Source organism: Weeksella sp. HMSC059D05 (assembly GCF_001809725.1).
GTDB classification, from domain to species: Bacteria; Bacteroidota; Bacteroidia; order Flavobacteriales; family Weeksellaceae; genus Weeksella; species Weeksella virosa.
The window spans coordinates 57672-113429 of the sequence record NZ_KV798548.1 but is presented as its reverse complement, the minus strand read 5'-3'; the positions used below and the strand labels follow the sequence as shown (position 1 = coordinate 113429).

The window sequence follows — 55758 nt, the reverse complement described above, 5'->3', positions numbered from 1 at the left end:
TCGAAGAACTTAGCATCTGGCTTCAGCACAACATCACCGACCAATCGGATTCCATTTTCGTCGCGTGTTGGGAAGCTAATAATATCATCTTTGAAAACTCCGAACCCAGTTGAGTTGAATTTTGTTGCACCGGCTGGAGAATTGCCTTTTGGTCTTACTAATCTGTATTTTGACATTTTATTTTATTTTTTGAGTTATGAAATATATTTTAGAAAAGAAACTGCCGGAGCAGTTTCTTTATTGACTAACCTTTTTGAGTCACATACCATTTATCAGCTACTTTTACTAACTTCACAAAATTAGCATCAGAATCTAGAGAAATATTCTCGTCTGCGTGGATGCTACCATTATTACCGATCGTTAATTTCGCATTACCGCCAAAGATTTGGATTTCTTTCTCATCTACACCATTAAGGATGTCGGATAGTGTAGTTTCTTCCTCGCCAACAAACCTGAAGATATTCCCTTCGTTAGCATCGATAGATTTGCTAGCAAAATTAACTTCTTTGTTTTCTAGAACTGGCGCTGCGTCTGTTCTGCTTAATTCTTTCAATTTTCCATCAGCTTGTACAAACAAAGTGATTGTTCCTTCTGTTTTCAATTTGAAATCAGACTCTAGAATCAAATCATCATTTTTCTTCAGAACAACATTATCGCTGGCCAAATCTTTGTTTCCAGTAATTTTCACTACTTGACCCGGGATTGCTCCTTCTATTTTGGTAATGTTGTTGGTGAAGTTATCTTCAATCTGAACGTTGTTGAAACGCAAACTTAATACGCCGCTTTTGTTGTCGTACACAGGTACTTTATAGTTAGGATCAAAGATTGGCGCATCATTCGACCATACCATTTGAGCGTAATATTTGTCTGGATGATTTTCAGCCAATTTCAAACCAACTCTTACCAATCGAATACCTAGTCGATAGTCTGCGAATAGATACGTATCTCTCTTATCGTGACCAACCGTGAATTTTCCTTTTTCTGATGGGTCATACTCTAATACCTCCGTATTCAATGAATAAGTAATTGCAACGAACAGAGAGTTTGACATATCCTTTAATGGTTGGAAAATAATGTTTGGATAGTCGATAGGGTGTGACTTACTGTAATTGAATTTTCCTTCATCGGTGCTGTACATGTGATTATAACGCAATGCAGCAATCGCATTGTACCATTTCAATACCGTTGGTGAAAGTTGGATTTCCAAACCTGAAGAACTTCTTACATCTTCTGGAAGCAAGTCAATCATTTGATGAATGTAATCATACGCATTCTCTGGTGTAGGTAATCCAATATTGAAAGGACGGTATTTGAAATCTACATGTCTTGCTTTCCAATAATGGTAAAGTAATCCATCTTGAGAATTAACCGCCTTGCCTGCATAACCGTTTGGAGTAGGAACATAAACCCCAAGGATTTGAGCACGTCTATCATCCAATCTTTGTTGTTTGATAAATTCTGCTAATAAGAATCCGATGAAAGACATTTTCCAAGGATGAGAACCATTCATATTCTGAACTGTTCTTACCCATGTAGTTTCCATTCGTTGTAATTCGGCTCCTGTAAACTCGATATCGATTTGTTTCGGGAATACCTTTCCTGCCTCTACGCTGATTAGGAATTTATTTTTTGGTGCCCAATGATCTTTTCTAGCTTGAACAATTTCGCCAACAGATATACCAGCATCTGTGATCATATCGACAATTCCTGTTTGCACTCCCCATTCTTTTGGTAGACCTTCGTAATCACGGAAAAGGGATTCGATAACGGTTGGGTTCTGACGCACAAAATGTTCTGCATCACCTTCTAGAGTTGGTATTTCTGAAGCAGAAAAAGTTGTTGCTTTAGCAGAACCATCTCTAAGTCTTTGGTTCCATGGACGATTTTCGAAAGCATCGTACGAATGAATAGACCCAAAAATATGAGTTGCAGTGTGTGCGGGTAATTTTCTTTCTGCATAATCCACAAGATTCAGCGCGTACTTGTAGATAGATTCTGGAACATCTCCAATAGATTCTTTTGCCATAATATTATTTTCTTCTTTCAATCTTTTTATTTCGGCTGTTGCCTTTTCTGTTTGTTTGTTTACCGATGGCTCTATTTCTTCTTCTTCGGAATTGGTTTCGATTTCCAACTCTTCTAATACTGTTTCAATTGCTTTCGATTGTTCTTCTTGCTCGATTTGCTCATTGATTTCGGCATTCATTTTTTCGAATAATTTTCTAGTTTGTTCAGCACCAAGACGCTCTTCTACTTTTGCTCGTTGGTCTTCTGATAAGTTGATTTGCTTATCCTTCACTTCAACACTTTCTATTCCTAGCAATTTCGAAATGAAACGCTCGGAATTTTTCATCTTAATCCAGTTTATTTTCATGATTAATAGGTTAATTAGTTATTATATATTGATTCATTGAGTACATTGATCATTTCGATAGCATCTTCAAGAGTACCGATACTATCTATCAAACCATATTCTAGGGCTTTTCTTGCGTCGAACGTTCTGCCTTCTAGAATTCCCTCAACACTTTGGTCTAGGTTTGGTCTAGATTTTTTTACTTGATTTTGGAACGAAACAGCTAATGGATTCAGAAACTCCTCTTTCAGCAACGAGTAATCTCCTTCCATAGCAAGTTTGAAATCTTTATTCTTATATGAAGATTGGTCTGCGTACACCTCATGGTCTTCTATACCTTGATTTTCTAGATATGTTTTATAATTTCGGAATGACGCCACCACACCAATAGAGCCAAATCTAGACGATATCGTGTTGCTTGCCATTTTATGATCGGAAACAATATCGGTAGCCCATTCTCCAAGTGATAGAGCTTGATTACATATTGATATTACTGGTTTCTTTTTTTTAGAAGCAAAATCTATAAAAGGATTGATTGCCGATACTGCACCACCGGGTGTGTCAACCTTCATAATAATTCCTTTCACATTAGGATCATTGTTGTATCTATTCATCATACCAACTATTGACTGTGCTCCGTATTGATAGCACGAATCGTATAGCATAATAGGTCCAATCAATTCCACAACTCCATATTTATCGCCGTTACTATCTTGTCTAATTGGTTCACCATAACTATTAGCATAATATGAGATAGAACTTTCTTGTACTTTTTCTCCTAGAACTGAGGGGTCAAATTTTCCGTCGAGTATTGCATTAGCCATATCAATGTAATAGCGAGATGATAGCAAATCAAAAGCCCATAAACCGTTTTGCAGTTCAAATAAAATTCTCATAACAATTATTTATCGCAATATAATTAGAGAATAAATCGCTGATACTGACACAAAAAAAGCACTCCGGATGGAGTGCTGGAAAGGGTAAAAAAATACGTATAGAGGATATTGGTTATTTTTGGTCGACTTTTCTCAGTTCTTCTTTTACTGCTTCTGTAAAACCGTATTGTAATTCGAAAATTATGTTGTTCATGTGTCCGAATATAATTCTATTGTAGATAGGATGGCTTTTCTTGGTGGCTACAACTCCATTTGTTTTACGAGTTTTCATATCCACAAACCGATGAAGTTTTTTTACATTAATTTCTAATTTTTCTTCAATAGCTTTTGCATTTTTGCTTCTGAAAGCGGACGTACTGAAACCTCTAGATTGCATTATTTCATCTTGAGCAATCATAATCTTCTCTCCCTGTTCTTGTAGAACTCTATTAATGTATCTTCTCTCTAGGACATCATTCACTATTTGATTTCTCTCTTTCATCATGGCTAATGATTTGTATTTTTTTCAACATCAAAAGAATTTCTAACTTGTCACCTAAGGATACTTTCTTCCTGTTCCTGAGGTCGTATACTTCTTTGGGATTCATTCCTATTTTATTACCAATACCTCTTTTACTTACTTCTTGTTGGTAAATTCTATCAATTTCTTTTTCGCTTAGCATTTTATTTTTTTCGTAAATATAACGACTTTTCTCAAAACGAAAATGTTAAAACATATCCTAATGTGTCTGAAATATGTCTGATAGGATCTAGTTGCATGCTTGCCACGGATATTTGGTTGAGAATATCGCAATATTGACTGTCTGTTTCTTGATCGTTTCTTATTTTTTCTAGGAGTTTTCGCATTGTGTCTTGTGTACGCTGAAAGATTTTCATTTCCTCGAAATTATCTACATACGCTCGGCTATCATACTTTTCTAGAACGTAGAATTGCGTAACGTTATTGAACGCTAGATCGTCGAAACTGGTTGATTTTCCTGCATTGTGCGAAGGCAAAACTATTATTAATAAATGGTTGGATTCTTTGTTGAAATCTTTCAATTCCTCGACGAGTTTATCTGGAGTATCAACCATCCGAAATCGATTGACTCCTATATCTGCTGCCTTAATTTCTTGACCATATTCGTATAATCTAATAACATCTATCATATTATTTTTTTTGCTCCTCTTTTTCTTTTTCGTCTAAGTAATATTTCTTCAACTCGTAGAGTCGATACATAAAGTTGCCTAATTCTTCTTTTCTTACCGATTGATAATCGCCAAACTCACCTGTTTGTGCCATGGAAAAAGCTGTATTTCTAATTCCTATACCCGGTCTTGGTGATATGTAATTATCTTTTGGGTCTGACTCGAATATAATAGATAAGTCTATAATTTCTCCATTGACTTCTACCGATGCGCTGTTGAGATAGTTCATGAACGAAATAAGAAACAATTTGAAACCAAAGCTAATTCCTGGATCTATGAAACGAAACTTTTCTTTTCTTTTTTCTCTCTTATTCGCTACATAATGCTCATCATACTTTTCGTTTTTTTTGAGATAAAATATAGATAAAAGCCCTGCAAGATTATTTTTGTCTGGATATTTCGAATCGTCTAATATTAACTCTACTGCATCTATCCATTGCCCAACATTAATGTCTTTCAATGGATCTTGTGGTCCATAATATTTGGTAAAAAATAATTTGAAATAGTCTATTTTATTCTCAAGAAAATCAATATTCAATCTATAAGCCATTTTCTCTTCATCTATGATGAAGAAGCCTTCTGTAATTTCTGTTAGCAATGCGATGTTTGCCCATATTTCTTCTGAATACTTCTCGGTTAATTTCTTCTTGGATTTCTTCAACCCTAGAATTGAATATACCATGAGTGTTTTCATTTGGTCTAGGTTTATTTCCTTGTTCTGATAAGCAAAGGCAAAACGGGCAACATTGATGTACTCTTTCTTGTTACACTCCGATAGGTTTTCTGGGAAATAAACTCGCAGTTTCTTCTCTGGAAATTCAATTGGGATCATAGATTGATAATTCGATCATCGTTATTAATATTCACCATGTCTTCTATTGAAAAGGGTCTAGCTTCTATTTTTGGCTTCGCTAGAACTTCTATATCAGCAATCGCCGAATTGAAGTCCTGAAGGAATAGATTGGATATTACGCCTATTTCACTTTTTTTCGGAGCTTGTTTGCCTGTCAAACTATTGGTATTATTAACATATATCTGCAATGCACCTTCAGGAAATAAAGTTGCGGACATTCTTGTAATTGACCAATGCAGAGAGTAATAAGCGCATGCTTGTTTTATTTTGTCAAATAATACAGTGTTGTCTCGGATGACGTCAGCGTTCATCTTGACGAGCAGTTCCTCGTACAACACTGCATTAAGTCTTGGTTTTATTTCTTCTTCTATACACTTATTAATAGCTGGAGCTAATTTCATTAATAGATATCTTGACTCTATCACAAAATATTTATCGAAATCACTAGTTGTTCTGAATAGTCTATTGGTACATTCTTTATATTCTTTTTTACTTTTCCAATTCTCTGGATTATGCTCATACAAATGCTCGAATAGTCTATCCAAACTTTGATAGTACTTTCTCTCTAGATTTTGGTTGTCACGCTCAATCATCCACTCAAACGGAATCTTTTCTTGATCGTTCAATCTTACAACTCGTCCTTCATTGGTATGAGAAACATCGGTTTGTTTTACATAATTTCGATAGCCATCTAAGGCAATAGAATGCGAAATAAATTTCTTCAATTGCAAATCGTTTCCATCTATTGCATAATCGTATATTTCTCTACTTATCATTCTTTGCATATCGTAAGTAGCAATTTCTAGATCCATTACCAAACGGTCGAATGTAATATTAGCGTCTAGCATCGGCAGAAATGGCAAGAGGTCTCTAGTAGATTTGAATAGTAACTCCATAACATTATTGATTTATCAATCTTTCACTTGGCGTTTCGTTTTGCTGTCTTCTAACTCCTACATGGTGAAAGCCTATCTTAAGGTCGGCTTCTGGGAAATTCAACTTTATAGCCGTATTAATCGCTTTAGTTGTGATGATTTCCGGCACATTAATATTGGTTGCTAAATAGGTTTGATGCGCATAGAGTTGCTCAGAACCCGAATCTGATTTACCTGTTTCTGAAATATTACCTAAGGCAGAATGTAATCCTACCGAAGCACCCACGGCATAATCTGCTCTTTTACTCACATCTATTTGAGCTGTTATAAAATCTTTTACATTTTGATCAATAGCCTTTATTGTCCACCCATACTCTTTCAAGTCCTCTCCATCTGTGCCGGTTAGCTTGATCGTATGCCACATCTTTCCAGAATTATCCGCTCCGCTTAAGACAGAGGTAATTTTATCGAATACTTTCCTGGTATAAGCCACCATCATAGAGTCATTATATTCTAATCCACTTTCTTCGCACTTGCGCTTCAAATCTTCTTTTTTTCTATCCCAATACAATTGAGGTGACTCAACATGGAATTTCAGATTAATAGAATTATCGGTGAAAGCTTTGAGAATTAACGGTGTGGCAGTAGACCTTCTCAACCATTCCAAGGCACCGAATATATCGGGTAGCGTATAGATATCGATACCGAATGAATATTCGTTACTATACATTACCGAATTTTTGTATTTGTATGGATTTCTATAATCGAATAAAGGATAGACTTTGCCAAATTCATTTGCAGTGAAAACATTACCAGACACTTTATTAACAATTACATGGGTAGGGTTTCCTTCTATATGATTGGTAGAACCACTTAATGCAGCCTTTCTAACTTTATTAACTGGTATATGTTCGAGTTTCGATATAAAGTTTTTCCCGAAATCAAATCCCTTTCCTAATTCAAATTTTGTTGTAACAGACTCGATATGATTGTAATCTTTCAAGCACTTAAGAAGGTAACTTTCATAATCGAAAGACTCTAGCCATGATTCTATTTCCTTGTTTCTTTCAAGCACCCGAATGATCTGGTTGCCTTCATACTCTTCTCTATATAATCTCGGTCCATTTCCCCACAGAAGATTTCTTTTTTTGGTTAATAAACCTGGTGCTATGTAATTATTATAAATCACATCCCGTATAATATCAGGTAAATCATTTGTATCTCCGTATGGGAAAACTGCATAATCTCCAATATTATATATTCGGTCATTCCATGCTAGTGAATCGAATGTGCGTATATCCGTTTCCTTTTCACCTCTTGGACTCTGAATAGTTGAAAACGACACTGCACCTACATCACTAACATATATAACATCCGAACCTTCTTGTATCTCTCTATATCTACTCATACTATATTATCACTTTATAACCTTTCACTTTCAACAATAATGATCTATGAAATTGTCTATCTTCACCCGTATCCAAATCTTTATAGGCTATTAGAAACTTAGCTCTATCAGATTGGTTGTTTCTATATCCTTTCCTTAGCACGGCATTGGAAACTACTTTTATTTCACCGTTCATTTTTACGAACTCAAAATCAAACGGCACTCCATTGTCGGTAAGTTCTCGCATACGTCTAAGTGCGTTGATATAATTCAATGGTTTCATAATGCCAAATATGTATAATACCTACTGCAAATTAACTGACACATGGAATAGCAGAATATATATAGTAGAATAGTAACATCTTACTAAGATACTTTACTCATCTTACCAATTTGGTTGAATGAAGTCGATTTTGGAAAAATCTCCGAAAATGGTTGAGAATCATATCTCTTTTTTATTTACTCGTTCTTAACGTTGAAAAAACAAAGTGAGCGGGGCGGAGCTTCCAACCTTGCAGAAAATCATAACTTTTAAAAAATTATGATTTTCTTATGATAGTCAAGCGTTTAGAACTTTAGAATTTTATATGCTATACTTATTTTATTGAATATTAACTATTTATGTGTTTTATTTAGAATCGTTTTAATTAAAGAAAAAAGTTAATTATTTTTTACTCAAAATCGTGTTTTTTACGACTTTTTTTGTATCTTTGATGTAATCAAAAACGGGAAAGGAAACAAAAAACCCCGATAGTTGGCGCTATCGAGGTTGAAAAAAAAGTTAAAAATTCCACTAAGCAAATAAAATTAATAACATGAACAAAATTAGAAAAATTTCGCTAGAACAGCAAGTAAAAACATTACTACACGAAAAAGGGTATTCACATCTATATACCCAAATGGACTTTCAATATTTTAGGAAGTTTGTAAAAAACGAATACAACAAAGCCTTTGCAATTGCTTGTCTTTTCATTAAAGAGGCTAGAGAATCACAAATAAACAGCGACTACAACCAATATATTTTTTAATAATTTTTTTTACACGCCATGAACACACTTAACGAATCTTTCACATTTGAATATTGTTTGACAAAAAAGTATAAAACAAACCAACAAACAAAAAAAATAACAATCAAAAACGAATATGATGTTAATCAATTCGCTAGAACTATTTATCAAGGAGAAGAAGGAATTTTTGAAAGTTTTTTTACAATATATCTAGACAATAGTAATAATGTTTTGGGCTATTCTAGGATAGGAAAAGGAGGTATAACAAGTGTAAACGTAGATATTCGGTTAATTTTTAATAATGCTATTCTATCACTTGCAACCGCTATAATATTAGTACACAATCACCCAAGCGGGAAACTGAACCCAAGTAATGCAGATATTGAAATAACCCAAAAAATTAAAAAAGCTGGTGAAATTCTAGATATAAAGGTTCTTGACCATTTGATAATAACCGAACATTCTTTTAAATCAATTATTAACGAAATATAAAATTTACAAGCCATGAAAAAACAAGAAAAAAACACAAGAGCAACACAAGCGAGACAAGAATTAATAAGAATTAGCAAACTTGCAAGGATGATGCAAGAAGAATCATTTGAATCTCGAACAATTAATCAAATTATAGTAACAAATTTCTACACAAGCCCAGAAGAATCAGAGTTCAACACTTATAAAGGTTGGAAAGAAAAAGGAAAAATTGTGAAAAAAGGTGAAAAAGGTAGACCAATTTGGGGTAAAAAAAAGGGGGTAACCCTTAATATTCTAGAAGATAAAGAGCGAGGAAAAGAGGCGGAAACAAAAAATATACAATTTTTCCCGATTGCTTATATATTCTCTAATAAACAGGTTGAAGAAATAGAGGAAGAAAATGAAATAATTTTTTAAATTGTTTACTTGTAGGTTTGCAAGTATAAAGAAAAGTTGTATATTTGCAATAGAAAATCAAACGAAATATTAATCAAAAACGGAACTCGCACCGATACAAATACGAGGAAATAATTATGGCAAAATTTAGAAAAATTGATTTATCAATTGAAAGAGCTAGCGGTTACGGAAGTTATATAATTGTTGCAAATTATAAAGGCAAAAAAATTAGAGTTTTCACCCACAATTCTGAGTGCTACGACTGGCTGGATGATGATTCCAACAAAGAAATGCATCAAGAAGCCAAAAGGTACGCATACAATCAAGTTGTTAAAGCTTATGAAAATTTTTATAAATAACAATAAAAACACACTCCCAAAAAGAGTGTGTTTTTTTGGTTCTAATAAAAAAAAATCGCACGCCTTCGGCGTATTTTGTTCCCATTCAAAAGTATTTTCATGGACAAAATATCTTGAAGGCTTTTTCTTTTCTAGAATACTCCCATATCGATAAAAGTGTCTGAACCGGCTGACTTTCCTTTGGATACATCTCGCCAAACTGGACGCATAAGCCAGTACTTGAAAGCGTCTGAAAAGTTGGTAGAGTACATCGGTCGCAAATGATAGGGCAAACTTTCGGAAGATTTATCCTTCTCGATTACGGTATTTCCTTTTTTGTCTTTGCGGACTTTTATTTTGGTCAACTTGAGTGATGATATCAATTCTCTATTAAGATTTTGAAATATTCGGACATTAGGAATTCCTTCGAATCCTTCGGATAGATACTTCAGCATAAAACGATATTCTTCGGCTTGGTAGATTGTTTTCTGCCCTCGAGACATCAGTTCAACTTTCCATTTCTCACCGATATCTGCTCCTGCCTTTTCGATCGCAATCTTCATATCATTCGCCCAATCTCGATTGATGTTCTGATAGGCATTACCACTACGATCGTAATAAAGATGTAGTTCTTTCTTGCCATGTCCTCTATAGAATGCAACAAACTGTCTTGCAATTTTATTGAGTGTAAAACTTTGCTCGGTAATATATTTGTCTAGCTCTTTATCTGGTACGGCATAGAAATTCTTCAGTGCATAGATATAATTGTCTGCCTCTTGACCGGTAACAATAGAAATCATATCCCCGAAATCTACACCTGCACTGATTGGTAGATTTTTTTTATAGTAACTGCTCTTCAGATCTTTTGCTGTAGGATTGAAACTTTCGTGCAAAGAATAGTTGTTGATAAAAGAATCTTTGAAACCATCATCAAAAAGGTGATGTTGCCCAAGGTTTTGATAAAATTTTGCTCCTTGAGGAACAGAAGGTGGTAAAGATAGTATCGACGTCTTGAAGTCTTCTATATTCCCACCACTCAGAGTATCCTCGAAATAACCTAATGTAAGTATCTCTATATTGGCAAACGATGACCCAACGGAAAACAAGGTGCTTTCTCGTCTAGCTCGATTATAGTAGGCTTGTAATTTTACTAGGCGTCGCTCAATAGCTGGTAGTCTTGTGTTGTCTCTGAATTTTACAGCTCTGAAATATTGCTTTCTACAGTCGTTCAGCTGGTCGAATATGGATACAATTAGCTTAATTTGTTCTACGTCCATATTTTTTTCCTGCTGCAATATCCAATCGAATTCACCTTCTGTCACATTAGGCATATCGGTCGTGAAGGTTCGGCCACGGTAGTAGACGGATTGCGAAAACTTTGCATACTCACCTCGGATGGCGGGGGTGAGTTTCTTCAGTTTTTCTTCGTCGAAATATTTCGCTTCATCGCCAAATAAATGTTGGTAGGAATTACCCGCCGCACTCGATGGTTGTTTGAGTGAAACGATCCGGAAGAAACAACCATTGTAGATGCTCATGGTATGCTTGAAGGTTTTTGGCGACTTGTAGGGCTTCTCGAAATATTTCGGCGGCCGCTCGTCTAGTACATAATGAACGCCTTCTACCCAGCCTTTTCGGTTCCAACCTTCGATAAGGGCATCGCGAACGTTGGCTAATGCATTCTCGTAGGTGTCGGCTACCCAAGCAAAATACGCTCTTGGCATGTCTTCGGCTATTTCCATAGACCGTTCGGCGAGGATATCGGATGATTTTGCCGTAGCACGACCTGATATACCGTAGTAATTCTTTGGTTTCACCATATCCATTTGCATTTTGAACCAAGACGCAAAGCGAGGTTCTACCAATGGATCATTCGGACTGATTGACATCTGTATTATTGTTTAGGAATTTATTAGGAAGAATAAGGGCTTGACGCATCGCATATTCTTTCTCGGCATCGGTGAGCGGTGCTTCTTGTATGAATTTTCTTACTTTTTCTTTGTCTACCACAGATTCTAATCCTAGTTCTTTCATATTATAAGAATAGAGAGCTACCATTTTACCTGATGATGCTGGATCGTATTTTGGTGGATCTTCTTTATCCAATCCTAGAATAGTGAAAACGTCTTTCCATAGTTTGATAGCGGCAATGGTATCTTTGGCATTATTAGCCATTAACAACGCTGCGTTTATCTGCGCTTCTATCTTTTGTGCTATACGGTTACGGAGTGCATCTCTGGAGATGGATTGGTCGCAATAGTAGAACTCCATAGCGTCTTCGTAGGCTTTCGATGCTTTGTAACGTGACAGACCCTCTTTCATTAGGTGTCGGATGATATGGTCTCTTGAGCCATACTCGCCAATTCTGAGGTCCATTGCTCGTATTTTGTCTAGCAACTCCATATACTGCATTACGGGTATCTTCTCTTCTGGAATGATTTTTTTGTTACCGTAATTGGTATTGATGAAGTCGTATATATCGTCTAATGTAATATTATCTATATTCATGAGAAAAAGTGATTTTTGATGTCTTCTATTCGCCTAGCTTCTTTGTTTTTTTCTCGTTGCTGAATAACCGTAACATTGCCCTTGATTGCAGACTCTTGCATAGCTTTATCGATAAGAAAATCGGGCTCTAGTCTACCTTTTTGAATTCTTCGGTATACTTCTGATGATTTTTCGTACGCCAAAATATTGAAATGGACATATGGAACGTCTAGATAGAGTGCCATTTGTTTTATAGTGTAATTGCAAGATGCCATAATCTCTATTTGCTCGTATTCTTCTTCTGTGAGTAATAGAGGTTTTGTAATGATTTCGTTTTTTTGTTGATCGCTCATGTTTTCTATTGATTAGGCTCTTGTTACTAATAACTATTTACCGCTCGATTGACTCGGTGAATAGTTTAATACGGAAATCGAAAGCGGCTTGATCGTTAGCGAAAATATATTGCTCGTAATGTGCATTTTCTGACCAATTACCCGAACCTTCTATAATGAAGTGATTGTTTTTTGTTTTGGCTAATGCTACCTTACTATGATTCCATGCAAACTTTATATGCAAATTCTCGTAATGATTTTCGTAAGCTAATATTTTATCGATTGTTTTCGGATTCCTTTGTTTCAACGAGTCCGATATTAGCAATGTTACTTCGTTTATCTTTCCCTGGTCTATTAACCTCAATAGAGCATCTACTACACGAACAGCAATAGAGTAGGTGCTGGCGTAGAGATGCTCTATTTGCTCGAACTGAGTGATAAACGGAATGAAAGTAAAGGCGTTGAATTGGGTGTCACTTTGCAACCATATAATTTCGCCATCTGTGGGTAGCCTACCCAAATCTCTATTAATATTTTTTATTTTTTCGTAATGATTTAATAGATACTTGTTGGCTAGTGGTTCTTGATGAACTATCTCCTCATTGGCTATGACTGTTTTTTTCAGATCAAAATATTTATTCACTTTTCTTTTCTATCGATTTTACGATTAACCTATATTCCGTCTCCAGGCGTTTGATTTTTTGGTTAAGTTCTTCTATTTTTTCTGTATCGTTTTTTTTCTCTGCCCTTCCTCGTGCCATTTTTGCTGTTCTTACTTGATTTTTGAGTGTTTCTGCACGCTGGAGAATTTCTGGAGCAGACATTAGTTTTACCTTTTTCTCTAGGTTGTAAGTAAGGAATATTTCGTGTTTACCTAGTATTTCCTTCTTGTTTTGGTAATGCTTCAGCTCGTCCCATAGGAGGCTGTTTTCTTCGTCTAATTGTGTTATTTCTTTGGTTAGTGCTGCTCGTTGGCTATTCGTTAGTGTTTCATTTTCTAGTTCTTTTCGCTTTTCTTGAAGTTGCCTGTAGGTGGAAATTCTATCAGAAGCCAAAATCTTCAGTTCTGCCGGGGTGTCTTCGTCGTCTAGAAAAGAAAACTCATCTCGGAACTTACTATTTCCTTTTGCTTCTACTTGAGTTTTGTCTTTTTTTTTAATGACAATCGTATGATCATTTTCTCTTGGTAGACACTCATTGCAATTAGTTGAGTGCTTCGGTAATATATGGTCTGATAACTCTACATCGGTTATTTTGTAGAGAACTTGCAACTCATAAATCAATTTCTTATAAGTAGCTACAGAATAGCCTGATCTATTGAGCATGGCTTCTAGAACTCTATTTTTCTGAGAATGTTTTTTGTAAAAGGATAGTAATTGATTGAATTTATCTATTTCTGAGAGTTCAATATGCTTGATAGTATCTAATATCTCTAATTTCGCTTCCATACAAATGATTTTCTTGCAATATGCTGATATGTTGCGAAATACAAGCTGACACAAAAAAAGCTGCAATAAATTACAGCTTTTTTTGTTTTTTTTCGTTAGATGCTAGCCTTTTCCGTAATCCTTTTTTCAGTGCGAAAATGGTATTGGTTACCGACTCTCGGGTATTGACATCGGAAGCTAAGTCGCTGGAGTTCCAATCGATGAAAATTAAATTGAGGTTTTCTATCATTTCCAAACATTCTTCTCGAGTAAGTTCATCTAGTGCCTTTTTCATTTCTATTAACTTTTATCTGCGAAAATAACACTTTGAACGTCATATTATGTCGCTGAACCTTGTTTATTATTTATTGCTCGCTTCATTGAGTACTTCTGCCGAAACCTTCACCTCGAGTGCATCGGCAATCTTAAGGAAATTAGATAATAATGGCTCATTCATAAAATCAAGCGTTCGCTTGATGGTCGACTCGGGTAGATCTGTAAGTTTGGATAGTCGGTAACGGCTCATGTTTTTTTTGAGTCGTACTTCCTCTAGAAATAGAATTAGTCGCTTGGCTTTGTCTGATTCTTTCATAACTGTTGATCTTCCCATATTAGATAATTTTCGTAATAATTCCAAGCTTCATCGAGTATTTGGTCGACGGTCAATGGTTGGTATTTCTTCTGCATAATTTCTATTTCTCTACTTTGATTCACTACTTCGATATTATTCTGCACCAATACCAACAGGTAATCCTCTTCCTCTTGATATCGCTCGGAGTAATAATTGAAATGCTTCTGAGGAAAATCCATACTATAATGAATTTGATAAGCATCTAGCGGAACGATTTCTACCAAACTAAGGTACTCTGGGCAATAGATAAACTGCCTGTTGTCGTGGATGATTTCTCCGTTTTTTGGTTCGTTTTCGCAATGAATGAACTTAGGTAATTTTATTTGGTGTATCTTTGTATCCATAATTTCTATTTTGATTAATATTAGAAGTTTGATTTTCTAAGAAAGCCCCGATTTTCGGGGCTTTTGATTTTTATTCTTGCCAGTAAAGCCATTCGGCTATTTTGCCATCTAAATTATCTTCTACTAAATCAAACAAAGCTTCATATTTCTCTTGCCCCTCTAAATTCATAGCTTGATCAAAATCATACATGTTATTAGTCGTTGAATTAAATTCTTTTTTATCACCGTTTTCAGCAATAATACAAACGGTGATCTTACGATGGCCATAACCAGAAGGTAAAGATGAAGCGTAATCTACTGTGTAATTGAACTCTGCGATTTCTGATGTTGTGTAAGTTTTCATAATCTCTAATGTTTTTGTTATTAATATTTCGTTTAATTTTCTATTGCAAATATATAGCTTTTTTCTATACTTGCAAACTTTTTAGTATTTATTTTTTAAAACAATTCCCCCCACAAAAAAAGGAGCAAATGCCCCTTTTTTTACTAAATAAAAAAAACACAAAAAATGAATGAAATAGAAATTAAGTCAACTTCTTGATGTATATGTAAATGGCAAACGAAAAAACGACAATGGTAATAAGAATGGCTAGCAATGCGAACATGCCAAACTGCAATCCTTTTACTTGTATTTCTTTTGTTCGCGAGTTTTGATGTCGGATCATCTCGGTTATTTGAGAAATGTTTTCGGTTATTTTTTTATCAACAATAGAATCTATTTTTTCATAGTTTATTTTGGTATGATTTTCTTCTTGTTTGCTCGATTCCTGCTTCATGTTAGCGCGCATCGCACCTTGTATATCCATTCGCAGACCTTTTTCTGTTTGCTCGAGAACAACAGAAGCTTTGTCGTTTTCTTTTCCATCGTAGGAAAAATCGAACAGATTCATATACGAACTGAGCAACCTGTTTTCCTTCAAGAAATCGTACCGTTCGCGAACGATTGATGCTTCTTCTGTTTCTGACGCTACTTTTTCGGAGTTGGTTACTTCTTTTTCGTGCGATAGCTCGCTTGCGATTTGCTTGGTTTTGCAAGCCGACAGAATCGCCAACGCTCCGAAAATAAAGAATAACGCTTTTATTATATTTTTTATGTTTCGATTCATTTATTTAAATTTTAGAATTGCATTATAAATTGAACGAGCGTATTTGCTTACGTCTTTAAATTTTTCAGCTTCGGCTGGATTACTCCCGAAAAAAGGCTCTAATATTACTGCAGGCGCTTTCGGCAAATAGACAAACCAATAACCTCTATCGTTTTTATTTACTAACGCTTTTGCTCCATTTACACCTCTCAATTTTGTACCGAAATCCTCGCTAATTTTTTTTGATAAAATCTCTGCATATTCCTTTCCTTTTTTTGAATTGAAATAATACAAGGTTTCTGTTCCATTCGCTGTTACCGATGCAGAATTGAAGTGCATTTCTATAACTAAATCGTAAGTTTTTTGATTGAGTTTGTATGCCATTCCTTTTTGTCGCTGATAATAGTCTTGGATTTCGTGCGTATAAATATCAAACATTGAAGGATTAATAGCTTTCAACGCTTCTGCAACTTGCAAATTATAGTCGAATTCAGTTTGTCTAAGTTGATTAGAAAAAGCTCCTTTATCCTTTGTCTTGGTATGTCCTATTACTAATGCTACTTTCATTTTAATATATTTAGTCTTTTTTTGATTCAAAAAATTCTTGTAAATCGCCACGTTTCTGAAAGTTGTACAACTTTGTCATTAGAAATTCTGGAGGATGTTTTCCGTCTGATAGGATAAAAACATTCTTGCAAATCTTGCTAACCGGGAATAGGAGCGACGTTACGTTGATGAGTGCCAAAAAAAGATTGGTAGAAAAAGTCTCCTTGATATTCTCGTGCAAGACATATAGGCAGTAATAGACCACGAAGGTATAGGCGATCATTTCTATATTTTTTTTCACGAACGTGGGTAAATCGAACGTTCCTTTTTTATAATGAAAATAACCACCCACTAGACCATTAGTAACCAATACACCGACTAGGCTTATAGCGAATAGAGAATTGGCATCGAACCAGCGTTGTAGGATAGCGAATATAAATGCCAAAGGCGTGAAGGTGAAGAGCGACTCCACAAAGTACTCTAGCTTATCACGCAACGGCACCTTCACCCTGTAGGCAAACAACAGGATCAACGGCGTGGCGATGATGGCTATTTTGGTTTTGATGGATTTTTTTTTGTTACACATCGAAAATCTTTTTTTCGTTATCGTAATTTTCTACAAGATTCTCTATCATAGGCGTCACAACAGGCATAGCCTTACTTATATACTCATCATAAGCACCTCGCAATCCTTCGTCTTCGATGATGTCGTTATTTTCATCACGCACGACTACTTGGTCTCTATTGGAAACAATCCAATACTTGACTTCCTTTGTAAAATCGGGCAACAAAGTATCGCCCATATAATGAAGCACCCGTGCATTTACGACGATCGTCTGGATATCCATATTCAGTGCTATTCTGTATACTTCTACTTTTCTAACCAAAGTTGTTAGGGTAGGATGATTTGATATTTTTTTGTTATCATTTTAATGTGGTTTATAAAGATTTGACTTGAATGTTTCGATTGACTTTTAGAATCTTTGCTTTCATGAATCCCGTCACAAAATCGAAAGTCATTGCGAGCGTCAACGCCACAAACAATTCCCATTTTGGGAATAGAAAATCTGTAAAAATTATGATTTTTTCTTGCATTTTATTTAATGTTTTTTGCCAATTACAAATTTGAAAACGGTCTACTTTCTATTCCTGCGTATAACCCTTGCGCATTTACATAATTATAATCTTGCAATGCAAAATCGTTGACATTTTGACCAGATAAGGTTAAGTCCTCAATTATCATTCTGTACAACACAACAGGGGATTGAGTTGCGCCTGAACTCTCTAAATTTCCAACGCCTATTTCGCCCATGTCTGAATAACCTGTAGGTAAAGTACTCATAAGACCCAATACAGAACCATTAAATCCTCTTCTTGCCTCATTTGTAGCTGGATTGCAAGACATAATATATTGGACTATTCTATCTGTATTTGCACTTAATGTTTGTGTATGACTTGCTCCTCCTATTCTGAAACTAACATTTGATGCAGTTATAGACAAATCAAACATTCCTATATTGTCAACAGCTCTCATAAATCGGCTGGCTGTTCCGCCAATCTCTGAACTTCTCTCAGCCCAAATAGAAACTGCAATTTCATTGTTTGGGTTGTTGATTAAATAATCACCCAAACCTCTAAACATAAGTCCTAATTGGTTACTTGTAGTTTGCGAAACATGCAAACCTTTTTTAGCTGTTAAAGGTTTGTCTACCGAAAAGGTATTATCTAAGTTTATTACGCTCGAATAGGCTAAATTGTTTGGCTCTTTTCCTATCGGCATTCCAACGTTTGAAATGCAAGTTGAATTACTGAAATCGAGCAATAGTAACGTTCCTTTATTCGCCCTTGCATCTCTGTATAATTCAACTCCTTGCTCTCCGTAGTCGAGCGTATTATCTTTTATAACTAACATAATTTTAATATTTTAAAAATGTAAAACTTGACAAAACAATCGAAATCCAACGTACGCAATCTGTAGCTGCTCTATCGCTTAATTGAAAGGCTGGTGTAACCGTGTTGTTAGGTTGTGACCATTCCAAAGTCAAGCCCTCTTTACCTAATACACCACCATAATAATTCGTTATCGTGGGAATGGGTTCTTCTAAGTTATCTTGTCGGTAAACTGAAAATGGTCTAATAGAATAGTTTTGCTGTGTTGTTTTTGCTAAAGCCGTGATTTCTAAAATGTTCTCTGCCTTACCCGACCAATTTAAATAGTTGTCGCCCGAACCACTATGACAATCTAAATAAAACATATAATCAGTAGTTCTAAGCAACTCACGAAGCACGTACATTTCGTTAAGTGATAACGGTCGAGTGCCTTTATTTGTGTGTACACTACGTACTATATCTCCTGGATATTTTGAATTTGCTCCGACCGAAACATATTCACCCCAACCAAATTCGCCATTTCTATTTGGATCTACGGATACAACCATATTAGCTGTACCACTTCCCGAAGTTGTTGTACCCATAGTAAGGACAACGCTACGAGCATTAACAGAGCCTTCAATTATGTAGCTGTCATCAGGAACTAAGCTCTTGTTATTTGAATCGAAAATTGAAACGTAAACTTTTCCAACGATTCCAGGATTCGAAAAATAGTTATTCGCACTTACTCGTGGATTTGAGGTTGGGAAATCAACTGCTTCGAATGAAATAGTTAATTTCGTTCCGTTTTTCGTCCAAGTGATTGGAATTGGTTCGGTTTCACGAATTCGCCTTGAATTACCTAATGTTCCAGATTCACGAATAGTCGAGGTTGGCGACATTATCGGAATTACGTCAATTCTAACGTTATTTCGTAAATATTTTAAGGCTTGGTCATTCGTTGTATTTTTTGCGAGTTGCTCCATTAGTTTATACAATGTATATACGCACGTCTTTTCACTTCCGTGCGTTGCCGAAGTAATCAAAATTCTTTTTGTCCACGCGGTTGGATAAAAGGAATACATCCATAAATCTCTGTCTTCAGTAGAAGACTTTCCTACCGAAGTTTTGACCACTTTATAAGATGAGGCATTCCATTCTACGAGGCTATCATACGAGGCGATAACATTCTCTACATTAAACCATTCATCGAGTAAATTTATGCCATCAATAGGCGGAGCAACAAATACTTTTTTTGTTTCTTCTTCTTCTTCTTCTTCTTCTTCAACGGAAAATGGAATGTATTTGCCATTTTTATCTACAATTATTATCGAATTAAAGCCGACCAAATCGGGTCTATCAATTTCGATAAATTCAAAATTAGGTGGTAGTATTTTGTTTGAGTCCTTACTAACAGTTTTTTCAAACACCTCACCACCACTAACAGCTTTTTTCTCATTTTTCTTAACTTCGCCATTTGGTATATTCAAGATTACTTCTGTCCAAGAAGCGCTTGGTAAAGCATCTTTGTTGTTATCCTTGTTTGATTGGTATGTTTTCCCATTACTCGCATAGACAATAGCCTTATAAGCATAACCAACACTTGAAGCGAATGCAGAATCATACGGCACAATAGCCTTGTTTTGTATGTATTTAATTGCTGTATCGCCGTTAATGCCTTCTGATGTTTGTCCTACTTCTACTTTTCCAGAAATGCTCACGCTTGGCATCTCTACTTCAATTTTTCCCCAAGTAGTTCCTTTCTTTTCGAACCTTGTCCAAAAGCCTTTTTTTGCCACTAGTCCATTAGCATAGGTGCCTTCGGTAGCGGCTTCGTAGATACCATCTGGTAGAGCGTTGAGCGTAAGTAATGTGTCGGAAGTGGTGATGTAGCCTTTGACACCAACATTTAGTAATCTTATTAGGTTGTATACATTATTGATTTCGTCTGCATGGTTTCGCATAACATCTACAAGCTCGTTCATCTCTTCTGGAGACTGCAACATGCCTTCTAGCTTCGTAATCCATTCAGGGTACTTTACTGCCATTTGTATAAAATTTTACAGGCAATATCGGATTATATCACCTGCTAACTACTGACACAACTCTTAGCCATATTATGAGTCCATTTGTGTTGGTACCTTGTGAATTTTTCGGTTTTGGATTTCTCTCGCATATACAAACGTTCGATAGACTCTAGCGTCTGGTTATATTCTTCTAGATCATATTTTGCCATGTAATCCCTAATACCGTCCTTTATGGTTCCGTGCATTTCGTAGGCTTCTAGAAAACTGCATATTTTTGTACGGTAGATATCTTCTAATAGATGATTGAAATCGTCTACAAATTCTGTAGGTAGATGCAAAAAGTTATTTTTTCCGTCGACGTATTGGTATACGGTTCCTCTGTATTTTTTGGTAGAGCAGTCCGTTATTTCGAAAACCATATTGTAGAATTTGGCTCTTGCTGGACGATTAGCCTTCGTGCATTGACTCCTTAGCCAGCGACCAAGAGAACTTGATAAATCTATCTTGATTGCCTTCATTTTCCTACCGTTCATATCGAACTCTTTACCATCGAATAGTTTCCAGAGGATATGCACCAAGTAGGGCTTGATTGTGACAGGTAGAAAAGTACTCATACTGGAATATTCTAGAAATATGAAAAAGAATAGGTATAGGTATAACCCGTGTTTACCGTGAACTTATCGGTAATAGGCATGATAGCATTGCAACTGAAATTAATCTCTGTGAAATTCTCGTCTGAGTGAGTAGATAGTTCTGGTTTGGAGTTTTGAATCCGATCATTTCTGCCGAATATCTTTTCCGTACCGTCTTTGTACACCAAGCCAATCAACCGAACATTTTTGATATTTTCTAATAATTTCGCTCGATTGATGGCTGATGATTTGATCCGAAAGTTCAATTTCTGCGTATAGAATCCGCCTGCTCTATTTTCCTGAAACTCTTCGGAAAAGCGAAAAGAACCAATGTCTAGACGGACACTATCTGATTTGCCTTTTACCGATGAGTTATAGAAACCATTCTCATGGTTGTTTGGATGATGCAACGGAATAGGAACAACTGAAGAATCTTTGTAATAAAAAATAAGTTGACAAAGAAATTTTGAAGGGTGATTTGTCTGATACATAAGGCTTTGGTAATGAAACAAATATAACCAAAAAAAAGGATTATTGTTTGAAAACGATATTTTTTGTTACAAAGGAAGGAAAATTTTTTTATACCTCTAATTCTCTGATTCTTTTCAGTGCCATGCAATTGATCATTTCGTTTGTAAAAACATCCATACCGTATTCGTCTATAATGTACAGAATGCTTTTGCAACACTCTATTACATCCTCTACGTTCGTACAATTTTTGAATATTATTTTGTATTCGTCTATCGTGTACATATCATTTTATTAATTGATTATTTTGTTTCTTTTGGTTTTTCTTTTTCTATACAAATAGGGAAATTCATCATATAACTATCGGATACATATAAGATGCCCATATCTAGGTATTCCTTCAACTCGTACATATCCATTTTATCATTAAGAAGAATGGGACCGTAGATTTTATTGGTTTCTTTCTGTAAAATATAGAAGCAAAAATTTCTTCTTAATACAATTTCATTGTTTATTTTTTCTTTGAAATCTTCTGCTTTGGCAACTCGAAGCGATAAGAGAGCAATCATATTTATAAAATTTTGATTTTTTTTTCATTTTTTCCCTATTAAAGCGAAAATATGAACTACAATAACTACAATAACTACAAAATTGATTATCAACTACTTACATTCAAAACACCATCAAAAGTTGTAGTTTTCTGTAGTTTTTTTTTTTAGAAAAACTACAAGAAACTACAAAAGCAACAAGAAAACTACATACTTTTTATACTTATCTTATTGATTTACAGTAATGTAGCGTTTGTAGTTTTTGTAGTTGTTTTTTTTCGCTGTTTTGAAAAATTTTAGAAAAAAAATTAAAAAAATAGTGATCTAGAATGGTAATTCATCTTTTTCTATATCGTTATTATTTTCTAGTTGATTCGCATCATCATAATTACTACTACCTATATACTGGATCGCATAGAGAATATCATCCTTATCTTTTATTTTTTCAACATCAAAAACTAATGCTGTGGTTACGAATGATTGCTTGCCATTGCCAAAACGTGTACTTTTACTCGACTCTACGAATGCAATATCATCCATCATACTTTTTTTCATTTCGTTTCTATTCGGGCAACTTTCTTCAAATGACATATACCATGTTGGTTGAATTGCATTATACACGTCTGTCCATCTTATATATAGTAGATTACCGTCGAGTTTGAAGTCTCTATCCTTCCAAATCTTTCTATCGTTTGTGCCTCGTAATGCATGAACAAATCTTTGCCAAAATTTTGCTATTACAGATTCGGATTCTAATCTTCTTTTTTGGTTATTAACCATTGTATCAAAATGGGCTAGCATTTCGGCTCTTGTAAAAGGAAATCGAATAGTTTCTTTGAATATCTCGTACATAGCACCTATAACTGCGTGGTTGTTGATAATCCTTGATTTGGTATCTTTGAAAGCCTCTCTAGTTATTAATTCTTCTGTGAATAGTCTATGCTCGAATAGGAATCTTTTCTCTACTTCTGGACGTTGTAGCAGAATAGTAACCATGAACGATGAAATACCACTGGTCGACATATCTTCTAATTTGTGAAATTCATCTTTTTCTGCTTGGGTAAATTTATCCTTCATCATTTCTTCCCAAAGAAATCGTGTAATCAATGCTTCGTCGTTCGGAAATTCGTTACCGGTAACAAGTGCCGATGATAGTATGGGTACTTCGTTTGATGAAACAGAAGACTCTATTGTTCCGTACTTATATCCGTTTCTATCCCATATACCTTTCAGCATTTCATCTGTCTTCTTGTCTCCATTTCTATATTCTGAAAGGTGAGTAATAACATTGGCTATTTGTGCAAATTCTCTAACCTTCGCTTTGGCAGTAGAACTTTCTGCACCAAGTGCAATAACAGATTGTGGTATGCCAAAGAAACTCCTAAGACAGTTTGAGAGTTGGTCTTTTCCCGATGATGCTTGTCCGTATAATAATAGAAGAGGAAATCCCTTGACTGCTGGAGCAATGAAATCTTGAAACGCAGATGCAATCGCAAACAATATTCCAGATATAGAATGGCCACGGTGTACAATCCTTAATTGTGCTAGATATTCTGTAATCGATACCGATGCTTCTCTTACGATTACCTTTTTCTGTGTAATATATCTCGTGTGGTTACTAGCATAGATACTATTAGCAGAAGGAACATAATAGGTAACGTCGTTGTGTTTGAATATTCCGTTTTCATCCATACTGATATGCCCAACACCTGGTATGGTTACTCCATTGTTCCAAACAAAGAAACCTTCTGGATTTTGTCCCATAACTTCTACAGCACGTCCTGTACCCATTTTATCGAAAAGGTAATCTTTCAGCCGTTCTAGGTCTTGTGTTTTTCCTTTGAATCTGTAATTCCCTTGATTCTCTATATGTTTAGTAAAAATACCAACATTGTTAAGTGCATCTGCAGGAGCATCGAATATACGCTCAATGTTTCGGGTATTTTTTATTTGCAAAAGTTTCTTCGGGAATTTGTCATCGTTCATATGTTGAATGATTTCTATACTGAAATTTGATATAGATTTGAAATAGAACGGAGGCGTGTCTGATTCTATCTGCATCCATATTTGATTTTTGGCTTGAAAAAAACCATATTCTTTTATCATCGGTAGATAGGTTTTTATATCTTCACCTTTCAGTGCAGAGGGTAATGTATACTCGGTTAGTGTGAAATCATCGATATTCTGTGTAGCTTCTCTTTCTGCTCGTATATCTTCTTCTATTTCCTTAATTAGAGAAGCTTTGAATTTCGTTTTAGAAATCAACATATCACGATAGATGTTTCTATGCGTTCTATCTTCTATTTGCATCAGAATTCTGACACACTTTGTTACGCCTACTGCTTTATCTATGGTAGAATCTCCCACCACATGTTGATCTATTAGAAATTCGAATCCATTTTTGTAGCACTTCAAATACTCTAGAAATTCTTCGGTTGTCCCTTCAAATTCTTCAATTTCCTTTTTGTATAATCTAGAGAAATCGTCTGGATCAACTTTCACTTCTAGTCCGTCTATTTTCTTACCTGGCAAAAAACAAACTTCTACATTAATCCCATTTGCTAGAAGTTTTGGGATATTCCTAACCATTGCTTCTATACCCGCCTTGTCATGATCCAAGCAAACGATTGCTTTGTGAGCGTGTTTTTTCAGTTCATTTATTTGTCCTTGAGAAAATTCTTTCCCGTAGGGAGAAATAGTATTATTGATGCCTAGTAGATGCCATGCAATCACATCATTATAACCTTCTACTATCCACGCTATTTTGGTTTGAGCTATTTTTTTCAATGCAAAATTAAATCCATACCATTCTTTTGATTTGTTGTACAAATCGTTATTGGATGGGTTCATCCATTTTGCTGTTTTTTTGTCGTCGCTCAAACTTCGAGATGCAAAGCCAATGATGTTTGATTGTTTGTCGAAAATAGAGTAGGTGAGTCGATTGTAGAGCTTATCGTTATTTTTATTATTGATCAATCCTAATTTCTTTCCATCCTCTATATTGCCTGTCATGGCTAGTAATTTGTATAGAAATTGATTTCCTGGAGCATAGCCCAATCCCCATTGTTTCACAACATCTTCATTATACCCACGCTTTTTTATTTCTTGCCATACAGGTGAAGACATATCTTGTTTGTATAACTCTTCTTTGTATTTTTTTTCTGTAGCTTGAAGAATAGGGCGAAGGTTATTAATGATATTGATTTTAGCTTCGTATTTTTTTGCATCTCTATCTGATTCATATTCTACATCTCTATTCATGATTCTTGCTAATTCTTTAACCGACTCTACAAAGGAGAGGTTGTGCACTTTCATGAAGTAAGTGAAAATATTGCCCGATACGTTTGCCGATTTATCGAAGAACATTTGCTTATCGGGATCGATAACGCATGATGGAGTATTCTCATCATTGAGAGGAGATAGGCAGAAATAGTTTGTCCCTTTTTTGATTAGTTTATGTCTCTTTTCGAATATCTCTACTATGTCAGCATCGGCGAGTAGTTGGTCTATGAAGTCTGATTTTATAAGTCCCATATTTATAATCTAATATTGAATTCTTTGGCTGTTTTTCTAATTGTCGTGTCGAATCTATTTTCTAGTGTTTGTAGGAAAGGCCTGTCGCAAACCTCTTTTGTTTGGTAAACCAATTCGAGGTGTCGCTCGAGAAGGTCCTTCAGTATTCTAGCCTCTTCTGTATCGACTTTCGCTCTATCCATTTCCTCGAGCAAGGCAGCCGCATGAACGCTAGCTTTTAGTAGGAATATATTTGTTTCTTTTTTGGTCATTTTTCTATTATTTTTTTATTATCTTTGAATCGAAAGAAATTCACAATAAGGTATAAACCGTAGTGATATAGCACTTAACACCAGCAATACGTTGGTGTTTTTTTATCCCATTCCATTTACCGAATAAAACACAATACTGTCTCTATAATCTCCTTCGAAAGCAGTCACTCCGTGCATCATTTCTCTTACATTGAGTAATGCTAATGAGTAGCTCTTGCTATCTATGCACGTATCGAGTTGTGGTATTACTAGATTTCCTCCCCTTCCCTTTCTTTTATAGAAAATCAAATTCAAAACACCCGGTAGTGAGGCAGTGTCGTAATGCAATCCTAATAGACCGTTGTAATTGATGCTACCGCTCGTGAAATGATTGGTGATGCATACAGATTTGTCGCACAGTAGATTCTGTTGTCTTCTTTGATTTTCGAATGATTCTCTAATTTCTTCGCTCCTAGAAGAGGCAAATTCTACTCCCAGCTCACCAAGTAGTGCAATAGCTTTGAGTATATCGTTGTTTTCTTTTTCTTTGTGAAAAGCCGCTATTGTAGCTTTGTGTCTACCCAAACTCCCGTCTGTTCGCAATCCTCCAAAGAAAATACTTTCTAATTGTCTATTCCCGTAGACGTGTGGTATGAATGACTTCCTGTTTTCTCTGCATCCTTCTATAATGAAGTCAATCAGATACTTGATATTAGCAGTAGTTTCTGGGAAAAAAGCACCAACTAATTTGCCTTTGTGGTGGATGATAAGTTCCTCTGTTACGTTTGGTTCGTGCCAACCTGGTATCTCTCTTTCTTTATAATCTGTTAATTTCATTTTCTATTTCGTTTACTTCTGTTTCTAATATTGCGATTGCCGATAGTAGTCGATTACGTCTTATGAATAGGTTGTAATGGTCGTTCATCTGCTCGATTCTATTATCAATTTCTGATAATAGTTTTGCGTCTACCTTTTCTGGTAGCATTCCCCATAATTCTGATTTGATTGGGATTTCGTTTTTCTCTTCTTCAATTCCATTAAGTAAGTTCATTGTTCAATGTTTTATGATCAAGTTTCATATAATGCGATATGTCGTTGCTCAACTCTAATTTTCTTTGATACATACTATTAACGTAACCCTCTACACTGTTGGCGATATAGAGGTTATGTATATAGCATTGTTTCTTCTGTATTAATCTATCGATACGCCCGATAGCTTGTCGACGGTGAATAGGATTGAGCGAATGTCCGAATAGGATTACATGGTTAGCATTAGGAAAATCGAGAAGCTCGGATCCACAACCATAGCTAGCAATTAGGACTCTGAATTTACCTTCTCGGAACAGGTGAATTGCTAGTGCATTGTCTTCGTCGCTTCGCTCTCCGTTGAGTTCGATATAAGACTCTCTATTTTCGTTGAGTGCTTCTCTAGCAACGGCAATGTCCGAATACTTACCACTTACGGTGAATCCGAATATAATTACCTGGTCATCCTGTGGGATTTCTCGCAAGAGTTGTTTCAATTCTTTCTTCTTCAAATCAGCTCCTCCAGACCGATAGCAACATCGTACCATTGAAGAGTAGACGTCTACAATGCTTTGTTTTTCTTTGGTGAACTTATTGACTCTCCCATATAATAGATTCATTGCTTGTGACTGAGTAGCATTGAGCATTAATTTTCTATCCCTTTCGATCATTTTTCTATTGTCATAATCGTATCGATTGCGATGGAAAACATAGGGTGAAACAGATTGCAAGAAATTGAGCATCGATTTGACGCCTCTTATTTTTTCTCCTTTCACATTCAGGTAATGGAGTGCCTTTCTACCTTCTTGGATAATTATACGTTTATCTAGACAAAAGAAAATTCCGAACAGGTCTAATACTCCATTGGTGCAACTATCGGCCGTAAGACCATAGGCGTACCCTGCATTGGAAATTGATATACGGATGTTGTTGGCTAGTTTGCAATCTGGACTTTCGTTAATTGCTATAATACCATTTTTCACACGATGAGCTTCATCGATGATTACGCAATCTTGTTCACTCAACTCTAGGTCTTGATTATAGCTGAACCAATTGATCGATACGATTTTGATTTCAATTGTAGGATTGAGCCAACGATCGAACGAATTGGTTAACTGCTCTAATGCCCTTTCATATTGCGGTGTAATCCAATAGAGTCTTTTTATCTTCCCATGCTTATAGAGAGTATTGGCTATCTCAATTCCAATCTTTGTCTTGCCACAACCTGTCCACAGCCAAATTAGGCTTCTTCTCAGTCTAGTGGAGAAATCAACTGCTTCTCTCTGGATTTGTACTAAGTCTTCTGGATAATCTTTTTCATCTATTCCTGTTGTCCATTGGATGTCTGCTGGTGGCTTTTCTTGTAATAATTCTGATAAGGAAATGTCGGTGAAAGACTGGTCCGTTTCGAACCAATCTTCTACCACAACATTATAGCCATCTCTTGCCGGCTTCATATCTACAATAGCTGCGTTTGGCACCCAAAATCTTGAGCCACTATCGAAGAGTTTCGCTTTCTTGGTTTTCTTAACAAGGCGAACGTTATTGATAATCTTCAATCCCATAACTGCTGATTACTTCTCCTAGTTGATTGACATTCACCTTCTTTATTTTTATCCAATCATCGGCTTTGATTGTAAAATCATCCTTCGCCGCTAAGGTGGTTGTTGGTCGTAGTTTGGGAGCAGTAGACACTCCAATCAAGTAATAGTAATTACCGTCTAATTCTACTATATCATTTTCCATTAGCGTGAAACCACGTTCTAGCCTTTCTCCACCGTTCAGTGCCTTGATGTAATCTATTAGCGATATCTGCTCTCTTTTCACCTTAGCTTTCTCATCAATCCAAACCCTGATTGCATAGTTTTTATCATTGAAAACAAAATCAATTTTTCGTTCATATTCATCGAATTTCCCGGTGTTCCCCTTACCGTCGGTAGAACGTAATGGAAATACGGTATTAGAACTGAATCGAACAGACACCTTATGGATTGGCTTACCGTTGTACTTGGCTGGATTTTCAATCAAAGAAACAATGCCATCTTCGTGGTTACCAACTTCAGTAATTCGTTTTTCTATTATTTTTCTGATTCTTTTGTCCATAATTTTATTAATCATTGCGGGCGATAGTTTGCTAATCGGCTGTCGGATTTTGTAATACCGATCTTCTACAATTTCACCTTTGGTATTCCTTGACTTCTCTACTCGTTCACCATACACGCTTTCTTGATGAAGTGCGAATCGTGGCGTGTATCCGAATTTGGTTTTACGACTGAATTTGATTTTCGGCATAACGGCAAAAACATTACTCAAATCAAGCGGAGCAATGTCCGGTTGAATATTATATATCGAAACGCTATCAATGCCATTGCTTTCATTCTTAATGTTGTCGAAGTAATTAACCGTCTCTTGGCTCATGTTTGCCATTACCCATGCTTTCTGTAGGTAGTGCCTTGCGTCTTGTTCGTTGTATTGATTAGCCTTCCATTGCGATTGGTATCGATTGAGTAACTTATTAGGAATATTAGTGCCTTGAAAGATTGTTGCAAAACACTTGGTGTTGTAATCGCTGTTTTGTCTTCTAGAAATCCAATCGTCGGGTATATCCTCTTCACCCATTAATAAGTATTTCTGTTTGTTTTCTGGGAATTTCTTAACCGCTTCCCGGTACTCTTCTTCTATCCCTAGCGATTTGGCAAAGTCAATTCCGGTGGTTCTATTTTTGAGCTGGTTTAGTTTGGTAGGACATAGCACTTGATTGGCTAATGATCGCTCGTATAGTTTGCTTTTCGGTATGATATGATCTAAGTTGTATTGGTCGCTGAAGAGTTCTTCTTTCGAGATCAATACATCGGGTTCGTAGGGAGATATTCCTCCGCTTTCTTCCCATAATTGCAACTTAATCCTGTCATAGTGCGAAAGCTCCGGATGTTGTTTGGCAAATTTATCTTCCTTTCTTTTGGCTTGTGCAATTGCTTTTCTTCCTTTGTTCCCTTGTTTCAGGAGATGGTCGATTTCGAACTGCACTTCATCAATCTGATATTTTTCTTGCAATGCCAGATAGAGTGATTGGCAACTTGCATAGTGTTGCTCTAGTACCACGTTCCGCAATGCTACATTATCAAAATCAACTTGACCGTAAATTTCTAATATCGCTTCCTTCAGTCGCTTTCCTTCTTGCATCAATGGTAGAAGTTTGCGAATTGATTTTATAGAGAAATTACTCCAACCTAGTTTATTGAAATCCAAATCCAGTAGCTCATTAATTTGTGCATTGTTGAGTTGATATTTTTCTTTCAATAATTTTCCTAATCGTTCATTAGCGGTCGCCGAGTATATATCTTGCCATAATTCGGTATAATCAGCTTCTATTTTCAAGCTATTGAACGCTTTATTAATCGGATTACCTGCAATTAACTTTCCGCTATACCAACTATAATGGGTCGGGTGTTTCAGCTTCAAATCTTTCAGACAATTAGCCTTTGTGATGTTGCTACCTCTATTGCATTTCTCAACCCATTTCTTTCGTTGTTCGAAACTGATTTCAATCTCTTCTTGGTTCATGTCATAGATTTTGATATTCAGAATATCTCTCCAAATTCGAAATTCCTGGTACAATGGATTGGATGCATGCGCAACGGTCCGATTCTTCTCGTAATCGCACATAGCCACCTTTGGCTTCTTGAGAGGTCGTTGGTAGTAGATGATGCTATATAGCTTATCACGCAACTTTTTGTCGATATTCTGAGCGTCCATTATCATATGGAATTCCTTCTCGTAACTTTCGCGCGTGAAAATAATGTCTCTGCTACTCTCCAATGTTAGAAGGTAGGCCGCAATAGAAGGATATTGTTTTGCATTTTCTTCGTGGTTTTCGATTTCCTTCAGGTAGTCGCTATTCTCATTGTCGCTCACCCCACGTAATGATTTGTAGCCTCTTTTCAGCTGTAATTGACAAAGAACATTGGTTAGCTCTTGCGGCGTTAATTCTTGTGTCAATCCTTTCACTCTTAATTGTAGATTTTGCGTCCTGGTTAAATGTTGTGGTTGGCATCCGTAAGTAGCTTGTAGAAGTCTTCTAAGATTCGATTTTCTACTTTTGAAACGCCAAAGATTTCTCCTAGCTTGTGCTTTCATCCGTCTATTGATTCGCTTACTTACAGGTTTACCCGAGATAAACTCATAATAATCATCGAAAGAAATATTCACTCTCTTAATCCCATGTTTCACAACATCTAGCCCCTCGGTGATGACATAGGCTATTGCACGAAGGCCGATATATATATTCAGTTTCATTTTGTTTTTTATTTCGTTTTTTGGATATTTCACTTAGTTCGCAAAGCTTTGTGTTAGGTGCTATACTACTTAAATCGACTCTCTTTTAATAAAACGAGCCAGCGTCCCTCTTGCTACTCCTAATTTCTTACTAAGTTTAACTTGGGACATACCTTTTTCTAAGTGTTTCTTTATAGTTTCTTCTTTACCAGTTAGTTTCACCTTATCCGATAATCTTCCTTTAGGCCTTCCAATATGTATTCCTTCTGCCTTTTTTCTTGCCAAAGCCTCCTTCGTTCTTTTGGAAATCATATCTCTTTCAATTTCAGCAGCTAAAGCAAAAGCAAATGCTAAGACTTTTGATGTAACATTGTCTCCCAACTCATAACCGTCTTTAACAGTGTAAACTTTAACTTCATTCTTCATACAATGTTCTAATATTCTCATAACCATAAATAAATTTCTACCCAAACGAGATAATTCAGACGATATGATTACATCGCCAGGTTTTATGTTCTTTAATAATTTCCCAAGCAATCTTTTATCTGGTTCTTTCGTCCCAGATACGCCATCGTCCGAAATCCATTCTTCAATTTCAAAGCCCAATGATTTTGCTTTGTTATTGATACCTATTTTTTGATTTTCCGTGTCCTGCCTGTCTGTACTTACTCGTATATATCCGTAAATCATATTAATCGGTTTAAAAATTCGTGTGCTTCTTCTCCAAATCTCTTCAAAATAAATTCTGACATAGAGCCACTATAATTGTATTTTTCTAATAAATAATCGTCAAATTTTCCAATGTCAATCAATATTTCATTGCTGAATCCTGAAACCCAACCAATCCAAAAACTTTGAAATTTTATCCCGAAATATTTTTCAAAAAGATTATTAACCATAAGAGCTTCGTGAGAATGATACCGTACAGCACCTAACATTGCATTGGCATCATTGCCTTGAATTTCTTTTGTACTGTTGTTCATAATTTCAACTTTTATTTATTAATTAATCTTTAGTGCTTTATTCAGCATCGGCAACGAACGCCAATGCTCAACCGTTAGGCGACATTATTTTTTTTCTGCCGCGCGCCCGAAAACAACGATCATACTATCGTGCATTGGGGCTTTATCATTTACTAATTCTCCTTTGGTATTTACTCCAACGAATTTTATGCGACCTTTTACAAATCGGATCTCGTTTGCGTTTGGTTTTATTACCTCGTGGAATAGTTTTGTTGAAGTAGATACAGGCAATAGCATTACACATAACTTGCCCTTTTTACTTTCCTCAACGGCTTTCATTACAAACGCCTCTTTCAACTTCCTACTGTATGGTGGGTTAATGTAGTTTCTTTGCCCCCATTCAATCAGTAAGCCATATTTATCAGGCGTTATTTCATTCTCGTTTAAAGGGCAAGGATCAAAGTCAAACGCAAACTCTGCATTTAGTTTGTCATAAAATTCTTTTGGAGTAGCCCAATTATCACTATGGTTTAAATTTCTGTTTTTCATTTTCGTTTTTAAAATTTTCAATTAACCTTTCGTGCAGCAACGCTTATTATTGTCTCTATGTCTTGTATCAAAATCGGGCTTGAAGCGCTGCATGTATGATAAAAACATTGCGTTGCATAAAATATGTCCTGTGTGTGGTAATCCACTTTCGGGGTCAATATCTTCACCACGCATATATGCTGTTAAGTGTCTTATTAGGCTTTCGCAAATTTCCGTTGTAAAAAGACCTTTTTTCCAGTTGTTATCAGCGTATTTCTTTGCTCCAAATTCCAACACCTTAACCATATCCTCCAGGGCATCAAAGTCAACAAGCGACCAACGCAATTTCTCACCGTTATACCTCACAGCACTACCACCAACATCTGCTCTATGCAATACCTCTGTTTGTGGTTCTTTTGGAGTTTGTTCCTCGTTTTTCATTTCGTTTTTAAAATTTTCAATTGACTTTCGTTGAAAATATGGAGCATGCCGTTGTCTTCCATTTCTGCCACGATTCTAATTTCATTTCTTGTGTTGGTGAAGATTGCACGTACTTCTCCAGGAAACTTATAGCCTTTTGGTTTGTACACTTTATCACCAATCCTGAATTTCGATTCTTCTAATTTCTCGGTCGTGGTTGTCATCACTTCATTCTCGATGATTTCTTTTATGGATTTGTACATTAACGAGTGAAACGGATTTTTATCTTTTTCTTTGTCATAAATGTTGATAGAGTAGAGGATGGTGGCATGATCTCGTGGTACCACTTCTGCCATCAACTCTAATGGAGCTTTGAGCATTTTTTGACATATATAAAAGAAAGATTGACGGGCTTTGGCAACGTCTTCTGTGCGAGCTCTCGATTGTATTTCTTGTTTATCCACCTGATACTCCCTACAGATTATATCAAGTACTTGGTTAATTTTTCTTTGCATTTTTTTTGTTTTAAAAAGGTAAATCATCATCATCTCTACTATTATCACTAACCATATCGGTTTTTTTGCTGTTGCGTAGGAAGGTAATAGAAGAAATAGTTAGCTCTAGATTAGCTATTGCACTACCTTCGTTGTTGATATAGGCAGAGGCATTAGGTGTTCCTTCTAGATATATTTGATCACCTTTTTTAATAACTTCTGCAAGACGTTTTGTTGTTGAATAGCGAACGCAACGCACCCAAGTAGTTTTGATAGTTTCTTCATTTTGCTTATTCTTCCATTTTTCAGTGGTAGCTACTGAAAATCTTATAGCAAATCTATCTGTGTTAGGTATTTCGTGTATTGTTGGGGTTTCACCGATATTCCCTATTAATTGTAATTTTAGCATCTTATAGTAAGTTTAAGTTTGATGTTGTGAAATCTATTAGTTTGAATGGTAGATTGTTTTCTCTGTAGAAATTTTCTACTTCTGTAACAGTCATCATACCTACACGACGCATTTTGGCTAGTTTCGTAAGGTCTAGATTAATATCTTCGAACATCAATTCACCTTCTTTAATTTTTTTATTTTCAACGTAAACACTGTAGGCTAGGAGTGCTTTTTTGCTTCTGGAAGAAAGTGATGATTCTATAATCTTGTTTTTTGTTTGAAAAGATTGTTTTTTGTTACACATAAGGCCAAAAAAAATTTATAAATTAATAATAAACACTATTCCACACTTCGGACATTTGTAATATTCAAAATCCGTGTCATACCCTATAAATACTAAGTCCTTCATATTTTTCTTGAGTAGTTCTTATATCAACCTTTCTTTTCATTTCACTAATAATTTCAAATCTCATTAACATCTCACTAAGAGATAGCGATTTATTATATGAAACTTCATTTTGAAGAACATCTAATACTTTATAGGCTGACTTGAGTTCGTCGTGTGAAAAATCTGTAATTTTCATTTTCTAAAATTTATAATGTTATTGGTTGCGCAATGTTTTTTTCTACAGCTATCAGTGCTAATTCCTGTTTAGTTGTTATCTCTAATTTTTCATAAAGATTTTTTTTCATCAAATGGATTGTTCCAAGAGGAATATTCATCGTACTGCTAATTTCGTTATTGGTAAGGTCTGTAATTAATAGCTTTATTAGCGTAATTTCAGTACTATTAATGATTTGATTATTATAACGAATATGTTGACAAACCTTACCTTCTCCACTGCATTTACCACGCAATGGACAATCCCAATATTCACCCTTTTGAAGTCGTCCTGATTCTGTAATATCTGCTTGAAAGTCTAATCCTCCGAATCTACATTTTACAAATTCTTCTATTTGTTTTATTTGATTGTAGGGAAACCAATTATGGAGAATATGCTCTACTTTAGAATCCTTTCTAATTTCGGATATGATGATTTTTTTTATTTTCTCCGGAATTTGAGAAATAGGACTAATACAACCATTGGTAAGAAATAAAGTATTAGTTCCGTCGAAGAAAAATTCGATAGAAGAGTCTATCATTCCTGGGTAGTAACTTTGATTAATCATTTGCTTAGTTTTTTATTAATTATTTAACTTTCTTATTAATTTTTATTTTTTCTTTTTTTTGGTTAACCGCCAAATCAACCAAAGCCATGAGTATTCCTGGGTTATCTTCTAATCCATTTTTTACTCTATATATTTTTTTGATGTTTTTATGATTATATGAAATAGCCAAAATCTCACATATTTTCTTTTTATAGTGTTTCGGAAGATGATTTTTGAAAAGATTTTCCATATTTCTATGCATCTGCATACTTATAATTGTCCTGTTTTGTCTTATTTTGTCCTAGATTTTATACAAATATAATTAATGTGTAACAAAAAACAACTATAAAGCATATTATTTGTTACAATGTAAAATTATTCTAAATAATTAATGATATGACAACATTTTCAAAAAAACTTAATTCGTTTATTTTCTTGAACGGTTTCGAAACAAAGAAGGAATTTGCAGAATTCATGGGTATAGACCAGCAAACTATCAGAAACGTTACAAACGGCAGGGAGCCTTCTTATAGATTTATTAAACAATTATTAGCTAAGTTTCCCGAAATAGACCTTAATTATCTTATAAAAGATGAATTTACAGCTTTGAATACACCTGACATGTTTGATGATATGTTTGAGAAAAAGGCCGTTTTCTTTCAGACTAGATCAGACAAGACCAAATTAGAAGAAAAAACTGAATTTTATGGAAACAACGCTGATACATTTAATAAAATTCTAGAGAAGCTTGAAAATATAGAAGATCTTAGTAAGGATATCTTAGATAAAGTATCAGATTAATTCCGTTCCTTTTTTTCGGCACGGATGTTTTTATTAGTATTAATTATGTTCTCTTTTCTAGAATATAGGTTTGTATAAAGTAGCATTGGTAGAGGGTTTTAGTAAAGTTAAGGCACGATATCGGCACGGATATTTTATAATCTGCTGAATATCTGTGCCTTACTTTTTTTAAAAAAATCCCTTCGCGATCACAAAGTAAGAAGCTCAATCACCATTGTGTGTTTGAGCTTTTTTGTTTGGTAATAACTCATCCTAGTAAAACCTTAATCGTTTCCTATATTTTTCCATCGATAATAAGCAGCTACATATACTATGTATTGACTATAACTACTTATTCCTTCTTGATTGTTGGCTCGTAAATAAACATCATTAAGATTGGAGAAAGCATCGCTTGCTGCACCTAGATATTTTTCTGCGTGCCAACGTTCGTGTTCACGGTCTCGGACCATCCCGTCTGAGAAATTGTCGAGTATGTTTTTTACATATTCTGGATCTTTATATGCAATGTTGCGTAATGCATTCATCAGTGTTTTGTAGTGGGCTGAATAAAGTAAATCGATTGATTTTGATTGTTCTGCGATGAGGTAAGCTATAAAATTGGCTTCGTTTTCGGGCGCATAACTTATCAGATGTGCCAATTCATGGGCTAGGGTAAATGGACGGCTAAGGTCGGTTGTTTTGTTGTTGTAATTGGCTTCATTGGTGAAAGGATTGTAGTATCCTAGAACCCCTAAATAATTAGCCAATGAACTGAAAAAACTAGGTTTGAAATTGTTTTTATCTATAACGTATTTACTTTTTAAAAAAGGAAAATATACAAGTTGTTGTTGATCGGATAATATGTTTTCTTGTAAAGTTTTTTGATCTTCTTGTAAGATGAAAATTCCGTTTTCGTTTTCTTGCACTTGATTTCGGTAAAATTTTACTAAAGTCAACTCATTTTCGGCAATCGATTTTAGTTCATCTATCGAAACATCATCTATATAAAAATCGCTTGTAAATGACTTTTTTGCATAATTGATGCCCCAAAAAAGTTGAAAAAACCCGAAAAAAGTATTTCCTATCAATAGAATATATACAAGTGTGTTTTTAGTTTCGCAATACTTTTTTTTTACAAGGGTATAAGAAAATCGGTACAAAAAAAATAACAAACTCGCTCCTAAAAGAAGATAGAAAATTTCTCCGATGGGAATAGAAATACGAGAAAAAATAGAAAGTAGTAAATGATTGATTTTTGGGTAAATCGTAACATTATAAAACAATAAAAAGGCAGGCGAACTTTTCAGAATCTGAAAAAAAATCATTTGAAAGGCACCTAGTAATAACAAAGTAATCAAACGTTGATTAGAGTTGTTTAGCATATTTTTCGGCAATAAAACTGATAATAAATAATTGGAAGGTGTGGTAAATCATAATCGGTAATAGATAAACACCAATATTTTCACTGAACAAAACACTAGCAAAAACCGAACCATGCACCAATGATTTTTTGGTCCCGCAAAACTGAATCGTGATGAGGTCCTCACGAGAGAAACCAAATTTTTGCCCAACCCATCGGCTAATCTTGAGCACAACGAAAAAGAGAAGACTTACACAAACGGCAATAAGAATGAGTTGTTTCGGCTGCATCAATGTAAATGAGCCGTCGTGAAAAGTATGGGCGAAACTATTATAAACAATCAATATAATGGTAAGTTTATCTAATTTTGCGATGCGAAATTTGTGTCGTTGATAAAACTTTTCTAGCCAAGGTTGTATGAATAGGCCAGCCATAACCGGCACAAGAATCTTAATTACTAAATCGATAAAAACTGAACTAGAATCTATCGAAGCAGTGGACTTGGTAAAAATACTCATCCAGAGTGGGGTGAGAATAATACCAATCAATCCAGAAAGACTAGCATTGAAAATAGCGCTGATAATATTGCCCTTTGCAATAGAGACCATCACAACAGAAGACGATACAGTGCTTGGTAAGCTTGCTAAGAAAAAAAGCCCAATAAATATCATTTGATAGGCTTCTGTTTTGGAGAATAATGGATAAAAAATTAAAACCAAAAGTGGAAACAATACAAAACTAATACTCTGAGTTAGTAGATGCACTGGCCAGCGACGAAAATCGTTTTTTAGCTGCGTTTTGTCCAATTTTAGACCATAAAAAAAGAAAACTCCCACTACACCAATATCAATTATTCGATCGAGATTAATAAATCCAAGCTGCCAAGTTGCCAATTGCGGAACAAAATATCCTACTATAATTGCCAATAAAAGCAATAGAATAAAATTATCGGGAATAATTTTTTTTATATTCAAGATTAGATTTTTTTTACACTGATTCGATGTTTATCGAACATACTTTAAAACAAAGGTAAAACTATTTTGGCGCGAAAATTATTTCTTGTAAAATCCTTTTTTACTTACCAAACAATTAGTATGTAAAATAAACGATAAGTCTTGGCTGATATTTCTTTGGTAAGATAAAAAATATGTAATTTTATACCCTAACTCATAGAGGTTATATTCATATGAAAAAAACTTTATTTACGATAGGGCTTTTTGTCCTTAGCATGGGGAGTTTTGCACAAATTCCAGATGGATATTATAATACGGCGACGGCAGATGGTTTTATACTAAAAACACAACTGAAGAATATTATTTCAGGACACAATGATCGTGGTTACGGAGCATTGTGGGATTTATATAAAAAAAATAATCCGAAAAACGGTTTCAAGGATATATACTATGAAAAAGACAATACGTTGTTAGATATTTATTCTGAGAGTCCGACAGCATCAGACCCATACAACTATATTCCTGGATCTGGACAATGTGGAAATTATGCAAAAGAAGGCGATTGCTATAACCGAGAACATCTTATCCCACAATCGTATTTTAATAAAGCAACCCCAATGGTTTCGGATGCATTCCATATTTGGCCAACCGATGGGTATGTGAACAGTAGAAGAGCAAATTATCCTTTTGGTGTAGTAGCCAATGCAGTTTGGACTTCGAAAAACGGAACAAAATTGGGGAACAATCTTAATGCTGGATATTCAGCTGGCTATAGCAAGACAGTTGTTGAACCGATTGATGAATTTAAAGGTGACATTGCTCGAGTTTTTTTCTATTTTGTGACGCGTTATGAAGATAGAATGCCAAGCTTCTATTCGAGTAATTCAGAAGTAAGAGCAATGTTCGATGGAACAGCAAATAAAGCTTTTAGCGAAACATTCCTAAAGATTCTCTATACATGGCACATCATGGATCCGGTAAGCGAACGTGAGCGAAACATCAATGATCTAATATATTACACCCATCAGAATAACCGAAATCCGTTTATTGACCATCCAGAATTTGTGAATAAGATTTGGAAAATGGACATGAGTATAGATAATTTCGATTACCAAGAAAGAAAAGATATAATTGTTTATACATCAGCCAATAATACAGTTTCTGTGCGATTAGAAAATAGCAATAAAAACATTGCTAGACTTACGTTGTACAATTTGCAAGGACAAATTGTAGCACAAAAAGAAAATCTTAGAAAAGAGAAAACGGTAGAATTACGCAGCAAACAAAGTGGAGTTTATATCCTGAAAGTCGAAGGTAAAGGTTTGGAAATAAACAAAAAAGTAATTCTAAAATAATTTGAATAATAGAAGTATCATCAACAAAGGAATACTCATCTTAGAATCCAGAATTATTTCTGGATTTTTTTTATTAAATCTATCAACTAACAGAAAAAAACAAGCTATTAAATACCACGTAAACATTTAGTGAAATAATTGCAGTGAACTTCCGTTTTATAGATAATTCTATCATTTTACGTATCTTTATCACTAAATAAGAAGTAAGATTGTACTTTTGTATCCTATGAAAACGAGACCACTAAAATGCATATTAACGGCAGGTATATTTGCGAGCATAATTTTTTCATGTTCGACAACGAAGATTACAAACTCTTCTACCCAGCCAGTTTATAGAAAAATAGAGAAACCTACCGTCCGAGAACCCATCGTAAAAGAGGTCCCGAAAGTTGTCGAAGAACCCAAAGTAGAAAACAAATTCTACGAGGTAAATCTACCAAAAGTCAATCGTGAGTTTCGTGCCGCTTGGATTGCAACGGTAGCCAATATCAACTGGCCTTCGCGCAATAATTTATCGACCGAAGATCAGAAAAAAGAAGCAATTCGTCTATTGGATCTATTACAAGAGGGGAATTTCAATGCGGTAATTTTTCAGGCAAGACCTTCTGCCGATGCTCTGTATAAAAGTAATTACGAACCATGGTCGTATTTTTTGACTGGTGAAATAGGTCGCAGTCCGTATCCCTACTACGATCCTTTAGAATTTTGGGTAACCGAAGCGCATAAACGCGGAATGGAGTTGCATGTATGGCTCAACCCATATCGCGCACATCACTCTACGGGAGGTGCGGTAAATAATGCGTCGATGGTGAAACGATCACCCGAAAATGTAATTCGACTAAGAAACGGAATGTATTGGTTCGACCCTGCACATACCAAAACTCAAAACCATGTCTCAAAAGTGGTTCAGGATATTGTTTTACGCTATGATGTAGATGGAATACATTTCGATGATTATTTTTACCCTTACGCTTCTTATAATGGTGGAGCAGACTTCCCAGACAATGCGACATGGAAAATCTACCAAAATAGTGGCGGAAAGCTATCGCGAGCCGATTGGCGCCGAGAAAATGTCAATACCATTATCGAAAGAATATATAAAGAAATAAAACAAATAAAACCGCACGTGAAATTTGGTGTAAGTCCTTTCGGGATTTGGAAACCAGGTTACCCAGCAGGTATAAAAGGTTCTTCTCAGTATGACGAATTATATGCCGATGCAAAGCTATGGTTGAATAAAGGTTGGGTTGATTATTTTTCGCCACAATTGTATTGGCCAATCAATTCATCTGGGCAAAGTTTTCCGGCATTGCTCAACTGGTGGCAATCAGAAAACACATTTAATCGTCACCTTTGGCCTGGTCTTAATACTGTTGAAGTAAAAGTTGCTGATCGTACTTCTGAGATATTAAATCAAATCAAACTCTCCGAACAAATTCTACAAAACAGTGTTGGTGTTGTGCACTGGAGTATAGCTGGACTGATCAAAAATCCGTCGTTGTTGCAAGCCTTGAGAAATGGTCCTTACAAAGAAAAAGCTCTGGTACCTGCAAGTCCATGGTTGCCATCCAAACCAATGCATAGACCAAACTTGGAGGTGGAAAATGATCAACATCGTTTTCGTGCACATTGGTCTACAGTCGACAATTCTCTTGTAAACAAATGGATATTGTACACACGTTACGACGATCACTGGAGTACAGAAATTCTAGATGGGTCGATTACTTCTAAAACTATAGATTATCAAAAATTCGGACAAAAACTAAATGCCGTAGCTATCAAAGCTGTTGATCGATTAGGCAATGAGAGTGAATATTTTGCAGAAAGAATTAATTGATTCTAGTAAAGTCTTATTTTTTGAATATAAAATAAACTGCCAAGACTAAAAACACAAATCCAATGAGGTGATTGAATCGAAAAGTTTCGTTCTTAAACACTAATAAAGTAAAAGCAGTGAACACGCAAAGTGTAATTGCCTCTTGGATTACTTTCAATTGCCAAATACTAAAAGGCCCACCGTTACCCTCATAGCCTATTTTGTTGGCAGGCACTTGTGCCATATACTCGAACAAGGCAATCCCCCAACTGATCAAGATAATGGCAGGCAATCCTAGTTTGCTAAACCAACTCAACTCTTTGAATTTCAAATGTCCATACCAAGCAAAAGTCATAAAAACATTCGATAAAATAAGCAAGCTAATCGTATAAATACCTTTCATATAAAGTATAGAAATAATCTTCCAAAAGTAGAAAATAATTTGTTTCTGTATTAGGATGCTTAGAGTTTACTGAGATAAATTTTGTTTTTTAGGTAAAAAACGAGTAAATTAGGAGACTAAATAATTAATATTAACTTTTTAACTTTATATTAAAACATATGGGAAAAGGAGATTTAAAAACAAGGAGAGGAAAAATTGCCAATAGAAGTTATGGGGTTAGAAGACCCAGAAAAGTTTATCGTTATGTAGTTGAGGAGGAAACGAATACAAAAGCAGAAAAAAAAGAAAAATCTACTGCGAAAAAATCTAAATAATTTCCTACATTTTATTGATAAAACGAAATCCCTAAAATAAAATCTATTTCAGGGATTTTTTTTACGAACACTCATAAATCAACCAGATTATAGTATCGGTTGATGAGTATAAATTTCGACTTGTTGCGTGCGAAGAATTTGTCAGCATACCAGAACACACCAACACTATTACCGAAAAAAATATCATCTTATTAGAAGTACAGCTTTTTTCTGAAAAAAATATTTAAGGCTAACGTCTAGAATTATTTTCCGTTTTATTAAGGTTGATTGAGATCTTTACTGTATTTTTGAAGTTTTATGTAGAATGGAGATTTGTAAAGATACCATCATAGAAGAGTTACAAAATATTCTGCTTAATAAACTCAATCATTACGATAAGTTGATTGCAGACTTACGTGCGAGCAATACCGATACCAAAAGTAGTATGGGAGACAAGTACGAGACTTTTCGTGAGATGTTGAACCAAGAAATTAACCATTTATTGCATCAGAAAAAAATGATTCTAGCTCAGCAACAAGTCGTCGAAAATCTCACCAATGACCCCCATAGTATTGTCGACTTCGGATCATTTGTTATTACAGATTTTGGTAATTTTTATATATCAACCAGCTTAGGAGAAGTAAATTTCAACGGGATAAAATTTATCACCATATCTCAGCAAACTCCTTTAGCAAATGCATTGATCGGATTAAAAGAAAATCAAACTTTCGAGGTCAACCAAAAGAAATATACAATACAAGCCATTTACTAAATGAGCATTTACCATAAACAAGCAACAGTGGGTTTCATTTTTGTGACCATGTTGATGGATATTATCGGAATCGGAATTATTATACCAGTTCTACCCAGATTATTAGAAGAGTTGATCGGTTCTAATCTCAGTGATGCCGCTAGAGTAGGAGGTTGGTTGTTGTTTTCGTATGCACTAATGCAATTTCTTTTTTCTCCGCTGATTGGGAACATCAGCGATAAATATGGCAGGCGAAAAGTCCTTCTAGTATCCTTGTTTGTGTTTACTATCGATTACCTAATTTTAGCATTTTCCTCTACCTTATTTTGGTTGTTTCTTGGTCGGATATTGGCCGGAATTACTGGTGCAAGTGCTTCTACATCCGTCGCCTACATTGCCGATATAAGTACCGAAGAAAATAAGGCTAAAAATTATGGTGTAATAGGCGCAGCCTTTGGGATAGGTTTTATATTAGGACCATTAATAGGTGGCGTTTTAGGACAATATGGTTCTCGAGTTCCGTTTTATACCGCTGCAGTTCTATGTTTTATTAATTTCTTGTATGCACTTTTCTTCTTGCCAGAATCTCTTCCGGTAACCAAAAGACGACCGATCGATTGGAAATCTGCGAACCCAATTGGCTCAATCAGGTTTTTTGCAAAATATAAACCGATTTTACTATTGATGGTGGCAATGTTTTTTATGTATATGGCAGGACATGCTGTGAACACTACATGGACATTCTTTACAATGTATCGTTTTGGATGGGATGAAAAAATGGTCGGAATATCGCTTGCCGTAGTCGGAGTTATGGTAAGTTTGGTACAAGGATTTCTGGTACGATGGAGCAATCCAAAGTTCGGAAATGCAAAAAATATTCTTACCGGTCTTACCATAAATATGATAGGGTTATTTCTTTTTTCTATAGCAAAAGAATCGTGGATGCTTATAGTATTTTTAGTGCCCTATTGTATCGGAGGAATTGCAGGACCCGCCCTACAAACAGAAGTCACCAATTACGTAAACGAAAATGAGCAAGGACAATTACAGGGGACAATCAACAGCATCAATAGCTCCACAGCAATTTTTGGTCCATTGATTATGACAGGACTTTTCCACTATTTCACACAACCGACAGCTATTTTACAATTACCACAAGCACCCTTTGTAATGGGAGCGATTTTTCAATTATTAGCCGTAATTTTTGCGTATCGGTCACTCAAAAAATATAGTACTTCTTTATAATTCTATTGACAAATAATTATTCAACTTTTTATTAAGCCTTTACAGAAACTAAAATATCAGAACATACACATTTCCCCCAAAGATGATGTATGGCATTGGTAAGAAGGTGAAGATACAACCGAAAAAGAAACACTTGCCAACTAAAATAAATATATGAATAATAAAGTTGGATAAATAAGCTTAGTTTTGCAGAAAATTTCTAGAAAATGAAAATGAAAGGTTATGCATTAGGCATAATTTCAGCAGTCTCTTACGGATTAATTCCAATATTCATTTTGCCAATTAAGCAAACAAATTTTTCGTTGGATACAACATTATTTTATCGTTTTTTTATCTCTGCTTTGCTCCTTTTACCTGTTTTGTGGTACAAAAAAGAAAACCTGAAAATTACACCAAAAGAATTGTATGTTGTAGTTTTGTTGGGGTTGAGTTACGCCTTATCGTCAGAGTTTCTTTTTATGGGGTACGATTTGCTTTCACCCGGGATTGCATCTACAATTCTCTTTATTTACCCTGTTTTTGTAGCACTTATAATGTTTTTAGTGTTCAAAGAAAAACTTAATCGACTGACCGTTTTATCATTGATTTTAGCCTTTTCTGGCGTGTTGACTCTAAGTATGAAAAACAATAGTTTCGAAATTAATTTTCCAGGTCTGATAGTTGTTTTGCTGAGTGCATTTTTCTATGCATTGTATATTTTGATCGTTAACCAGACCAAAATAAAATTATCAGGATTCAAACTCACCTTTTTTTCATTCTTATTTACGTCTCTATATTTCTTGGTGAAAGCCAAATTTTTGGGTGATTCTTTGCTTTTGCCTAATGTTAATATGTTGATTAATTTTGTGGTTTTTGCTTTTGTTACTACCTTAATTTCTAGCTTAGCGCTCGTATTTGCCATAAAATATATTGGTTCTACACCTACGGCAATTCTAGGAGCATTAGAACCTGTGGTTGCCGTTGCTGTAAGTGTTTTGATGTTTAATGAAGTACTGACTATTAATCTAATAATAGGCATCACTTTAATTATCATTGCTGTGATTGTCAATATTATATCCGATAGTAGAAAAGCAAAAGTAGCTTCCGATATTTAACTATAAATATGGTTTATCCGAAGGATGTTATTTTGATTTTAATAAGACTGAACCCTGTAAATGTTGTCCATTTTCTAGTTCGATCAAATACCAATAACTTCCAGTTTCTAGTTTCGCGTTGTTTGTTTTTCCGTCCCATCTGAATTGATCTTTTATCGTAAGAACGCGTAGGAGATGTCCGTATCTATTGAAAATTTTTACAACAGCATTAGGATTATCTTTCAGTACTAAACTCAAATCCCACGTGTCGTTTATCCCGTCAGAGTTTGGTGTGAATGCATTTGGAATTTGATAAACCTGTGTAGAAATTTGGGTAAAACAATTTCCGTTTATCGAACGCACCCGGATTACATACTCTCCCTTTTCTACTACAGGAAATGTAGTCGACTTTTGCCAAGGAAAAATTATGGTTCCATCGGGTTTTTCTAACTGATATTCTACATCGGTATTGCCATCGGTAGCCACTAGATGAATCACTTGGGTAGCATCTGTTTTTATTATTATTGATGGGAAGATTACCGTTTCAACAATTGTTTCAGCACGGCTTTTGCAACTTCCGTTGCTCACTATTACAGAATATTTACCTGGCTTTGTGGCTTCGTATGTAGGCGATGTTCCTACCAAATTATCGTTTTCATCATACCAAAAATATTCATCATACTTTGCGTTAATATATAAGATTACGGTTGCAGAATTTTCTGGACATAAATGAAAAATGGGTGCAATACTTACTGCAATTTCTTCGTTGATAAGTACCGCCAACTGTTTGCTCATAGAACCACAGATGTTGTTCTCTGTAACTTCTAGAATATATCTCCCCTTTGGGGTATTGGCCCAATTGATTTCTACCTGATTGTTTGTCGGAGTAAGTGGCTGAATGCTACCCAAAAAAGAAGTGTCGTTTACTTGCCATACATAGGTAGAATTAGTTGTGCCATATCCGTTATTTTCGTCCGTATCGACTTTATAAATCTTCGTCTCGCCAACACAAATCATCTGTTCTTGCCCAAATACAACACTATTGCTCACTAGGAGCAACAGTGTCGAAAGGCAAATTTTCGAATTATTGTGTTTGGTTAATTTCATTGCTTGTGTTTAATCAAAAACTATATCAGAGGTCGAAACTACGATCACAATTGTACTCGCTTTATTTTCTGGCGTTATAGTAATCTTCGTTCCGTTACTCAATTCTATTTCTGTCAAAATTACTTCGATCAAGGTAGAACCTGCAGTCGGCGTTACGGTAATTTTTCCATTACCTGCTGCGTCAATAAGAATTGGATTGTTATCGTTCGTTGTCCCGCCGGTTATAGTGTAAAGAATTTTGCTATTTGCAGGGGCATTACTGATGGTGAATCCTGTTGCTGTATCCTCACACGTCTCTACATTGTCTGCAGCAAAATTGATATTGATTTCATTGATGATGACAAAAATTTCCTTCGATGTACCTACACAAGTGTTATTGGTTTCTACAACTGTTAATCTATATTTTCCGGCCGGAGTTGTTTTCCAGTCGATGGTAATATTGTTGCCACTTGTTGTGTTTTTGGTCAAGCTAAGCGAAGGAGAATTGGTTATTTCCTGAGGCGTTGCATCCGTCGTGAAAATTTTCCATTCGTAGGTAGAACCACTTGTACCTTCGGGTGAATCGTCTGTATCAACACTATAATTTTTAATATCTCCGGGAGAAATATTTTGTGTGATTTGTGCTTTTAATCCTATCGAAATAAACGTAAAGATTAAGAGACTTAGATAAGTAATGATGGAGTTTTTCATGCGATTATATTTTTAATCCAATGGAGTGATTTCGGATGTTTTTACAATATTGATTTCTATAGTTTCTGTAATGGTAAGTAGATAAGTTCTGCCGTTGATTTCTATTGAGTTAATGGTAAGAATAAGCGAGTTTTCTGATCCGTCATGTGTAAGATTGATACTTGCTTTTCCTGAGGCATCAATAGTGATATTGCCTTCAGTCGGCGTTCCGTTTGTTACGGTATAATGAAGAATGCTGCCAGCTAGAGCATCGCTAATCTGAAAGCTTGTACTGCTACCTGCACAAATTTTCTCGGTTGGAGGCGTAACCGTAATATCTGTTTTGGGGCTGATGATTTTCACCTGAAAAGTTTGCTCATCGCTACAAGTAAGATTCTTTTCAACTACCTTAATCTCATATTCACCTTCTGGCGCTTGTGACCAATTTATGGTTGCTTTGTTATCATTGGTTATTATGTTTTCTCCAATTCCAGGAGGAAAAGAAACATCTGTAGATGGAGTTACTGTCCATTCATATGTCGAGCCTGGGGTTCCGTCTGGTTCGGCCAAATCGACACCATAAGTCTTGTTGCCTGTACCTAGTAACAATTCTTGGTCTACTTGGGAATAAGCGATACTAGTCACCAATAATAGGGCGAAAGTAATAAGGGTTTTTAATAGATGGTTTATCATAGATAGATAATTTTATTTTTTTTATACTAATTAATTGGTTCTATAGGTGTTGTTTCTACGCTTTTGTTGACGATGACTTTATAATAACCAGAATTCACAACGGCGGAATTACTTTGCATAGTTCCACCTTGGTTTTTTTTGTGGTTTAACGTATACTTTATTTTGGCAAAATAAAAGAAAGTACCCGTTTCGTTGGCCGGTATTGTCAAAAGATTGCTTGTACTTGATGATATTTCAGTAGGATTACTTAAAGTATTAACAGTACTTTTATACCATCCAACTACCTCTTGTATCGACTTCTCTCCATCTTTCTCTATTTCTAAGGTTATATTCTCTCCTTCACAAACCTTTATTTCTCCAATTAAATCATTCACTTCTAGATTTTCTGGTTTAAAGTTATTATCGAATTCATTATGGCTTTCTTCGGTTTTCCAGTTGTTCGGATTCAATAACCGAATCATCCATTGGTTGCGAGAAGTAGAAGTTTTTGGTCCGTTGTAATAATGATAATGTTTGAAATCTTCTTTTTTTTCTGCTAATAAACTCAAATGAAAGTTTCTTAAATCTTTTTTATTATCATTGTTAGGATTTTCATCAGGTAAAGAAGAGTCATTGCTAGAACCTGTTTTTCCTTTCCAAACTATTTTGTTATTAAAAGCAAAAAGATAAGGTTTATCTTTAAGATTTCCTTTATGATTTCCATTATTGGACCATTGGTTTTTACCATCGACAAGGAAAAATTGATCATGTTGAGCAAAATCGAAATTATTATTATTACCATTTAAAACTTCTACTTTCCAATCAGGGTTCACTTTCTCTAGTTTATTTTTATCAGAGTTAGGAATAATATTAAGTGCGATTACTGTCCCTTTTTTAATATATTTTCTTGATGTAAATCTCAATACTCCTTCGGTCGTCCCAAAATAGTTATCATTTACTCTTTCCCAACCGTTATCGGTGATAATAAAAGAAGTGCCTTGTCGCAGATGGTCTAATGGAACCAAGTAAATTTTATCGTCGATTTCATTGTGGTTCTTTTTTTTACAATGATTATTAAAACATGCATTGATACCCAATAAAACGATATCTCCCTTTGCTAAAGTAGTTTGAGCAGAGAGTGGTAGGTTAATCCCGAGAACGAAGAAAAAGAAAAAGGATATAATTTTTTTCAATCAAAATTTTCTTTGGGTTCTATTGCAAAATTATTACATAACACATTAGAAAAGTTAAAAAAATGTAAAAATATTATTACGATTGTTTTATTATTTTGATATATGAATTAATTATTGATATGGTTGATTCAGAAAGATCAATGAAAGAAAATTTACTATCATAGGTCAATTCAATATTCTTAATAAAAGTTTATCTTTCGATACATATTTTTGCAATTAATTATGTCGAATATAGATTTTATACACGAAGAAAAAGCAGCGGATATTGGCAATTTTTTGGTAGGTAGATTATTGCCTTTTCGTCAAAAAAGAAATATTGGCCCTTTTGTATTTATCGATCATATGGGGCCAGTCACGTTGGATCCGTACCAAAATTTAGATGTAGGTCCGCATCCTCATGTAGGTTTATCTACCTTAACGTATTTGTTCGAAGGTTCTATCATGCACCGCGATTCTTTAGGCAACGAAATGGAAATAAAGCCAGGTGCCGTAAATTGGATGACCGCCGGAAAAGGAGTAACCCACTCCGAAAGAACACCAGAATATCTTCACACGAAAGATAAAAGTCTCCATGGTTTGCAAATTTGGGTTGCTTTGCCCAAAGAACTAGAAAATTCTGCTCCTTCTTTTCATCATATCGATGCCAATCAATTACCAAGTTGGGAAGAAAACGGTGTACATTTTCGTTTGATTGCTGGTGAATTTGATGATAAAACATCCAGTGTGCCTGTTTGTTCTAAGTTGTATATGATAGAAGTGAAAGTCGAAAAAGACACCCTAATCGATTTTCGAGATAAATTATATGGCGAAAGTGGTTTGTATATTTTGGATGGGATGGTTCGTATAGACGGAAATGAGTTTGGTCCGAAACAAATCCTCATTACCAAAGAAGCACATCTTTGCATCTTTGAGGTATTGGCAGGTTCTATAGTTTATATTTTCGGTGGTGAACCTTTCCCAGAAGAACGATTTATTCGTTGGAATTTTGTGTCAAGTTCGAAAGAAACTTTAGACCAAGCCGAAGACGATTGGCGAAATCATCGCTTCCCGAAAGTGTATAACGATGAAGAAGATTACGTTCCGATGCCTGTTTATCGAATCAAATAAGAAGTATAATGAAATGAAAAATACTTCAAAAAATAATTTTTTTTTTGAAGTATTTTCTGTATGATTTATTGTGTCTTAATGATTAAAGTCTTTGTTTTGTATTCTCACGGCATTCAATATTGCTAAGAGTGCAACCCCAACATCTGCAAAAACAGCTTCCCACATGGTCGCAATTCCGCCTGCACCCAAAATCAAAACCAAAGCTTTTACCCCAAAAGCTAAACCAATATTTTGCCAAACTATTTTTTTAGTTTCTTTACTAATTCGGATTGCCATCGGGATTTTCTTAGGTTGATCATCTTGAATCACAACGTCGGCGGTTTCTATCGTCGCATCACTTCCCAAGCCGCCCATAGCCATCCCAACATCGCTAATGGCAACAACGGGCGCATCATTTACACCATCGCCAACAAAAGCAACTGTTTGGTTTTTCGCTTTGATAGCTTTCACTTTCTCTAACTTATTTTCAGGTAGTAAATCACCGTAGGCTTCATCAATCCCGAGCGTTTTGGCAACTTCTTGTACCACAGCATCTTTATCGCCACTCAACATCGTTGTTTCGATACCTAGCGAATGCAATTCGTCTATCGTTTGTTGCGCATCCGATTTTATTTGATCGGCAATGGTGATGTAGCCTATAAATTTTTCGTTTTTGGCAATGGCTAAAGTCGTTAGGGTTGTTTGCATCAATTCTTTCGGATATTGAACCGAAAATTGATCGAGCAATCGAAAGTTTCCTACCAAATACCAGTCGACATCGATTTTTGCTTTCAATCCTTTTCCGGGTATTTCTTCAGAGGATTCTAGCTTAATAGTCTCATCAACTTTCCCTGCGTATTCATGGATTGCCGTGGCAATTGGATGTGTACTTTTACTTTCTATTAGGTTGATATGTTGCAAAATTTTTTCTTTGTTTTCGGTAGAAGTGAGGTTTACTTCTTGTACTTTGAAAATCCCTTCGGTTAGTGTACCTGTCTTATCCATCGCCACGTGTTGTATGTTGGCTAAAAGATCGATATAAGAACCTCCTTTGAAAAGAATACCGTGCTTACTTGCTGCGCCAATTCCACCAAAGTAACCTAATGGTATAGAAATTACCAAAGCACATGGGCAAGAAATAACCAAGAAAACCAATGCACGATAGAGCCATGTACCAAAATCATACTGATCTACAAAAAAGTATGGTAGAAATGTAATTGCAATTGCCAAATACACCACAATTGGGGTATAGACGCGTGCAAATTTAGCAATGAATAGTTCGGTTGGAGCTTTTTGTGAACTTGCGTTCTGAACCAGGTGTAGAATTCTCGATAACTTGCTGTCTTCGAATGCGGTTGTAACTTCTATGAGTGCTAAAGAGTTGAGGTTAATCATTCCGGCCAAAACGACCTCATTTTGGGTTTTCTGTTCGGGTAAACTTTCGCCTGTCAATGCAGAAGTGTTGAAGTTTGCTTTCTCTGAAAGTAATTTTCCGTCTAAGGCTAGCTTTTCGCCTGGTTTCAATTGAATAATATCACCAATTTTTACGTCTTTCGCATTTACAATTTTTGGCTGATTATCAACTAAAATTGTGGCTTCATCCGGTCGTTGATCCAAGAGTGTTTGAATGTTTTTTCTTGCTCTAGTTACTGCCATTGCTTGGAAATTTTCTCCGACCGTATAAAATAACATCACTGCTACTGCTTCTGGATATTCTTTCAGAGCAAAGGCTCCTATTGTAGCAATTCCCATCAAGAAGAATTCGGAAAAGAAATTTCCTGCCCGTATGTTCAGATAAGCATCACGCAACACAGGAAATCCTACCGGGATATAAGCTGCAAAATACCAAGCAAATCGAAACCAACTGCTAAACCATTCTGCTTTGGCGACATAATCGAGTGTAATGCCAATCATCAACAAAACAAAACTTATGATTGCAGGAAGAAACAATCTGAATAAATTTCTAGAAACTTCGTGCGTATGTTCATGGTCGTGATGGTCGTGTGCAATTGTTGTCTCCTCGATAGTGCAACACCCAGAATGACAGTTTGGGGTTTTTTTTTTCGAGGAATTTTTTATGTTTTGTGTAGACATCTTTATTTCTTTATAAAACAAAGTTATTGTAAAGAAGAATGCAACACTATTGCAAAGTTTTTTGGCAGAGGGGACAAATTCCTCTGGTCATGAACTGAAATTCTTTAAACTGATAATCTTTTGGGAGTTGCAATTTGGTCAAGTCAATCTCCTCTAAACAAGTTACTTGCTGGCATTTTGTACACAAAAAATGTACATGTATATCATGGTGTTTCCCTTCTTCGCATTCATTTTGGCAGAGGAGATATTTGGTAGAGTTATTTTCTGTAATGGTGTGTAGAATGCCTTTCTGCTCGAAAGTTTTTAGTGTTCTGTATAATGTAGTTCGGTCAGCAGTGTAAAAAACTTCTTCCAAATCGGATAATGATAGTGCATTTTGTTCTTTTATAAAATGTTTATAAACCATTTTTCTCATGGCTGTTGGTTGTATTTTTTTGGCTATCAAAAAAGCATCGATATCCGTTTCCATTGCTCTAAACTTATTTCCCAAATTTACGAAATTCTCTATTCATATGGTAAATTCCTCTTGCGAATAAAAGCTATATCAGCTCAGCTGCCATATAAAATGATTGTTGTTTCTTACTTAGGGTTGTTTTCTAATTTCTAGTTTCTATATTTAAGAAAAGTTATACAATACTGGTTATTAATAAAAAATAGTTTAAGAAGTTTTTGGTTTTGATGTTAATAAGATGATATTCAATAATTTATTGTAGAGCATAAATTCTGTAGTGTTGATGAGTGTTCCATGCAGAGTGTATATTTATTTTGTATATCTGTATATTTATTGATTGTTTTTTACTTCTAATACAATTAATGTAATTCTTTAATTAAGAGAAAGGATGGAATGATTCGTATTTTTCCTACAGAAATTTTTAAGGAAGTTTCATTTGAAAACAACCGAACAAGACGTTACTCACTTTGACAGAAGTTATTCGTATCAAAAAGAGGATGTTAAAACCGAATAGAAAAAATCGTTTGCGTTTGATTGTAAAAGAGTTTGGGATAAGCGAAATACAATTGTACAGAATAAAAAGAGGCGAAAACTTGGGCATGTGAAAGTAAATTTCCCGCAAGATAAAAGAGACGAGCAAAAGAAATAGACAAGGCTAGTGTCGATATAGACGACAAGGTTGCATTATACAAATACAACCTTGTTTGTTTTTATTAAATCTTATTACTTTTATCCATTAATGGCTTCTACATTGTTCACCACTTCTGGCAACATTTGTTTTAGTAAACCTTCGATTCCATGTTTTAGCGTTGCGGTTGAAGAAGGACAACCTGAGCATGCACCTTGTAAGAGCATTTTTGCTGTTTTGGTTTGTTCGTCAAACTCTATCAACTCGATGTTTCCTCCGTCGTTTGCTACAGCTGGCTGCACATATTCATCTAAAATAGCTTTTATTTGTTGTTCTACATCGGTCATTTCTTCAATAGATTTTATAGCTACTTCGTGAGGGATTTCGGTCACAAACTCATAATCATCATTAAAAATTTTCCCGTCTGTTTGTAGATAATTCAAAACAAAAGAACGAACATCCATTGTCCATAAATCCCACGATTCCGTGTCATTTTTGGTTAATGAAATGTAGTTTTCGGCAATAAAAACCTCCTCTATAAAAGGATATTCTTGGAAAATTGCCGTTGCAATAGGAACGTTTTGTGCCTTTTCTCTACTTTTTATTTCGATGATAGAAGGTACTAATAATTTATTAGAAACAAATTTCATCACGGCCGGATTTGGTGTCATCTCGGCATACAATGTAAAAGGAACTTTCTTTTTCGAGTCGTAAATAATCGTATCATCATCATAATGTTCTTGGATTATTTCTATCAAATCATCCGAAACATCTTCCCATTTTATCGTATCTATTTTTTCTAGGGCAACAAAATTCGCTGTGATAAAAACTTTGTCAATAAAAGGAAAAGTCAACAAAACTTGCGCCAAAGGCGAATTCTCTGCAGAATCATCTTTTTTGTATTCCACACCACCTGCAGTAAGCTGGGTTGGACAAACAAACTTCAAGATATTGGGGTTGGGTGTATTTTCTGTATAAATTGTTTTCATACAGCAAATTTAGTCATAATTCTTGTATCTTTACAGGGTTTAATATAATCTTAACGATGGCATATATAAAAGAGTTGAATGGCAAACAGCCACGATTCGGAGAAAATTGTTTTTTAGCAGAAAACGCAGTGATTGTAGGTGATGTAGAAATGGGGGATAATTGTTCGATTTGGTTTTCGGCAGTTTTACGCGGTGATGTTCATTTTATTAAAATAGGAAATAATGTCAATGTGCAAGACAATGCTACGGTGCATGCCACTTATAAGAAGTCGCCCACTACTATAGGAAATTTTGTGTCGATTGGTCACAATGCAATTGTGCACGGTTGCACAATACACGATAATGTTTTGATTGGAATGGGTGCAATCGTAATGGATGATTGTATTATCGAGTCTAATTCTTTGATCGCTGCAGGAGCTGTTCTCCCTAAGGGGACACATGTAAAAGAAGGAGAATTGTGGGCAGGCGTTCCAGCCCAAAAAATTAGAGAGGTGCCGAATTCTCTAAAAGAAGGCGAGATAGAAAGAATAGCGAATAATTATACACTCTACAGCAGTTGGTATAAATCATCGTAGACAAGGCTTATTGCCGAACAATTACATGAAAACACTTGATTTTATTTTCTTTCACGTAGAATATCTTTCCTGCACGCACAAAACTCTGCAAAACATCTTCTAAGTGTTTTTCTAGTTTTTTATTGTGTTGAAGTTGATGATTAAATCGGACATACGAAATATCAAAAGCAGCACCAAAATTATGTGAACTATCATTCACAGATGCATTCGAATTTACTTTTCGTAAACGTTTCTGATCTTCTAACGTTCTGGTAAGCGAAGTTACAACAAAGAAATTTTGTCCTGTGATCCGAACAAATTCTCGTGCAATATCTGCTACTATTTTGTTTGCTTGCGGGACTAAATAGGGGTGGCTATGGGTAAGATCGGTTACGCGATAACCGTATCCTCTTTGTTTCACTTTTACCAAACTTCCTTTACTGATTAGACGATTGAGCTGTTTTTGGTCTTTGATAAGAGTTACTCCATGCGATTTAGCAGCATCTAGATGTAGTAAATACTCCTTGCTAGGTTCTACTTTTGCTTGCGAAAAACAGAATGAGGTTAAGCATAAAAAACAAAGTATTGCTCCGAATCTGTACATCTCTAATTCAATTATTATTCACAAACATACAAAAAAAAGTAAAGGAGCGATAACACTTCAGGTTTGTTGGCCTTTACGTTTTATATTTTAGACTTCATGATAATGATCTTCTTCTAGCATTTCAGGATAAACCAAATGCGGGTTTCGAACGGTTACATGAAAACAAGGTTGTCTTCTTTCTTTTATATAGTATATTTTTCCTTGTGCAACCAAATCATCTAAGATTGCCTGAAGTTTACTTTCTAGGGTGTAGTTCCTGCCTCTTATATTATCGTATTGCGAATAAGAAATATCAAAGGCAGCACCGTATTCATGCGAGCTATTTCCTTTGGCAGCATTACTATTCACTCGTCTCAATTTAGACTGTGTTTCTTGTGTGCGTGTCAACGATGAAATACTAAGCTTACGATTGTTTTCTGCATAGAAACGAGTAGATATTTCTTCTAAAACTACCAGAGCAGGTTCGATTAAGACTGCACGGCTATGCGTAAGTTTTTGGATGATATAACCCTC

70 protein-coding genes (2 of these 70 running past the window's edge) are annotated in these 55758 nt (G+C 35.3%); 13 read left to right on the top strand and 57 right to left on the bottom strand.

Annotated elements, in window-relative coordinates:
- The 10 genes from HMPREF2660_RS08735 to HMPREF2660_RS08690 all read right to left on the bottom strand — a co-directional run.
- A protein-coding gene (locus tag HMPREF2660_RS08735) for a hypothetical protein (protein ID WP_070486782.1) crosses the window boundary here: on the bottom strand, positions 1-176 show its 5' portion. It extends 643 nt beyond the left edge of the window; only the first 176 of its 819 coding nucleotides appear in the window; it begins with the start codon at positions 174-176; its stop codon lies off the left edge, out of view.
- A gap of 68 nt (positions 177-244) precedes the next feature.
- On the bottom strand, positions 245-2353 hold the full coding sequence (locus HMPREF2660_RS08730; protein ID WP_070486781.1) for a hypothetical protein: 2109 nt from the start codon (positions 2351-2353) through the stop codon (positions 245-247).
- Positions 2354-2388: 35 nt separating this feature from the next.
- On the bottom strand, positions 2389-3249 hold the full coding sequence (locus HMPREF2660_RS08725) for a S49 family peptidase (protein ID WP_070486780.1): 861 nt from the start codon (positions 3247-3249) through the stop codon (positions 2389-2391).
- Between the two features lie 112 nt (positions 3250-3361).
- Positions 3362-3733, bottom strand: a complete 372-nt coding sequence (locus HMPREF2660_RS08720; protein WP_141743583.1) for a hypothetical protein — start codon at positions 3731-3733, stop codon at positions 3362-3364.
- Positions 3702-3911 carry a hypothetical protein gene (locus HMPREF2660_RS08715; protein ID WP_070486776.1) on the bottom strand — a complete coding sequence of 70 codons (210 nt, stop codon included), beginning with the start codon at positions 3909-3911 and terminating at the stop codon, positions 3702-3704. The genes HMPREF2660_RS08720 and HMPREF2660_RS08715 overlap by 32 nt, the downstream gene beginning before the upstream one ends.
- Before the next feature lie 31 nt (positions 3912-3942).
- Positions 3943-4398 (bottom strand): hypothetical protein, encoded by a 456-nt coding sequence (locus HMPREF2660_RS08710; RefSeq protein WP_070486775.1) that lies wholly within the window; start codon positions 4396-4398, stop codon positions 3943-3945.
- Position 4399: 1 nt separating this feature from the next.
- A complete protein-coding gene (locus HMPREF2660_RS08705) occupies positions 4400-5269 on the bottom strand; it encodes a hypothetical protein (RefSeq protein ID WP_070486773.1) in 870 nt (289 codons plus the stop codon).
- Positions 5266-6186 carry a DUF6712 family protein gene (locus HMPREF2660_RS08700; RefSeq protein ID WP_141743582.1) on the bottom strand — a complete coding sequence of 307 codons (921 nt, stop codon included), beginning with the start codon at positions 6184-6186 and terminating at the stop codon, positions 5266-5268. The genes HMPREF2660_RS08705 and HMPREF2660_RS08700 overlap by 4 nt, the downstream gene beginning before the upstream one ends.
- 4 nt (positions 6187-6190) lie before the next feature.
- Positions 6191-7573: a hypothetical protein gene (locus HMPREF2660_RS08695; protein ID WP_070486770.1), complete on the bottom strand. Its 1383-nt coding sequence runs from the start codon at positions 7571-7573 to the stop codon at positions 6191-6193.
- Between the two features lies 1 nt (position 7574).
- A complete protein-coding gene (locus tag HMPREF2660_RS08690; protein ID WP_070486768.1) occupies positions 7575-7835 on the bottom strand; it encodes a hypothetical protein in 261 nt (86 codons plus the stop codon).
- Positions 7836-8367: 532 nt separating this feature from the next.
- Between HMPREF2660_RS08690 and HMPREF2660_RS08685 the strand changes: the two genes are divergently transcribed.
- From HMPREF2660_RS08685 to HMPREF2660_RS08670, 4 genes are all read left to right on the top strand, one after another.
- On the top strand, positions 8368-8580 hold the full coding sequence (locus HMPREF2660_RS08685; RefSeq protein ID WP_070486763.1) for a hypothetical protein: 213 nt from the start codon (positions 8368-8370) through the stop codon (positions 8578-8580).
- Between the two features lie 18 nt (positions 8581-8598).
- A complete protein-coding gene (locus HMPREF2660_RS08680; RefSeq protein WP_070486761.1) occupies positions 8599-9051 on the top strand; it encodes a JAB domain-containing protein in 453 nt (150 codons plus the stop codon).
- A gap of 12 nt (positions 9052-9063) precedes the next feature.
- Positions 9064-9447: an ArdC-like ssDNA-binding domain-containing protein gene (locus HMPREF2660_RS08675; RefSeq protein WP_070486759.1), complete on the top strand. Its 384-nt coding sequence runs from the start codon at positions 9064-9066 to the stop codon at positions 9445-9447.
- A 116-nt stretch (positions 9448-9563) separates the two neighbouring features.
- Positions 9564-9785, top strand: coding sequence for a hypothetical protein (locus HMPREF2660_RS08670; RefSeq protein WP_070486755.1), 222 nt, complete (start codon positions 9564-9566; stop codon positions 9783-9785).
- Between the two features lie 131 nt (positions 9786-9916).
- Here HMPREF2660_RS08670 and HMPREF2660_RS08665 read toward each other — a convergent pair whose 3' ends face one another.
- From HMPREF2660_RS08665 to HMPREF2660_RS08500, 35 genes are all read right to left on the bottom strand, one after another.
- A complete protein-coding gene (locus tag HMPREF2660_RS08665) occupies positions 9917-11653 on the bottom strand; it encodes a hypothetical protein (protein WP_070486753.1) in 1737 nt (578 codons plus the stop codon).
- The gene (locus tag HMPREF2660_RS08660) at positions 11634-12272 is read right to left on the bottom strand and encodes a hypothetical protein (RefSeq protein ID WP_070486751.1); all 639 of its coding nucleotides are present in this window, start codon (positions 12270-12272) and stop codon (positions 11634-11636) included. The genes HMPREF2660_RS08665 and HMPREF2660_RS08660 overlap by 20 nt, the downstream gene beginning before the upstream one ends.
- A complete protein-coding gene (locus tag HMPREF2660_RS08655; protein WP_070486750.1) occupies positions 12269-12604 on the bottom strand; it encodes a hypothetical protein in 336 nt (111 codons plus the stop codon). The genes HMPREF2660_RS08660 and HMPREF2660_RS08655 overlap by 4 nt, the downstream gene beginning before the upstream one ends.
- Positions 12605-12641: 37 nt before the next feature.
- A complete protein-coding gene (locus HMPREF2660_RS08650; RefSeq protein WP_070486748.1) occupies positions 12642-13226 on the bottom strand; it encodes a hypothetical protein in 585 nt (194 codons plus the stop codon).
- The gene (locus HMPREF2660_RS08645; protein ID WP_070486746.1) at positions 13219-14031 is read right to left on the bottom strand and encodes a hypothetical protein; all 813 of its coding nucleotides are present in this window, start codon (positions 14029-14031) and stop codon (positions 13219-13221) included. Before HMPREF2660_RS08645 ends, HMPREF2660_RS08650 begins: the two co-directional genes overlap by 8 nt.
- Positions 14032-14101: 70 nt before the next feature.
- Positions 14102-14305, bottom strand: coding sequence for a hypothetical protein (locus tag HMPREF2660_RS08640; RefSeq protein ID WP_070486745.1), 204 nt, complete (start codon positions 14303-14305; stop codon positions 14102-14104).
- A gap of 66 nt (positions 14306-14371) precedes the next feature.
- Positions 14372-14620 (bottom strand): helix-turn-helix domain-containing protein, encoded by a 249-nt coding sequence (locus HMPREF2660_RS08635; RefSeq protein WP_141743581.1) that lies wholly within the window; start codon positions 14618-14620, stop codon positions 14372-14374.
- Positions 14599-14985, bottom strand: a complete 387-nt coding sequence (locus HMPREF2660_RS08630) for a hypothetical protein (RefSeq protein WP_070486741.1) — start codon at positions 14983-14985, stop codon at positions 14599-14601. The genes HMPREF2660_RS08635 and HMPREF2660_RS08630 overlap by 22 nt, the downstream gene beginning before the upstream one ends.
- A gap of 70 nt (positions 14986-15055) precedes the next feature.
- Entirely contained in the window at positions 15056-15328 is a 273-nt protein-coding gene (locus tag HMPREF2660_RS08625; protein ID WP_070486739.1) for a hypothetical protein, read from the bottom strand.
- A gap of 181 nt (positions 15329-15509) precedes the next feature.
- Entirely contained in the window at positions 15510-16091 is a 582-nt protein-coding gene (locus HMPREF2660_RS08620) for a hypothetical protein (protein ID WP_070486733.1), read from the bottom strand.
- Complete coding sequence (locus HMPREF2660_RS08615) at positions 16092-16637, bottom strand: N-acetylmuramoyl-L-alanine amidase family protein (protein ID WP_070486731.1); 546 nt, start codon at positions 16635-16637, stop codon at positions 16092-16094.
- A 10-nt stretch (positions 16638-16647) separates the two neighbouring features.
- Positions 16648-17202: a hypothetical protein gene (locus tag HMPREF2660_RS08610; protein ID WP_070486729.1), complete on the bottom strand. Its 555-nt coding sequence runs from the start codon at positions 17200-17202 to the stop codon at positions 16648-16650.
- Positions 17195-17503 carry a hypothetical protein gene (locus HMPREF2660_RS08605; protein WP_141743580.1) on the bottom strand — a complete coding sequence of 103 codons (309 nt, stop codon included), beginning with the start codon at positions 17501-17503 and terminating at the stop codon, positions 17195-17197. The genes HMPREF2660_RS08610 and HMPREF2660_RS08605 overlap by 8 nt, the downstream gene beginning before the upstream one ends.
- Before the next feature lie 52 nt (positions 17504-17555).
- Complete coding sequence (locus HMPREF2660_RS10995) at positions 17556-17711, bottom strand: hypothetical protein (protein WP_168160803.1); 156 nt, start codon at positions 17709-17711, stop codon at positions 17556-17558.
- 22 nt (positions 17712-17733) lie between these two features.
- Positions 17734-18528: a hypothetical protein gene (locus HMPREF2660_RS08600; RefSeq protein ID WP_070486725.1), complete on the bottom strand. Its 795-nt coding sequence runs from the start codon at positions 18526-18528 to the stop codon at positions 17734-17736.
- A gap of 4 nt (positions 18529-18532) precedes the next feature.
- The gene (locus tag HMPREF2660_RS08595; protein ID WP_070486723.1) at positions 18533-20533 is read right to left on the bottom strand and encodes a M14 family zinc carboxypeptidase; all 2001 of its coding nucleotides are present in this window, start codon (positions 20531-20533) and stop codon (positions 18533-18535) included.
- Between the two features lie 41 nt (positions 20534-20574).
- Positions 20575-21126, bottom strand: a complete 552-nt coding sequence (locus HMPREF2660_RS08590; RefSeq protein ID WP_070486721.1) for a hypothetical protein — start codon at positions 21124-21126, stop codon at positions 20575-20577.
- Positions 21127-21137: 11 nt separating this feature from the next.
- Positions 21138-21635: a hypothetical protein gene (locus HMPREF2660_RS08585; protein ID WP_070486719.1), complete on the bottom strand. Its 498-nt coding sequence runs from the start codon at positions 21633-21635 to the stop codon at positions 21138-21140.
- 279 nt (positions 21636-21914) lie between these two features.
- Entirely contained in the window at positions 21915-22181 is a 267-nt protein-coding gene (locus tag HMPREF2660_RS08580; protein WP_070486717.1) for a hypothetical protein, read from the bottom strand.
- A 303-nt stretch (positions 22182-22484) separates the two neighbouring features.
- Complete coding sequence (locus HMPREF2660_RS08575) at positions 22485-25694, bottom strand: DNA primase (RefSeq protein WP_070486715.1); 3210 nt, start codon at positions 25692-25694, stop codon at positions 22485-22487.
- Positions 25695-25696: 2 nt separating this feature from the next.
- Positions 25697-25945, bottom strand: coding sequence for a hypothetical protein (locus tag HMPREF2660_RS08570; RefSeq protein ID WP_070486713.1), 249 nt, complete (start codon positions 25943-25945; stop codon positions 25697-25699).
- Positions 25946-26047: 102 nt separating this feature from the next.
- Complete coding sequence (locus HMPREF2660_RS08565) at positions 26048-26761, bottom strand: hypothetical protein (RefSeq protein WP_070486711.1); 714 nt, start codon at positions 26759-26761, stop codon at positions 26048-26050.
- Positions 26742-26975, bottom strand: coding sequence for a hypothetical protein (locus HMPREF2660_RS08560; protein ID WP_070486710.1), 234 nt, complete (start codon positions 26973-26975; stop codon positions 26742-26744). The genes HMPREF2660_RS08565 and HMPREF2660_RS08560 overlap by 20 nt, the downstream gene beginning before the upstream one ends.
- Entirely contained in the window at positions 26962-28515 is a 1554-nt protein-coding gene (locus tag HMPREF2660_RS08555) for a helicase-related protein (RefSeq protein ID WP_070486708.1), read from the bottom strand. The genes HMPREF2660_RS08560 and HMPREF2660_RS08555 overlap by 14 nt, the downstream gene beginning before the upstream one ends.
- The gene (gene cas9 / locus HMPREF2660_RS08550; RefSeq protein WP_141743579.1) at positions 28493-31246 is read right to left on the bottom strand and encodes a type II CRISPR RNA-guided endonuclease Cas9; all 2754 of its coding nucleotides are present in this window, start codon (positions 31244-31246) and stop codon (positions 28493-28495) included. The genes HMPREF2660_RS08555 and cas9 overlap by 23 nt, the downstream gene beginning before the upstream one ends.
- A gap of 69 nt (positions 31247-31315) precedes the next feature.
- Complete coding sequence (locus tag HMPREF2660_RS08545; protein WP_070486704.1) at positions 31316-31915, bottom strand: master DNA invertase Mpi family serine-type recombinase; 600 nt, start codon at positions 31913-31915, stop codon at positions 31316-31318.
- Positions 31912-32208 carry a hypothetical protein gene (locus tag HMPREF2660_RS08540; RefSeq protein WP_070486703.1) on the bottom strand — a complete coding sequence of 99 codons (297 nt, stop codon included), beginning with the start codon at positions 32206-32208 and terminating at the stop codon, positions 31912-31914. The genes HMPREF2660_RS08545 and HMPREF2660_RS08540 overlap by 4 nt, the downstream gene beginning before the upstream one ends.
- 84 nt (positions 32209-32292) lie before the next feature.
- Positions 32293-32736, bottom strand: coding sequence for a DNA N-6-adenine-methyltransferase (locus HMPREF2660_RS08535; protein ID WP_070486848.1), 444 nt, complete (start codon positions 32734-32736; stop codon positions 32293-32295).
- Positions 32737-32757: 21 nt separating this feature from the next.
- Complete coding sequence (locus HMPREF2660_RS08530) at positions 32758-33156, bottom strand: dATP/dGTP diphosphohydrolase domain-containing protein (RefSeq protein ID WP_070486701.1); 399 nt, start codon at positions 33154-33156, stop codon at positions 32758-32760.
- Entirely contained in the window at positions 33153-33650 is a 498-nt protein-coding gene (locus tag HMPREF2660_RS08525) for a helix-turn-helix domain-containing protein (protein ID WP_168160802.1), read from the bottom strand. Before HMPREF2660_RS08525 ends, HMPREF2660_RS08530 begins: the two co-directional genes overlap by 4 nt.
- Positions 33651-33660: 10 nt before the next feature.
- Positions 33661-34038: a single-stranded DNA-binding protein gene (locus tag HMPREF2660_RS08520; protein ID WP_070486698.1), complete on the bottom strand. Its 378-nt coding sequence runs from the start codon at positions 34036-34038 to the stop codon at positions 33661-33663.
- Between the two features lies 1 nt (position 34039).
- Positions 34040-34192, bottom strand: coding sequence for a hypothetical protein (locus tag HMPREF2660_RS10990; RefSeq protein WP_168160801.1), 153 nt, complete (start codon positions 34190-34192; stop codon positions 34040-34042).
- Between the two features lie 208 nt (positions 34193-34400).
- Complete coding sequence (locus HMPREF2660_RS08510; RefSeq protein WP_070486696.1) at positions 34401-34604, bottom strand: hypothetical protein; 204 nt, start codon at positions 34602-34604, stop codon at positions 34401-34403.
- A gap of 10 nt (positions 34605-34614) precedes the next feature.
- Positions 34615-35190, bottom strand: a complete 576-nt coding sequence (locus HMPREF2660_RS08505; RefSeq protein WP_070486695.1) for a LuxR C-terminal-related transcriptional regulator — start codon at positions 35188-35190, stop codon at positions 34615-34617.
- 19 nt (positions 35191-35209) lie between these two features.
- A complete protein-coding gene (locus HMPREF2660_RS08500; RefSeq protein WP_070486694.1) occupies positions 35210-35419 on the bottom strand; it encodes a hypothetical protein in 210 nt (69 codons plus the stop codon).
- A gap of 146 nt (positions 35420-35565) precedes the next feature.
- On the opposite strand from HMPREF2660_RS08500, the gene HMPREF2660_RS08495 reads away from it, so the two are divergent.
- Complete coding sequence (locus tag HMPREF2660_RS08495; RefSeq protein ID WP_070486693.1) at positions 35566-35970, top strand: helix-turn-helix domain-containing protein; 405 nt, start codon at positions 35566-35568, stop codon at positions 35968-35970.
- A gap of 263 nt (positions 35971-36233) precedes the next feature.
- On the opposite strand, the gene HMPREF2660_RS08490 is transcribed toward HMPREF2660_RS08495, so the two are convergent.
- Together HMPREF2660_RS08490 and HMPREF2660_RS08485 are read right to left on the bottom strand one after the other, a co-directional pair.
- On the bottom strand, positions 36234-37331 hold the full coding sequence (locus tag HMPREF2660_RS08490) for a DUF3810 domain-containing protein (RefSeq protein WP_013598843.1): 1098 nt from the start codon (positions 37329-37331) through the stop codon (positions 36234-36236).
- Entirely contained in the window at positions 37315-38283 is a 969-nt protein-coding gene (locus HMPREF2660_RS08485; RefSeq protein WP_070486692.1) for a bile acid:sodium symporter family protein, read from the bottom strand. Before HMPREF2660_RS08485 ends, HMPREF2660_RS08490 begins: the two co-directional genes overlap by 17 nt.
- Before the next feature lie 212 nt (positions 38284-38495).
- Here HMPREF2660_RS08485 and HMPREF2660_RS08480 point away from each other — a divergent pair, with 212 nt between their 5' ends.
- Together HMPREF2660_RS08480 and HMPREF2660_RS08475 are read left to right on the top strand one after the other, a co-directional pair.
- Entirely contained in the window at positions 38496-39617 is a 1122-nt protein-coding gene (locus HMPREF2660_RS08480; protein ID WP_070486691.1) for an endonuclease, read from the top strand.
- 226 nt (positions 39618-39843) lie between these two features.
- Positions 39844-41454, top strand: a complete 1611-nt coding sequence (locus HMPREF2660_RS08475) for a glycoside hydrolase family 10-like protein (protein WP_070486690.1) — start codon at positions 39844-39846, stop codon at positions 41452-41454.
- 13 nt (positions 41455-41467) lie between these two features.
- Here the strand turns inward: HMPREF2660_RS08475 and HMPREF2660_RS08470 are convergent, their stop codons facing one another.
- Positions 41468-41836 carry a DMT family protein gene (locus HMPREF2660_RS08470; RefSeq protein WP_013598847.1) on the bottom strand — a complete coding sequence of 123 codons (369 nt, stop codon included), beginning with the start codon at positions 41834-41836 and terminating at the stop codon, positions 41468-41470.
- Between the two features lie 158 nt (positions 41837-41994).
- Here HMPREF2660_RS08470 and HMPREF2660_RS08465 point away from each other — a divergent pair, with 158 nt between their 5' ends.
- From HMPREF2660_RS08465 to HMPREF2660_RS08450, 4 genes are all read left to right on the top strand, one after another.
- A complete protein-coding gene (locus HMPREF2660_RS08465; protein WP_070486689.1) occupies positions 41995-42150 on the top strand; it encodes a 30S ribosomal protein THX in 156 nt (51 codons plus the stop codon).
- Positions 42151-42454: 304 nt separating this feature from the next.
- Positions 42455-42901, top strand: coding sequence for a hypothetical protein (locus HMPREF2660_RS08460; protein WP_083299110.1), 447 nt, complete (start codon positions 42455-42457; stop codon positions 42899-42901).
- Positions 42902-44125, top strand: coding sequence for a TCR/Tet family MFS transporter (locus HMPREF2660_RS08455; protein ID WP_070486688.1), 1224 nt, complete (start codon positions 42902-42904; stop codon positions 44123-44125). It begins immediately after the preceding gene.
- A gap of 206 nt (positions 44126-44331) precedes the next feature.
- Positions 44332-45219: a DMT family transporter gene (locus tag HMPREF2660_RS08450; RefSeq protein WP_070486687.1), complete on the top strand. Its 888-nt coding sequence runs from the start codon at positions 44332-44334 to the stop codon at positions 45217-45219.
- A 27-nt stretch (positions 45220-45246) separates the two neighbouring features.
- Here the strand turns inward: HMPREF2660_RS08450 and HMPREF2660_RS08445 are convergent, their stop codons facing one another.
- The 4 genes from HMPREF2660_RS08445 to HMPREF2660_RS08430 are packed head-to-tail and all read right to left on the bottom strand — an operon-like array spanning position 45247 to position 48839.
- Positions 45247-46305, bottom strand: coding sequence for a T9SS type B sorting domain-containing protein (locus tag HMPREF2660_RS08445; RefSeq protein ID WP_070486686.1), 1059 nt, complete (start codon positions 46303-46305; stop codon positions 45247-45249).
- A gap of 9 nt (positions 46306-46314) precedes the next feature.
- Positions 46315-46995, bottom strand: coding sequence for a hypothetical protein (locus HMPREF2660_RS08440; RefSeq protein WP_070486685.1), 681 nt, complete (start codon positions 46993-46995; stop codon positions 46315-46317).
- A 12-nt stretch (positions 46996-47007) separates the two neighbouring features.
- On the bottom strand, positions 47008-47667 hold the full coding sequence (locus HMPREF2660_RS08435; RefSeq protein WP_070486684.1) for a hypothetical protein: 660 nt from the start codon (positions 47665-47667) through the stop codon (positions 47008-47010).
- A 26-nt stretch (positions 47668-47693) separates the two neighbouring features.
- Entirely contained in the window at positions 47694-48839 is a 1146-nt protein-coding gene (locus tag HMPREF2660_RS08430; RefSeq protein WP_070486683.1) for a hypothetical protein, read from the bottom strand.
- A gap of 222 nt (positions 48840-49061) precedes the next feature.
- On the opposite strand from HMPREF2660_RS08430, the gene HMPREF2660_RS08425 reads away from it, so the two are divergent.
- Positions 49062-49946 (top strand): pirin family protein, encoded by an 885-nt coding sequence (locus HMPREF2660_RS08425; protein ID WP_070486682.1) that lies wholly within the window; start codon positions 49062-49064, stop codon positions 49944-49946.
- 75 nt (positions 49947-50021) lie between these two features.
- Here the strand turns inward: HMPREF2660_RS08425 and HMPREF2660_RS08420 are convergent, their stop codons facing one another.
- The 3 genes from HMPREF2660_RS08420 to HMPREF2660_RS08410 form a co-directional block, all read right to left on the bottom strand.
- The gene (locus HMPREF2660_RS08420; RefSeq protein WP_185097019.1) at positions 50022-52019 is read right to left on the bottom strand and encodes a heavy metal translocating P-type ATPase; all 1998 of its coding nucleotides are present in this window, start codon (positions 52017-52019) and stop codon (positions 50022-50024) included.
- A 46-nt stretch (positions 52020-52065) separates the two neighbouring features.
- Positions 52066-52509, bottom strand: coding sequence for a Fur family transcriptional regulator (locus HMPREF2660_RS08415; protein ID WP_013598858.1), 444 nt, complete (start codon positions 52507-52509; stop codon positions 52066-52068).
- Between the two features lie 690 nt (positions 52510-53199).
- Positions 53200-54087, bottom strand: coding sequence for a NifU family protein (locus tag HMPREF2660_RS08410; RefSeq protein ID WP_070486680.1), 888 nt, complete (start codon positions 54085-54087; stop codon positions 53200-53202).
- Positions 54088-54143: 56 nt separating this feature from the next.
- On the opposite strand from HMPREF2660_RS08410, the gene HMPREF2660_RS08405 reads away from it, so the two are divergent.
- Positions 54144-54662 carry a gamma carbonic anhydrase family protein gene (locus HMPREF2660_RS08405; protein ID WP_070486679.1) on the top strand — a complete coding sequence of 173 codons (519 nt, stop codon included), beginning with the start codon at positions 54144-54146 and terminating at the stop codon, positions 54660-54662.
- Between the two features lie 7 nt (positions 54663-54669).
- Here HMPREF2660_RS08405 and HMPREF2660_RS08400 read toward each other — a convergent pair whose 3' ends face one another.
- Positions 54670-55245 carry a DUF5715 family protein gene (locus HMPREF2660_RS08400; protein WP_070486678.1) on the bottom strand — a complete coding sequence of 192 codons (576 nt, stop codon included), beginning with the start codon at positions 55243-55245 and terminating at the stop codon, positions 54670-54672.
- An 87-nt stretch (positions 55246-55332) separates the two neighbouring features.
- Positions 55333-55758, bottom strand: the 3' portion of a protein-coding gene (locus HMPREF2660_RS08395) for a DUF5715 family protein (RefSeq protein WP_070486677.1). The gene runs 198 nt beyond the window's last position; only the last 426 of its 624 coding nucleotides appear in the window; the start codon falls outside the window, past its right edge; its stop codon occupies positions 55333-55335.

Bases quoted from the DNA above. Each gene is read 5' to 3' on its own strand.
- HMPREF2660_RS08715 (WP_070486776.1), bottom strand. From the start codon at position 3,911: ATGCTAAGCGAAAAAGAAATTGATAGAATTTACCAACAAGAAGTAAGT.
- HMPREF2660_RS08645 (WP_070486746.1), bottom strand. From the start codon at position 14,031: ATGGAAGCGAAATTAGAGATATTAGATACTATCAAGCATATTGAACTC.
- HMPREF2660_RS08475 (WP_070486690.1), top strand. From the start codon at position 39,844: ATGAAAACGAGACCACTAAAATGCATATTAACGGCAGGTATATTTGCG.
- cas9 (WP_141743579.1), bottom strand. From the start codon at position 31,246: ATGAAACTGAATATATATATCGGCCTTCGTGCAATAGCCTATGTCATC.
- HMPREF2660_RS08575 (WP_070486715.1), bottom strand. From the start codon at position 25,694: ATGGGACTTATAAAATCAGACTTCATAGACCAACTACTCGCCGATGCT.
- HMPREF2660_RS08640 (WP_070486745.1), bottom strand. From the start codon at position 14,305: ATGAAAAAGGCACTAGATGAACTTACTCGAGAAGAATGTTTGGAAATG.
- HMPREF2660_RS08730 (WP_070486781.1), bottom strand. From the start codon at position 2,353: ATGAAAAATTCCGAGCGTTTCATTTCGAAATTGCTAGGAATAGAAAGT.
- HMPREF2660_RS08570 (WP_070486713.1), bottom strand. From the start codon at position 25,945: ATGACCAAAAAAGAAACAAATATATTCCTACTAAAAGCTAGCGTTCAT.
- HMPREF2660_RS08590 (WP_070486721.1), bottom strand. From the start codon at position 21,126: ATGAGTACTTTTCTACCTGTCACAATCAAGCCCTACTTGGTGCATATC.
- HMPREF2660_RS08725 (WP_070486780.1), bottom strand. From the start codon at position 3,249: ATGAGAATTTTATTTGAACTGCAAAACGGTTTATGGGCTTTTGATTTG.
- HMPREF2660_RS08705 (WP_070486773.1), bottom strand. From the start codon at position 5,269: ATGATCCCAATTGAATTTCCAGAGAAGAAACTGCGAGTTTATTTCCCA.
- HMPREF2660_RS08600 (WP_070486725.1), bottom strand. From the start codon at position 18,528: ATGTTAGTTATAAAAGATAATACGCTCGACTACGGAGAGCAAGGAGTT.
- HMPREF2660_RS08580 (WP_070486717.1), bottom strand. From the start codon at position 22,181: ATGATTGCTCTCTTATCGCTTCGAGTTGCCAAAGCAGAAGATTTCAAA.
- HMPREF2660_RS08615 (WP_070486731.1), bottom strand. From the start codon at position 16,637: ATGAAAGTAGCATTAGTAATAGGACATACCAAGACAAAGGATAAAGGA.
- HMPREF2660_RS08525 (WP_168160802.1), bottom strand. From the start codon at position 33,650: ATGCAAAGAAAAATTAACCAAGTACTTGATATAATCTGTAGGGAGTAT.
- HMPREF2660_RS08500 (WP_070486694.1), bottom strand. From the start codon at position 35,419: ATGGAAAATCTTTTCAAAAATCATCTTCCGAAACACTATAAAAAGAAA.
- HMPREF2660_RS08530 (WP_070486701.1), bottom strand. From the start codon at position 33,156: ATGAAAAACGAGGAACAAACTCCAAAAGAACCACAAACAGAGGTATTG.
- HMPREF2660_RS08655 (WP_070486750.1), bottom strand. From the start codon at position 12,604: ATGAGCGATCAACAAAAAAACGAAATCATTACAAAACCTCTATTACTC.
- HMPREF2660_RS08455 (WP_070486688.1), top strand. From the start codon at position 42,902: ATGAGCATTTACCATAAACAAGCAACAGTGGGTTTCATTTTTGTGACC.
- HMPREF2660_RS08675 (WP_070486759.1), top strand. From the start codon at position 9,064: ATGAAAAAACAAGAAAAAAACACAAGAGCAACACAAGCGAGACAAGAA.
- HMPREF2660_RS08450 (WP_070486687.1), top strand. From the start codon at position 44,332: ATGAAAATGAAAGGTTATGCATTAGGCATAATTTCAGCAGTCTCTTAC.
- HMPREF2660_RS08460 (WP_083299110.1), top strand. From the start codon at position 42,455: ATGGAGATTTGTAAAGATACCATCATAGAAGAGTTACAAAATATTCTG.
- HMPREF2660_RS08685 (WP_070486763.1), top strand. From the start codon at position 8,368: ATGAACAAAATTAGAAAAATTTCGCTAGAACAGCAAGTAAAAACATTA.
- HMPREF2660_RS08585 (WP_070486719.1), bottom strand. From the start codon at position 21,635: ATGTATCAGACAAATCACCCTTCAAAATTTCTTTGTCAACTTATTTTT.
- HMPREF2660_RS08700 (WP_141743582.1), bottom strand. From the start codon at position 6,186: ATGGAGTTACTATTCAAATCTACTAGAGACCTCTTGCCATTTCTGCCG.
- HMPREF2660_RS08535 (WP_070486848.1), bottom strand. From the start codon at position 32,736: ATGAAAAACAGAAATTTAAACCATAGTGATAATTGGGCTACTCCAAAA.
- HMPREF2660_RS10990 (WP_168160801.1), bottom strand. From the start codon at position 34,192: ATGTTCGAAGATATTAATCTAGACCTTACGAAACTAGCCAAAATGCGT.
- HMPREF2660_RS08620 (WP_070486733.1), bottom strand. From the start codon at position 16,091: ATGAATCGAAACATAAAAAATATAATAAAAGCGTTATTCTTTATTTTC.
- HMPREF2660_RS08565 (WP_070486711.1), bottom strand. From the start codon at position 26,761: ATGAAATTAACAGATTATAAAGAAAGAGAGATACCAGGTTGGCACGAA.
- HMPREF2660_RS10995 (WP_168160803.1), bottom strand. From the start codon at position 17,711: ATGCAAGAAAAAATCATAATTTTTACAGATTTTCTATTCCCAAAATGG.
- HMPREF2660_RS08495 (WP_070486693.1), top strand. From the start codon at position 35,566: ATGACAACATTTTCAAAAAAACTTAATTCGTTTATTTTCTTGAACGGT.
- HMPREF2660_RS08635 (WP_141743581.1), bottom strand. From the start codon at position 14,620: ATGGGAAGATCAACAGTTATGAAAGAATCAGACAAAGCCAAGCGACTA.
- HMPREF2660_RS08690 (WP_070486768.1), bottom strand. From the start codon at position 7,835: ATGAAACCATTGAATTATATCAACGCACTTAGACGTATGCGAGAACTT.
- HMPREF2660_RS08660 (WP_070486751.1), bottom strand. From the start codon at position 12,272: ATGAATATAGATAATATTACATTAGACGATATATACGACTTCATCAAT.
- HMPREF2660_RS08405 (WP_070486679.1), top strand. From the start codon at position 54,144: ATGGCATATATAAAAGAGTTGAATGGCAAACAGCCACGATTCGGAGAA.
- HMPREF2660_RS08400 (WP_070486678.1), bottom strand. From the start codon at position 55,245: ATGTACAGATTCGGAGCAATACTTTGTTTTTTATGCTTAACCTCATTC.
- HMPREF2660_RS08680 (WP_070486761.1), top strand. From the start codon at position 8,599: ATGAACACACTTAACGAATCTTTCACATTTGAATATTGTTTGACAAAA.
- HMPREF2660_RS08480 (WP_070486691.1), top strand. From the start codon at position 38,496: ATGAAAAAAACTTTATTTACGATAGGGCTTTTTGTCCTTAGCATGGGG.
- HMPREF2660_RS08445 (WP_070486686.1), bottom strand. From the start codon at position 46,305: ATGAAATTAACCAAACACAATAATTCGAAAATTTGCCTTTCGACACTG.
- HMPREF2660_RS08555 (WP_070486708.1), bottom strand. From the start codon at position 28,515: ATGGGATTGAAGATTATCAATAACGTTCGCCTTGTTAAGAAAACCAAG.
- HMPREF2660_RS08695 (WP_070486770.1), bottom strand. From the start codon at position 7,573: ATGAGTAGATATAGAGAGATACAAGAAGGTTCGGATGTTATATATGTT.
- HMPREF2660_RS08710 (WP_070486775.1), bottom strand. From the start codon at position 4,398: ATGATAGATGTTATTAGATTATACGAATATGGTCAAGAAATTAAGGCA.
- HMPREF2660_RS08440 (WP_070486685.1), bottom strand. From the start codon at position 46,995: ATGAAAAACTCCATCATTACTTATCTAAGTCTCTTAATCTTTACGTTT.
- HMPREF2660_RS08510 (WP_070486696.1), bottom strand. From the start codon at position 34,604: ATGAAAATTACAGATTTTTCACACGACGAACTCAAGTCAGCCTATAAA.
- HMPREF2660_RS08540 (WP_070486703.1), bottom strand. From the start codon at position 32,208: ATGAACAACAGTACAAAAGAAATTCAAGGCAATGATGCCAATGCAATG.
- HMPREF2660_RS08435 (WP_070486684.1), bottom strand. From the start codon at position 47,667: ATGATAAACCATCTATTAAAAACCCTTATTACTTTCGCCCTATTATTG.
- HMPREF2660_RS08630 (WP_070486741.1), bottom strand. From the start codon at position 14,985: ATGGATACAAAGATACACCAAATAAAATTACCTAAGTTCATTCATTGC.
- HMPREF2660_RS08610 (WP_070486729.1), bottom strand. From the start codon at position 17,202: ATGTGTAACAAAAAAAAATCCATCAAAACCAAAATAGCCATCATCGCC.
- HMPREF2660_RS08625 (WP_070486739.1), bottom strand. From the start codon at position 15,328: ATGAAAACTTACACAACATCAGAAATCGCAGAGTTCAATTACACAGTA.
- HMPREF2660_RS08560 (WP_070486710.1), bottom strand. From the start codon at position 26,975: ATGAACTTACTTAATGGAATTGAAGAAGAGAAAAACGAAATCCCAATC.
- HMPREF2660_RS08665 (WP_070486753.1), bottom strand. From the start codon at position 11,653: ATGTCAATCAGTCCGAATGATCCATTGGTAGAACCTCGCTTTGCGTCT.
- HMPREF2660_RS08410 (WP_070486680.1), bottom strand. From the start codon at position 54,087: ATGAAAACAATTTATACAGAAAATACACCCAACCCCAATATCTTGAAG.
- HMPREF2660_RS08465 (WP_070486689.1), top strand. From the start codon at position 41,995: ATGGGAAAAGGAGATTTAAAAACAAGGAGAGGAAAAATTGCCAATAGA.
- HMPREF2660_RS08490 (WP_013598843.1), bottom strand. From the start codon at position 37,331: ATGCTAAACAACTCTAATCAACGTTTGATTACTTTGTTATTACTAGGT.
- HMPREF2660_RS08720 (WP_141743583.1), bottom strand. From the start codon at position 3,733: ATGATGAAAGAGAGAAATCAAATAGTGAATGATGTCCTAGAGAGAAGA.
- HMPREF2660_RS08505 (WP_070486695.1), bottom strand. From the start codon at position 35,190: ATGATTAATCAAAGTTACTACCCAGGAATGATAGACTCTTCTATCGAA.
- HMPREF2660_RS08520 (WP_070486698.1), bottom strand. From the start codon at position 34,038: ATGCTAAAATTACAATTAATAGGGAATATCGGTGAAACCCCAACAATA.
- HMPREF2660_RS08670 (WP_070486755.1), top strand. From the start codon at position 9,564: ATGGCAAAATTTAGAAAAATTGATTTATCAATTGAAAGAGCTAGCGGT.
- HMPREF2660_RS08420 (WP_185097019.1), bottom strand. From the start codon at position 52,019: ATGTCTACACAAAACATAAAAAATTCCTCGAAAAAAAAAACCCCAAAC.
- HMPREF2660_RS08545 (WP_070486704.1), bottom strand. From the start codon at position 31,915: ATGATTTACGGATATATACGAGTAAGTACAGACAGGCAGGACACGGAA.
- HMPREF2660_RS08425 (WP_070486682.1), top strand. From the start codon at position 49,062: ATGTCGAATATAGATTTTATACACGAAGAAAAAGCAGCGGATATTGGC.
- HMPREF2660_RS08470 (WP_013598847.1), bottom strand. From the start codon at position 41,836: ATGAAAGGTATTTATACGATTAGCTTGCTTATTTTATCGAATGTTTTT.
- HMPREF2660_RS08595 (WP_070486723.1), bottom strand. From the start codon at position 20,533: ATGGCAGTAAAGTACCCTGAATGGATTACGAAGCTAGAAGGCATGTTG.